60 protein-coding genes and 2 riboswitches (2 of these 62 running past the window's edge) are annotated in these 56,443 nt (G+C 53.0%); of the genes, 46 read left to right on the top strand and 14 right to left on the bottom strand.

Annotated elements, in window-relative coordinates; translation table 11 throughout:
• Positions 1-166, bottom strand: the start of a protein-coding gene (locus tag MKZ15_RS18555) for a PadR family transcriptional regulator (protein WP_193417424.1). It extends 377 nt beyond the left edge of the window; 166 of the gene's 543 nt are visible here — the first part of the coding sequence; it begins with the start codon at positions 164-166; its stop codon lies beyond the left edge, outside the window.
• Positions 163-1,005: a sialate O-acetylesterase gene (locus MKZ15_RS18550; protein ID WP_339817319.1), complete on the bottom strand. Its 843-nt coding sequence runs from the start codon at positions 1,003-1,005 to the stop codon at positions 163-165. The genes MKZ15_RS18555 and MKZ15_RS18550 overlap by 4 nt, the downstream gene beginning before the upstream one ends.
• A gap of 254 nt (positions 1,006-1,259) precedes the next feature.
• Between MKZ15_RS18550 and MKZ15_RS18545 the strand changes: the two genes are divergently transcribed.
• From MKZ15_RS18545 to MKZ15_RS18510, 8 genes are all read left to right on the top strand, one after another.
• Positions 1,260-1,724, top strand: a complete 465-nt coding sequence (locus tag MKZ15_RS18545; protein WP_193417426.1) for a VOC family protein — start codon at positions 1,260-1,262, stop codon at positions 1,722-1,724.
• A gap of 386 nt (positions 1,725-2,110) precedes the next feature.
• Positions 2,111-2,575: an NUDIX domain-containing protein gene (locus tag MKZ15_RS18540; RefSeq protein WP_339817318.1), complete on the top strand. Its 465-nt coding sequence runs from the start codon at positions 2,111-2,113 to the stop codon at positions 2,573-2,575.
• Complete coding sequence (locus MKZ15_RS18535) at positions 2,568-2,870, top strand: DUF3977 family protein (RefSeq protein ID WP_339822512.1); 303 nt, start codon at positions 2,568-2,570, stop codon at positions 2,868-2,870. Before MKZ15_RS18540 ends, MKZ15_RS18535 begins: the two co-directional genes overlap by 8 nt.
• Before the next feature lie 38 nt (positions 2,871-2,908).
• Positions 2,909-3,358 (top strand): DUF4275 family protein, encoded by a 450-nt coding sequence (locus MKZ15_RS18530; RefSeq protein WP_193417428.1) that lies wholly within the window; start codon positions 2,909-2,911, stop codon positions 3,356-3,358.
• 21 nt (positions 3,359-3,379) lie between these two features.
• On the top strand, positions 3,380-3,802 hold the full coding sequence (locus MKZ15_RS18525) for a VOC family protein (RefSeq protein WP_193417429.1): 423 nt from the start codon (positions 3,380-3,382) through the stop codon (positions 3,800-3,802).
• 230 nt (positions 3,803-4,032) lie between these two features.
• On the top strand, positions 4,033-4,584 hold the full coding sequence (locus tag MKZ15_RS18520) for a GNAT family N-acetyltransferase (RefSeq protein ID WP_339822510.1): 552 nt from the start codon (positions 4,033-4,035) through the stop codon (positions 4,582-4,584).
• Positions 4,565-4,765, top strand: coding sequence for a DUF4177 domain-containing protein (locus MKZ15_RS18515; protein ID WP_339817313.1), 201 nt, complete (start codon positions 4,565-4,567; stop codon positions 4,763-4,765). Before MKZ15_RS18520 ends, MKZ15_RS18515 begins: the two co-directional genes overlap by 20 nt.
• Before the next feature lie 42 nt (positions 4,766-4,807).
• The gene (locus tag MKZ15_RS18510) at positions 4,808-5,047 is read left to right on the top strand and encodes a hypothetical protein (RefSeq protein WP_339822508.1); all 240 of its coding nucleotides are present in this window, start codon (positions 4,808-4,810) and stop codon (positions 5,045-5,047) included.
• Here MKZ15_RS18510 and MKZ15_RS18505 read toward each other — a convergent pair.
• Entirely contained in the window at positions 5,044-5,325 is a 282-nt protein-coding gene (locus MKZ15_RS18505) for a hypothetical protein (RefSeq protein ID WP_339817312.1), read from the bottom strand. The two genes, MKZ15_RS18510 and MKZ15_RS18505, sit on opposite strands and share 4 nt — an antisense overlap.
• A gap of 67 nt (positions 5,326-5,392) precedes the next feature.
• Here MKZ15_RS18505 and MKZ15_RS18500 point away from each other — a divergent pair, with 67 nt between their 5' ends.
• The 3 genes from MKZ15_RS18500 (at position 5,393) to MKZ15_RS18490 (ending at position 7,185) form a co-directional block, all read left to right on the top strand.
• Positions 5,393-5,848, top strand: a complete 456-nt coding sequence (locus tag MKZ15_RS18500) for an NUDIX hydrolase (RefSeq protein ID WP_339817310.1) — start codon at positions 5,393-5,395, stop codon at positions 5,846-5,848.
• Between the two features lie 12 nt (positions 5,849-5,860).
• Positions 5,861-6,274 carry a VOC family protein gene (locus MKZ15_RS18495; RefSeq protein WP_339817309.1) on the top strand — a complete coding sequence of 138 codons (414 nt, stop codon included), beginning with the start codon at positions 5,861-5,863 and terminating at the stop codon, positions 6,272-6,274.
• A gap of 263 nt (positions 6,275-6,537) precedes the next feature.
• Positions 6,538-7,185: a FusB/FusC family EF-G-binding protein gene (locus tag MKZ15_RS18490; protein WP_339817307.1), complete on the top strand. Its 648-nt coding sequence runs from the start codon at positions 6,538-6,540 to the stop codon at positions 7,183-7,185.
• 171 nt (positions 7,186-7,356) lie between these two features.
• Here the strand turns inward: MKZ15_RS18490 and MKZ15_RS18485 are convergent, their stop codons facing one another.
• Complete coding sequence (locus MKZ15_RS18485; protein ID WP_339817306.1) at positions 7,357-8,982, bottom strand: response regulator; 1,626 nt, start codon at positions 8,980-8,982, stop codon at positions 7,357-7,359.
• Positions 8,979-10,727, bottom strand: a complete 1,749-nt coding sequence (locus tag MKZ15_RS18480; protein ID WP_339817304.1) for a histidine kinase — start codon at positions 10,725-10,727, stop codon at positions 8,979-8,981. The genes MKZ15_RS18485 and MKZ15_RS18480 overlap by 4 nt, the downstream gene beginning before the upstream one ends.
• A 356-nt stretch (positions 10,728-11,083) precedes the next feature.
• On the opposite strand from MKZ15_RS18480, the gene MKZ15_RS18475 reads away from it, so the two are divergent.
• The 9 genes from MKZ15_RS18475 (at position 11,084) to MKZ15_RS18435 (ending at position 18,870) form a co-directional block, all read left to right on the top strand.
• Complete coding sequence (locus tag MKZ15_RS18475) at positions 11,084-12,007, top strand: ABC transporter permease subunit (RefSeq protein WP_155606243.1); 924 nt, start codon at positions 11,084-11,086, stop codon at positions 12,005-12,007.
• Positions 12,008-12,026: 19 nt separating this feature from the next.
• Positions 12,027-12,953 (top strand): carbohydrate ABC transporter permease, encoded by a 927-nt coding sequence (locus MKZ15_RS18470; protein WP_155606244.1) that lies wholly within the window; start codon positions 12,027-12,029, stop codon positions 12,951-12,953.
• Between the two features lie 48 nt (positions 12,954-13,001).
• On the top strand, positions 13,002-14,624 hold the full coding sequence (locus MKZ15_RS18465; RefSeq protein WP_339817300.1) for an extracellular solute-binding protein: 1,623 nt from the start codon (positions 13,002-13,004) through the stop codon (positions 14,622-14,624).
• 151 nt (positions 14,625-14,775) lie between these two features.
• Entirely contained in the window at positions 14,776-15,705 is a 930-nt protein-coding gene (locus MKZ15_RS18460) for a glycoside hydrolase family 43 protein (protein ID WP_339817298.1), read from the top strand.
• Between the two features lie 77 nt (positions 15,706-15,782).
• Positions 15,783-16,487, top strand: a complete 705-nt coding sequence (locus tag MKZ15_RS18455; RefSeq protein WP_339817296.1) for a DinB family protein — start codon at positions 15,783-15,785, stop codon at positions 16,485-16,487.
• Positions 16,488-16,499: 12 nt separating this feature from the next.
• Positions 16,500-17,108, top strand: a complete 609-nt coding sequence (locus MKZ15_RS18450) for a class I SAM-dependent methyltransferase (RefSeq protein ID WP_193417442.1) — start codon at positions 16,500-16,502, stop codon at positions 17,106-17,108.
• Positions 17,109-17,122: 14 nt separating this feature from the next.
• Positions 17,123-17,701, top strand: coding sequence for a DUF4269 domain-containing protein (locus MKZ15_RS18445; protein WP_339817294.1), 579 nt, complete (start codon positions 17,123-17,125; stop codon positions 17,699-17,701).
• On the top strand, positions 17,698-18,033 hold the full coding sequence (locus tag MKZ15_RS18440; protein WP_155606249.1) for a cupin domain-containing protein: 336 nt from the start codon (positions 17,698-17,700) through the stop codon (positions 18,031-18,033). Before MKZ15_RS18445 ends, MKZ15_RS18440 begins: the two co-directional genes overlap by 4 nt.
• Before the next feature lie 51 nt (positions 18,034-18,084).
• On the top strand, positions 18,085-18,870 hold the full coding sequence (locus tag MKZ15_RS18435; RefSeq protein ID WP_339817292.1) for a nucleotidyltransferase domain-containing protein: 786 nt from the start codon (positions 18,085-18,087) through the stop codon (positions 18,868-18,870).
• Here MKZ15_RS18435 and MKZ15_RS18430 read toward each other — a convergent pair.
• Positions 18,829-19,125: a hypothetical protein gene (locus MKZ15_RS18430; RefSeq protein WP_339817291.1), complete on the bottom strand. Its 297-nt coding sequence runs from the start codon at positions 19,123-19,125 to the stop codon at positions 18,829-18,831. The two genes, MKZ15_RS18435 and MKZ15_RS18430, sit on opposite strands and share 42 nt — an antisense overlap.
• Positions 19,126-19,383: 258 nt before the next feature.
• A riboswitch (cyclic di-AMP (ydaO/yuaA leader) is annotated at positions 19,384-19,563 on the top strand.
• A 108-nt stretch (positions 19,564-19,671) separates the two neighbouring features.
• Positions 19,672-19,847: riboswitch (cyclic di-AMP (ydaO/yuaA leader) on the top strand.
• Positions 19,848-19,964: 117 nt separating this feature from the next.
• Here MKZ15_RS18430 and MKZ15_RS18425 point away from each other — a divergent pair.
• The 8 genes from MKZ15_RS18425 (at position 19,965) to MKZ15_RS18390 (ending at position 30,809) form a co-directional block, all read left to right on the top strand.
• Positions 19,965-20,366 carry a hypothetical protein gene (locus MKZ15_RS18425; RefSeq protein WP_193417446.1) on the top strand — a complete coding sequence of 134 codons (402 nt, stop codon included), beginning with the start codon at positions 19,965-19,967 and terminating at the stop codon, positions 20,364-20,366.
• 18 nt (positions 20,367-20,384) lie between these two features.
• Positions 20,385-20,492, top strand: coding sequence for a hypothetical protein (locus MKZ15_RS18420; protein ID WP_193417493.1), 108 nt, complete (start codon positions 20,385-20,387; stop codon positions 20,490-20,492).
• Positions 20,493-20,600: 108 nt separating this feature from the next.
• Positions 20,601-22,271 (top strand): potassium-transporting ATPase subunit KdpA, encoded by a 1,671-nt coding sequence (kdpA, locus tag MKZ15_RS18415; RefSeq protein WP_339822505.1) that lies wholly within the window; start codon positions 20,601-20,603, stop codon positions 22,269-22,271.
• Positions 22,272-22,299: 28 nt separating this feature from the next.
• Complete coding sequence (kdpB, locus tag MKZ15_RS18410; protein ID WP_339817290.1) at positions 22,300-24,327, top strand: potassium-transporting ATPase subunit KdpB; 2,028 nt, start codon at positions 22,300-22,302, stop codon at positions 24,325-24,327.
• Positions 24,328-24,351: 24 nt separating this feature from the next.
• Complete coding sequence (gene kdpC / locus MKZ15_RS18405; RefSeq protein WP_339817288.1) at positions 24,352-24,921, top strand: potassium-transporting ATPase subunit KdpC; 570 nt, start codon at positions 24,352-24,354, stop codon at positions 24,919-24,921.
• 68 nt (positions 24,922-24,989) lie between these two features.
• Complete coding sequence (locus tag MKZ15_RS18400; protein WP_339817287.1) at positions 24,990-27,347, top strand: histidine kinase; 2,358 nt, start codon at positions 24,990-24,992, stop codon at positions 27,345-27,347.
• 85 nt (positions 27,348-27,432) lie between these two features.
• Complete coding sequence (locus MKZ15_RS18395; protein WP_339817286.1) at positions 27,433-27,954, top strand: YfiT family bacillithiol transferase; 522 nt, start codon at positions 27,433-27,435, stop codon at positions 27,952-27,954.
• A gap of 203 nt (positions 27,955-28,157) precedes the next feature.
• The gene (locus tag MKZ15_RS18390) at positions 28,158-30,809 is read left to right on the top strand and encodes a carbohydrate-binding protein (RefSeq protein ID WP_339817284.1); all 2,652 of its coding nucleotides are present in this window, start codon (positions 28,158-28,160) and stop codon (positions 30,807-30,809) included.
• Positions 30,810-30,850: 41 nt separating this feature from the next.
• Here the strand turns inward: MKZ15_RS18390 and MKZ15_RS18385 are convergent, their stop codons facing one another.
• Complete coding sequence (locus MKZ15_RS18385; protein ID WP_339817282.1) at positions 30,851-31,930, bottom strand: permease; 1,080 nt, start codon at positions 31,928-31,930, stop codon at positions 30,851-30,853.
• Positions 31,931-32,134: 204 nt separating this feature from the next.
• Between MKZ15_RS18385 and selD the strand changes: the two genes are divergently transcribed.
• The 8 genes from selD (at position 32,135) to nagZ (ending at position 41,166) form a co-directional block, all read left to right on the top strand.
• Positions 32,135-33,187, top strand: a complete 1,053-nt coding sequence (gene selD / locus MKZ15_RS18380; RefSeq protein ID WP_339817280.1) for a selenide, water dikinase SelD — start codon at positions 32,135-32,137, stop codon at positions 33,185-33,187.
• Positions 33,188-33,209: 22 nt separating this feature from the next.
• Complete coding sequence (mnmH, locus tag MKZ15_RS18375) at positions 33,210-34,247, top strand: tRNA 2-selenouridine(34) synthase MnmH (protein ID WP_339822502.1); 1,038 nt, start codon at positions 33,210-33,212, stop codon at positions 34,245-34,247.
• Positions 34,248-34,379: 132 nt separating this feature from the next.
• A complete protein-coding gene (locus MKZ15_RS18370; RefSeq protein WP_339817279.1) occupies positions 34,380-36,788 on the top strand; it encodes an S-layer homology domain-containing protein in 2,409 nt (802 codons plus the stop codon).
• A gap of 392 nt (positions 36,789-37,180) precedes the next feature.
• Complete coding sequence (locus MKZ15_RS18365) at positions 37,181-37,951, top strand: MerR family transcriptional regulator (RefSeq protein WP_193417454.1); 771 nt, start codon at positions 37,181-37,183, stop codon at positions 37,949-37,951.
• Positions 37,952-38,115: 164 nt separating this feature from the next.
• The gene (locus MKZ15_RS18360) at positions 38,116-38,574 is read left to right on the top strand and encodes a DinB family protein (protein WP_155606256.1); all 459 of its coding nucleotides are present in this window, start codon (positions 38,116-38,118) and stop codon (positions 38,572-38,574) included.
• 63 nt (positions 38,575-38,637) lie between these two features.
• Positions 38,638-39,189: a hypothetical protein gene (locus MKZ15_RS18355; RefSeq protein WP_193417455.1), complete on the top strand. Its 552-nt coding sequence runs from the start codon at positions 38,638-38,640 to the stop codon at positions 39,187-39,189.
• Between the two features lie 29 nt (positions 39,190-39,218).
• Entirely contained in the window at positions 39,219-39,794 is a 576-nt protein-coding gene (locus MKZ15_RS18350; protein WP_339817278.1) for a TIGR00730 family Rossman fold protein, read from the top strand.
• Positions 39,795-39,843: 49 nt separating this feature from the next.
• On the top strand, positions 39,844-41,166 hold the full coding sequence (gene nagZ, locus MKZ15_RS18345; RefSeq protein ID WP_339817277.1) for a beta-N-acetylhexosaminidase: 1,323 nt from the start codon (positions 39,844-39,846) through the stop codon (positions 41,164-41,166).
• Here nagZ and MKZ15_RS18340 read toward each other — a convergent pair.
• Positions 41,154-41,483 carry an MGMT family protein gene (locus tag MKZ15_RS18340; protein WP_193417457.1) on the bottom strand — a complete coding sequence of 110 codons (330 nt, stop codon included), beginning with the start codon at positions 41,481-41,483 and terminating at the stop codon, positions 41,154-41,156. The two genes, nagZ and MKZ15_RS18340, sit on opposite strands and share 13 nt — an antisense overlap.
• A 171-nt stretch (positions 41,484-41,654) precedes the next feature.
• Between MKZ15_RS18340 and MKZ15_RS18335 the strand changes: the two genes are divergently transcribed.
• On the top strand, positions 41,655-42,398 hold the full coding sequence (locus tag MKZ15_RS18335; protein WP_339817276.1) for a DUF1361 domain-containing protein: 744 nt from the start codon (positions 41,655-41,657) through the stop codon (positions 42,396-42,398).
• On the top strand, positions 42,395-42,952 hold the full coding sequence (locus tag MKZ15_RS18330) for a GNAT family N-acetyltransferase (protein ID WP_193417459.1): 558 nt from the start codon (positions 42,395-42,397) through the stop codon (positions 42,950-42,952). The genes MKZ15_RS18335 and MKZ15_RS18330 overlap by 4 nt, the downstream gene beginning before the upstream one ends.
• 150 nt (positions 42,953-43,102) lie before the next feature.
• Here MKZ15_RS18330 and MKZ15_RS18325 read toward each other — a convergent pair whose 3' ends face one another.
• Both MKZ15_RS18325 and MKZ15_RS18320 read right to left on the bottom strand, forming a co-directional pair.
• Positions 43,103-43,912 carry a histidinol-phosphatase gene (locus MKZ15_RS18325; protein ID WP_193417460.1) on the bottom strand — a complete coding sequence of 270 codons (810 nt, stop codon included), beginning with the start codon at positions 43,910-43,912 and terminating at the stop codon, positions 43,103-43,105.
• 55 nt (positions 43,913-43,967) lie between these two features.
• Entirely contained in the window at positions 43,968-44,870 is a 903-nt protein-coding gene (locus MKZ15_RS18320) for a LysR family transcriptional regulator (RefSeq protein ID WP_193417461.1), read from the bottom strand.
• A 269-nt stretch (positions 44,871-45,139) separates the two neighbouring features.
• Here MKZ15_RS18320 and MKZ15_RS18315 point away from each other — a divergent pair, with 269 nt between their 5' ends.
• From MKZ15_RS18315 to MKZ15_RS18295, 5 genes are all read left to right on the top strand, one after another.
• A complete protein-coding gene (locus MKZ15_RS18315) occupies positions 45,140-45,598 on the top strand; it encodes a chemotaxis protein CheX (protein WP_193417462.1) in 459 nt (152 codons plus the stop codon).
• A gap of 76 nt (positions 45,599-45,674) precedes the next feature.
• Positions 45,675-46,451 (top strand): SDR family oxidoreductase, encoded by a 777-nt coding sequence (locus MKZ15_RS18310; protein ID WP_339817274.1) that lies wholly within the window; start codon positions 45,675-45,677, stop codon positions 46,449-46,451.
• Between the two features lie 229 nt (positions 46,452-46,680).
• Positions 46,681-48,111 (top strand): DEAD/DEAH box helicase, encoded by a 1,431-nt coding sequence (locus MKZ15_RS18305; RefSeq protein WP_339817273.1) that lies wholly within the window; start codon positions 46,681-46,683, stop codon positions 48,109-48,111.
• 23 nt (positions 48,112-48,134) lie between these two features.
• Positions 48,135-48,887, top strand: coding sequence for an ABC transporter ATP-binding protein (locus MKZ15_RS18300; protein WP_155606267.1), 753 nt, complete (start codon positions 48,135-48,137; stop codon positions 48,885-48,887).
• A gap of 2 nt (positions 48,888-48,889) precedes the next feature.
• On the top strand, positions 48,890-50,107 hold the full coding sequence (locus MKZ15_RS18295; RefSeq protein ID WP_339817272.1) for an ABC transporter permease: 1,218 nt from the start codon (positions 48,890-48,892) through the stop codon (positions 50,105-50,107).
• A 66-nt stretch (positions 50,108-50,173) separates the two neighbouring features.
• Here the strand turns inward: MKZ15_RS18295 and MKZ15_RS18290 are convergent, their stop codons facing one another.
• The 3 genes from MKZ15_RS18290 to MKZ15_RS18280 all read right to left on the bottom strand — a co-directional run bounded on the left by MKZ15_RS18290 (position 50,174) and on the right by MKZ15_RS18280 (position 52,428).
• Positions 50,174-50,287, bottom strand: coding sequence for a YjcZ family sporulation protein (locus MKZ15_RS18290; RefSeq protein ID WP_213623331.1), 114 nt, complete (start codon positions 50,285-50,287; stop codon positions 50,174-50,176).
• Positions 50,288-50,395: 108 nt separating this feature from the next.
• Complete coding sequence (locus MKZ15_RS18285) at positions 50,396-51,694, bottom strand: aminotransferase class I/II-fold pyridoxal phosphate-dependent enzyme (protein WP_339817271.1); 1,299 nt, start codon at positions 51,692-51,694, stop codon at positions 50,396-50,398.
• 113 nt (positions 51,695-51,807) lie between these two features.
• Positions 51,808-52,428, bottom strand: a complete 621-nt coding sequence (locus tag MKZ15_RS18280; protein ID WP_193417468.1) for a pyridoxamine 5'-phosphate oxidase family protein — start codon at positions 52,426-52,428, stop codon at positions 51,808-51,810.
• A gap of 125 nt (positions 52,429-52,553) precedes the next feature.
• Here MKZ15_RS18280 and MKZ15_RS18275 point away from each other — a divergent pair, with 125 nt between their 5' ends.
• From MKZ15_RS18275 to MKZ15_RS18265, 3 genes are all read left to right on the top strand, one after another.
• The gene (locus MKZ15_RS18275; RefSeq protein ID WP_339817268.1) at positions 52,554-54,080 is read left to right on the top strand and encodes a PLP-dependent aminotransferase family protein; all 1,527 of its coding nucleotides are present in this window, start codon (positions 52,554-52,556) and stop codon (positions 54,078-54,080) included.
• A gap of 109 nt (positions 54,081-54,189) precedes the next feature.
• Positions 54,190-54,975, top strand: coding sequence for an AraC family transcriptional regulator (locus MKZ15_RS18270; protein WP_155606272.1), 786 nt, complete (start codon positions 54,190-54,192; stop codon positions 54,973-54,975).
• A 221-nt stretch (positions 54,976-55,196) separates the two neighbouring features.
• Positions 55,197-56,126 (top strand): hypothetical protein, encoded by a 930-nt coding sequence (locus tag MKZ15_RS18265; RefSeq protein WP_339817266.1) that lies wholly within the window; start codon positions 55,197-55,199, stop codon positions 56,124-56,126.
• A 45-nt stretch (positions 56,127-56,171) separates the two neighbouring features.
• Here the strand turns inward: MKZ15_RS18265 and asd are convergent, their stop codons facing one another.
• A protein-coding gene (asd, locus tag MKZ15_RS18260; RefSeq protein ID WP_155606274.1) for an archaetidylserine decarboxylase crosses the window boundary here: on the bottom strand, positions 56,172-56,443 show its 3' portion. 526 nt of this gene lie beyond the right edge of the window; the window shows 272 of its 798 coding nt (coding positions 527-798); its start codon lies beyond the right edge, outside the window — the gene reads right to left on this strand; it ends in the stop codon at positions 56,172-56,174.

Here is a 56,443-nt window from a genome sequence, read left to right as displayed (position 1 = left end):
GTTTAATCCACCCCTTCTCTTCTAATTGCTGCAAATTGTAATAAAACGAGCCTTTCGTGAAGTTGACAATGTACTTGTAATGGCGTTGTTCCATGAAGGCCAATAGTTCGTATCCGTGGGCACCGGGATTTTGGAGAAGTAAGCCAAGAATGAGTAAGGGGATCAATTCTGCATCACCTTCGCCATCCGTGCCTCGAACTCCGCGTACGTGATTTTACCCAAGGCCAAATCCATGCTATGGAGGTAAATCTGTTCGGTTTTCGAATAGTTGCGCTTCGCCTTCAGCGACTGTTCTTCTCCAGGGAGGGGTTCCAGAACATGACACCCATTCGAGAACGCCTCGAAATAACGGTAGCCGAATTTACGTTGCGAAACCGCGTCGATATGAATGCCATCTGCATTCGCGGTCAAATCTGCCGCCGTGACAAAATAACAATTCGGGTGTTCCTTGGCGTAGCGCTGCAATTGCGCGTTAACCTGCCGATATTCTGTCGCGTGCTGTCCAAAACCGGTTTTTCCCAGGAAATCACCAAGCCCGCCAATCATCAGCGGTACCTCATCTTTCAAGTTCAGTTCGTTTCTCAGGGTTTCGATGATCAAGGCGAATTTCTCGTTATACGTTTCATGCAGCGAACCATAACTGTCGCTTTCCCCCTGGTGCCAAAGGATTCCACAGATTTGGCTGGAACGCTGGGCGAAGCGGGCTTCGGACAAAACATGCTGAAACAGGATGCCTTCCGGATGCCAGTCATTCAAGGAGCTGCCTCCTTCCGCACAAGGAATCAACCCAATTTCCTCATCGGGATGAGCTTTCGACCAGGCATCGGCAAATGACGCTGCCGGACTTACTCCAGAAACGGGACGGTCGTAGTTGATCGGCTCTGTCATCATCTGCCACTGTCCGTTGCGCAGCATTTTTATTTTTTCATTATAGATCGGATCGACTTCATGCAAAAATCCACGGCCCGCCATGTTCGACTGGCCCAACATTAAAAATGACTTCATCTCTGCCTAACTCCTTTATGTTACTCTTATAGTCTAATTAGACTATCGTTAGCATATCGTATGCTCAGTTTATAGTCAAATGAATGTAGCTGGTATTGGTGAACAGATGTATAATCATGGAAGAAGCTCTGACGACAAACGCCCTAACCTAAGATAAGAGCTATCTTGGGTTGGGGCATTTTGTGTAGTAAATAGGAATTGTTAGTAGGCTTGAAGGAGCCTAACAGAGGAGAATGATGAGGGAGGAAGCGAATATGGAAGAAAATAAGGAGATTAAGCAACAGGAAAAACATGAAGACATTACGGGGATCACTTGTATCTATGTACCGGTGAATGATGTTTACGAGTCCATTCAATGGTACCAAAAGAATTTGGGATACCAACCTGCAGACAGCAATCGAGTTGAACCCGGGATGACGATGGCTGTGATGAATATGCCGGATCGGAACGGTAACTTACCTTCACCTGGCTTAAGACAAGTTGTGCCCGCTCTGTTCTTACACCAATCGGACGAAGAAGGCGGCCGTTTACGCTTCTCATGGACATTGGACAGCGGTAAGCCGCATGCGATAGCATGTTTCATTACTCCACGGATCGAAGTGTTGCGAGAACGCTTCAAAGAAAACGGAGTGAATATTTTGGGAGAGCGTATGACAAGTGGACCCAATGTAACGTTCGCGGATCCCGACGGTAACGTATGGGAGGTTTGGCAACCCTAATGATCTCACGCTATCGTTGGATGAGTTGATTAAAGCGAATGGAATAAGAGGAGTTAAGATGATGTTATTTTTCGAGAAAACTAACAAGCTATCCAATTTCCTACTTACCCTATTTGTGCTGTTTCTCATTCTATCTCTCATCTTCTTCGCAAGTAGCCAGTTCACAGAAGTTCTCTCGTATAACTTCACCAATGATCTGAGAGGAACCGTCTGGATGATCGTTTGCTTTGGGGTTTCGATTTCTTCGTTAGTTGCAGGAGTAGCTCTGAAGGTTTTGATAAAAGAAGCTAACGATGAAATAAAGAGACTTGAAGAAAGAATGAGGAGAAATCAGTCATAGATAAGTCCATCTATAAATAGCCGCAAATTGCTTAGGAGGGTTCAGTGTGATACAGGAAAAAGCAACCACGAAATATCACGTGCTGGCTCGAGGGGTGTTCCTAACGGATCGGCATCTCTTAGTTGCTCATTGCAAAGGGATGGATAATGCCTTTTTGCCTGGAGGACATGTTGAGTTTCATGAGAGTATTAGAAGCTCATTGTACAGAGAAATCAAGGAAGAACTTGGGTTATCCAGTGAGGTGGGCTCTTATCTTGGGGCAGTTGAAGCTGGCTACGAAGACGAAGGCGTGTACCATCAAGAAATAAATCATGTGTTTGTTACCCAATTAGCAAATGTAGATCCCAGAACGAACCCCGAATCGAAAGAGAATCATTTAGAATTTTATTGGATCCCTGTAGATGAGATGGATCGCCACAATTTACTTCCCGAGCCAATGAGAAAACTTATTATGAACTACATACGTGGTACCAAAGGTCCTTACTTTGAAAGTACATTTGAAGATGCATAGTTCCACTGGATTTCGTGAAGAAGTGATTCGAGAACAAATTCGGACCAAGGGCTCGTTGAAAAAGTATATTGAGATTGGGATCGGTAACACGTGGCTTATTAGAACGGAGATAGAGCACGAAGATGGAACCGAGACCGAAATTAAAGGAATCGTAAGACCGTTCAAATTGAAATCAGTTTATTTCAGACTATGGATCAGAAGAAGAGTTTTGATTCTTGATCTTAGAGAAGGTGTAAAGGTTCAGACCAAAAGTAATAAAAACTTCAAAATTATACTTGGATTCTATGGCGTTTGATACATAGAAGGAGTTACGTATTTCCAAGGGAGGCCCATATGCTGGTTCATCACCTTCTTTCAAAGGGAGTATGCATTACCGAGATTTATGATGAAACTCAAGAGATCGTTGAACGATGGGATAACACTTTTGCCCAAAATATTAGCGCCGAGATCAAAGAGGCTGTTTATTATAGTCAGTTTAAGTGGCACATGTTCAGTTATGAGCAGCAGAACTGTTTGAAGATGGAGGAGGCCCGAAGAGCTTTTGATTCGATAGAAAAAAGTGAAGTGTACGTCATGTATCAAAACTCGCCGGAGATCTTACGCTGCAAAAACGCGAATGGGCTAGAGTCTTCGGATTTCGATCGTGAACAAGATATCTATATTTTCGATGTAGATTATACCTGGACCTATGTCCATACGCACGAGGAGATGTGTGGCCCTTACTTCTATACAATGAATCGGGAAAGTGATATCAATCAATTGAGCATTTCCAATAATCAATAATTGAATTGAGGGATAAAGATCATGATTCAATCCATCGTCCATATCGCACTTATTGTTAAGGATTATGATGAGGCTATAGATTTTTATACGAAGAAATTGCATTTCACCTTAGTAGAGGATACTTATCAGCCCGAACAAGACAAACGCTGGGTTGTTGTTAGTCCGCCGGGCTCAGTAGGTACGACCATATTGCTCGCGAAGGCTTCGACACCGGAGCAAGAATCGTTTATTGGGAATCAGGCCGGAGGAAGGGTTTTTCTATTTCTGAATACAGATGATTTCTGGAGAGATTATCAAGATATGATCTCAAAAGGGATTGAATTTGTTAGAGAACCGAAAGAGCAAGAATACGGAATTGTAGCAGTATTTAAGGATCTATATGGTAACCTGTGGGACTTACTGCAGCTTAAAGAAGATCATCCCATGATGAAACGGATGAAATAACGAATCACGGGAGGTGTGCGATAATGATCAGCATAAAATCTCCGGGAGGGTCAATGTTTCCTTACTACTTAAAGATTTGGGTGGATGGGTATAAGACATCTATTACAGACCGGGTCATAAGTGAATTTATCAATAACCTAAGTAGAATGAGCTTGTATATAGAGAGACTGGCTATTGTAGGATCCAGAAGAGGCTAAGACTTGGCTAGTAACCGAAAATGGGGGTATAAAATGATATACATAGAAACGACCCGACTGCAATTGAGGGATTGGAAAGAGAGCGACTTGGCCCCCTTTCGTCAACTTAATGCGGATGAACAGGTGATGAGGTATTTTCCGAAAACCTTATCGTCTGAAGAAACAAACGAGCTTTATCAATCCATTTTATCTGAATTTCAAGCATACGGTTTTGGACTCTATGCTGTCGAAGTCAAGGAGACCCAGGAGTTTATAGGGTTTATCGGATTTCGCAAAGTCACATTTGAGGCGGACTTCACGCCATGCATCGAAATCGGTTGGCGACTGAAACAAGAAGCTCGGGGCAAGGGGTATGCATCGGAAGGGGCCGCGGCCTGTTTGCAGTATGGATTTACCCATTTGGGTTTTCAAGAGATTTATAGTTTCACGGCGGTTATCAATACTCCTTCAAGGAACGTCATGACAAAAATCGGGATGGATTATGTGAAAAGATTCCACCACCCAAGAGTCGAGAAAGATAGTCCTTTAAGTGAACATGTTCTATTTCAGATTAGGAGGTTACCCAATGAACAAATGGGAGTATAAAACCATCAAGGTGAAAACCGGAGGATTTATGGGCGGGAAAGTAGATGAGACGGAGTTTGAGCGTGAATTAAATCAATTTGGGCAATACGGATGGGAAGTGGTGTCCTGTTTCGATACAAGTTATGGTCAAGGGACATCTAGAGAAGTCATCGTTGTATTTAAGAGACCCGTGGTGGATTGAAAATAACCTCGAAAGCCAGTTATAAGTTTTGGAGGGATTTATATAGGTAACATCGACAAGCGAAATAAACTGAGTGAGGAAGTTTTCACTTATCAGTTAACAAAGGATCATAAAGTGTTTATATTTTGGAAGGGGAAGCGAGTTACGATACTTTCCGGTAAGGCAAGTCAGAAATTCCTAAATTCGATTGAAGGTAAGGATCATCAAGAAACCCAGTTAGTCATGGCCAAAATTACGGGGAACTTTAAACATGGCAATGAGAAAGACAATAAATGGCCTTAGCCTTTATTACGGTTGGTAGATTTGTGCTTTTTGCCTTTGCTGTCATAGGTGATCCATTCTCCGACAGGCTCGCCCATCTCAAAATATCCCGACCGTTTTATTGTTCCATCGGCACGATACCATTCCCAATACCCGTCAGGTAGGTCACCAACCATTTTTCCTTTTGACCAAATGGTTTTACCGTTTGCATGATATTTGATCGTCCAACCGTCAATCACTTCCAACTTCTTCTCCTTCACTCCATTCGCATGAATCAAATCGCAATTTTCGTTATACATCATGTGCCTCCGATCATCTTGTTTTTGTCCATAATACCATATTTCAAGGGGAAGTGAGGATGATATCATGGGATACATCATGGAGCTTCGGAAGTTAGTCGGTACCAGACCAATCATTATGGTTGGCGTAAGCATCATCGTCAGAAATTCGGAAGGACAGATACTGCTGCAGAAGCGGACGGATAGCCTGGACTGGGGAACGCTTGGCGGTTCGATGGAACTCGGAGAGACCTTTGAGGAAACCGCACGGCGAGAGCTTTTTGAGGAGGCAGGGCTTCAGGCGGAAGAATTGAACTTCATCACGAATTTGTCCGGCGAAGACTTCTACTACAAGTACCCTCATGGGGATGAGGTATATAACGCCATAGCCGTATACGAGGCGGTTCGTGTCCATGGCACACCGACTATCAACGATGATGAAGGTCTCGATTTAAGATACTTTTCCCTTGACGAGTCGATCCATAACTTGAACTCAAACAGTTATATGATTTTAAAGCAAGCGGGTTATATTCAAAAATGGTAGAGGAGGATTCCTATGAACCAACCGTGGTCAGAGCAAATGCCGGCGGTTCAATTTCGCGTGGCTCGGCCGACACATCAACTGGATAAGATCATCGAGTTCTACACGAAAGGACTTGGCTTAGAAATCGTAGGTTCTTTTGCAAAGCATGAGGGCTATGATGGGGTGATGTTTGGACTACCGGGTGTCGACTATCACTTGGAGTTTACGCAGCATGTCGATGCCCTGCCCGTGCTCCCCCCTTCTAAAGACAATTTATTGGTCTTCTATATCCCGGATGGAAACGCCAGAGATGATATCGTCGCACGATTAAGCTCCATGGGTTACCCCGAAGTCGAACCCGAAAATCCCTATTGGAAGCACCAGGGTGTAACCCTATGCGACCCGGATGGCTGGAGAATCGTTTTGCAGAACACGGCAGGGATTTAGCAGGATTCCTCGTATGGAATTGCACCCTCCCGAGCTTGCTGTTATACTTTTGGCTATGAAATGGATTGGGGGTTATACAGATGGCAATTCGCAATTGCTCATTTGCTAGGAATTCCTCATGCAAAGCCTGATCTAGGGCGATACTTTGCGTGGGGTGCGAGAAGATGAATTCGATCGCCCAAACTTAACTTTATCGTTTCTAATAACAGGCTTTGCACCTTATTGGATTTGTCTAGTTCATCACAAATAAGGGGCTGAAAGCGATGAGTACACCATTTATTAGAAACCACCAGTATAACGTGATTAAGAAACAAGCGGAATTTCTTCAGAAAACTCTGCGTACCGTCTCGGATCGGAGCGTTCTGGAGACCGTCAGATTTAGTACCGCTACGAAAATCGCGGAGGCTTTTCCCATCCTGACGGAGGATCAGAAGCAGATGCTTGGGCAACTGGCTTCCCTCGAGACGGATCAAGATTTCCAAAGGTATCTTGGCGCGTTCGAGGCCTATATGGAGCCTTTTCCACCGATTACGGTGAAGCAGATTGAGAAGCTATTCCCTAAAAATAAAAAGTTGAAAGTACCGGATCTCGCCTCCATCGACTTTCGTTACGTGACATATCTGAGTTGGGTGGATATCGCGACGAACAAGCTATTCCTTGTCTATCCGCACGAAGGTCGGTTCCTCGGTATCGAAGGCCGAATTACCCCGACAAACAAGAAAGGGTATTGCCTGTTCTGCAATCGACATCAGGAGCTTGCTTTTTTCTCGGTGAAAACCAAATCCGCCAATGCTTCACCAGATAACTTCTCCATGTACGGACATTATGTCTGTCTAGAGAACCAGAGCTGCAACCACAGCATTACGGATACGGAGGCTTTGGAGAAGTTCTTGAAGTTGGTTGGAAAATAAGTTCTTAAACAAGAAGATCACCGCGTAACGGTGGTCTTCTTGCTGTTTGTAGGATTTCAGGAGTAAAATGGAGGCGATACCAAACGATGCGGAAGCAACGCATGTAGAGCATAAGCAGAAAGGTCCTATCCCCTATCATAAAATCGGAAAGGACCTTTATTCATGCTCTCCTCAAGCCCGCTCCGCCAACCGGAGCGCCGAACTCCGCGGGTTCTTCTTGTACTCGTTGGGCGTCACCCCAACTTCTTGCTTGAACAGCTTGGAGAAGTAGGAGTAGTTGGCGTAGCCGACTTGGTTCGCCACGGCGTAAACGGAAAGTTTGGACGTCTCAAGCAATTGCTTGGCTACGGAGATGCGGACCTGGATGACGTAACTGCCAAGCGAGATCCCCGTCTCTTTCTTGAACAAGCGAGCCAGATAATCCGGGTTAAGATAGACGACCTCCGCTAGGCCGTTCCGGGTCAGATCATCCCCGTAATGGGCGTGAATATACTGTTTGATCTCCTCGGCAACCGATTTCGGTTCTGCCGCGAAGTCTCGATAGGCCACGGCGGTGTTGACCAGATAGGTCACGTACTCCTGCATGTCCTCGATCGAATGAAGGGATCCGGCTGATAGCTCCTCGTTGGCCCGCGCGGCATACAATTTGTGCGCTTCGATGCCTTTGACCTTCAGGAAGGCGTATACGAGCTGTACGATATCGAGTCGAAACAAGGCGAGGCAAGAGGAGTCCAGTGTATTGCGGTCCAAGAGGCTGCGAAGGTACCGGGACGTCTCGGCTAGAAATGAAGCCGGATCATTTTGATGAAGCAGCTCTTCCAAGCGATTCAAGTCCGGAGGGAGGTATACCGGTTGCTGTTGCGGGTAATCGCTCTCCGCCCAGTAAGTTCGGTTGCGGGTTTTGGTTAAATTGTCATTCATCGCCAGCAGCTGGTGCATCACTTGGCCGATGTCCTCCAAGCGGCCGGAGAGGCCCACGCAGCAACAGGCATCACAATTCAAATACCCGTTCGCTCTGCGAATCCCTTCGGAGCATAACTCTGCGAGCACTCCGGGCTCCGGCGGGGCGTTCCACTTGAGGATAGCGATCCAATGATACTCCTTCACCTCCAGGAGCGTCTCGACGGCAAACCACGGATGTTGCAGCAGCTCCCCCAACACATTACCCAAGGCAAAATCGAACAACCCCTTCTCCTCCCGGCCTAGGCTGCCATTATAGGGGAACACATGAATCAGTACCGGTTGGATAAGGTCGGTCGAAAGGTAGGCGAGCTGCTGATCTTCCACAGCCTGAGCCACCGCAGCCGGCTTAACTGGCGCGGCTGTGCTCGCACTCACGAGTTTGCGCCAGAAATACTCCACGAGATTCGCCTGGTTCTTCTGCCATAGCACCCCTTCCTGAATCGCCTTCTCCCGATACTGCTGTTCCTGGGCCCGGGCGACCGCCTTACGGAGGATCAGCATCAGTTTATCGAACTCGATGGGCTTAAGGAAATATTCGAAGCTCTGCAGCTCGATCGCTTTCTGCGCATAGTTGAAGTCGGCGTAATTGGTCAGGAAGATGGCTTGAACGGGGTAGTTCTCTTCCCGGATCCAGGCCAGCAGATCGAGTCCGCTTCCCTGAGGCATTTCAATGTCGGATATCAGGATTTGCACCGGGTTCTGCTGCAGGATATCACGAGCCTGGGCGACGTTGTTGGCCGTATACACCTTCTCGATCCCTAGCGACGTCCATTCGATTTTCTTCTCCAAAGCCGCGACGACGTAAACATCGTCATCCACAACCAATGCATTCATACCGCCACGCTCCTGTTCGCCCCGGCAACAGCCGGGAGGGATATCATCACGCACGCCCCGCCATCCTCCCGGTTGGAGAACGACACGGCCGCTTGCCCGCTATAAAGGGAGGCCAAACGCTGCAACGTGTTCATAATTCCAATATGGTTCCCCGCAGATTGATCCAGGGGTCTCCCGTTCCGCAAATCCTCCAGGATCTCCGGCGGGAACCCGGGTCCGGTATCGGCGATCCGGATCGTCAGGCGCCCCTCGCCATCTTCTTGCTGCAACTGCAGCGTCAGCTCAATGTTCACCTGCGAAACGCGGGACACCGCGTATTTGACCGCGTTTTCCACGAAGGTCTGCAGGACGAGCGGCGGGATCCTGAACCCCGCTGCTAGATTCACCCCCTCGTCGATGCGATAGGCTAGAGCATTGGGATACCGGTGCTTCTGGATGTCGAGATAAATCCTCACATGTTCGATTTCATCGCTTAACTTCACGAAATCGCCGTCGTTTTGGAAAATGTAGCGGAAATAACGTGAGGTGGACAAGGCCATCTGTTCGATTTCCCGGTACAGCTGCATTTGCGCCATGCTGTAAATGTTCGTCAGGCAATTGAGGAAAAAATGCGGGTTGATCTGCAGCTTCATATAATCCAGCTGGATGCGCTGCTTCTCCAACTCCCGTTCGTACAGGTCGATTTTGAATCTCTTGATCTGGTCGACCAGGTTCATGAATTGCTTATTGGCTCTCTCCAGCTCGATGATTTTACTGCTTTCGAATTCCAGCAATTCGCCTTCCTCCGTCCAAAAGGCCAGGTTGTAGGAGAAGCTCTTGATCGGACGAAGGACCTTATTCCGGAAATAGAGCAGAATGAACCCGAGGCTGCAAGTAATGATGACGGCGAGCAGGAGAATCAGCAACTGAGCAATCATGATTTTCTCAAATGTCCCGAACTGAATCACCAGCTTGACGTAAAAAGAGGCGTTCGTGAACTCCCCGTTTACCGTAGTTCCGCCCTTAAACAACTTCAGGAAGGAAGACGGCTGCGGATTCTCGCCCAGCTGTTCGCCGTTGTTGGAAATCGGGCTGGTCACGACCTGGCCGCGATCATCAACCAGCGAGACGAACCCGTTCTCGCCAAGGTTCAGCTCCCGTAATGGACGGATCAAATGATCCGCGGACACCAGGCTAATCATGTAACTATCATGATAGGGAACGATGTTCGTGATGTAATACCTGCCGCCGATCTCCACCGGCATCCACTTGGAGTAAATTTTCTCGTACACGTCCCGGCCCGCCTCCACGTTGGCGATGACCTGCTCCTTCAGTTCCAGGTAATCCGAATACGGAATGCTGATCGGCGCGCAGTTGAGGAAGAAGTCCTGTTTCTTCAAATACACGAAGAAGTTGTATTCCTGCCCGTAGTTTTTTTGCAACTCATTAAAGCGTTTATGCAGATTCTCATTCCCCTCAAAAAACTCCGCACTGTTCATCGGGTTCTCGTTCATCGCCTTCAGGTTCTCGTCGTTCGCCAGCGTCCAACCCGTATAGTGGTTGATATAAGCGAAATCGTGGTTGATTCGGTTGATGTATAAGTCCGCGGTATCCTGCAGATAACGCGTGGATTGCTGCTTCACGATGGATATCGCGGCTAGGCTGATGGCGAAATCCAGGATCAAGACGATAAAGGAGATCAGGAACATGAAGTTCACGTAATGCCGGATCGGATATTGTTTGTTTTTTGCTGCGTCATTGGCCATAGTCCCTCACGCCTCTTCCTGCCTAAACTGGTTCGAATTGAACGTTCATGAATGCGCTGTCAATGCGGTTTACCCCTATTATAAATCCTTCCATTAGAAAAAGAATACGTTATCCAGCCAGCACCACCGGAAAGTCCGGATAGTGCCAAATCGGGTCCGGATTCCGTTATTCCCCTCTCCCTTTGGATGAAGTTCCAAGCCACGATCCCCAAAGGATCCCGCGGCAAAAGTCCGGTTTCCGCCAGCAGGAGGTCCGATAAACGCACCAGGGCGGGCTCTATACTGAAGACATGGAAGCCGCCGGACATGCGGAAGGCGAGCCTCGGACGCTACACGAACAAGAAGGAGGGGATGTCATGAAATCCGATGTGGCCGGCTTCAGGCGAACACTCGGACAAATCCATCGAAACCGGGGGCTGTATTTGCTGCTTGTGCCTGCGGTGATACTGTCGCTGTTGTTCGCCTACAAACCGATGTATGGCGTGTTAATCGCCTTCAAGGATTACAGCCCGGCGCTGGGCATTGACGGCAGCCCATGGGTGGGGTTGAAGCATTTCGAGAAATTTTTTCACTCATATCAATTTTCGACGACGATCAAGAACACCATTATTATCAGCTTGTATAGCATCGCCACGTTCCCGATTCCGATCGTGCTGGCATTGATGGTCAATCAGATGCGGGCGAACCGGTTCCGCCGCTTCTTCCAAACCGTCTCGTATATGCCGCATTTTATCTCTACCGTCGTCATGGTCGGGTTGATGCTGATCTTGCTCTCCCCAAGCACCGGCCTGGTCGGCAATCTGTACAAACTGTTCGGCGGAGATGCGCCTGACTTGATCGGCTCGGCGGGATGGTTCAGCAGCATTTACGTCTGGTCGGATGTGTGGCAGCATGTCGGCTGGGACAGCATCATTTACATCGCCGCATTATCTACGGTCGATCCAAGCTTGTATGAGGCGGCTACGGTCGATGGGGCCAGCCGCTGGCACAAAATCCGCTACATTGATATTCCGATGTTGATGCCAACGGCGATCACGCTGCTCATTTTGCGAGTCGGCGGCCTGCTGGGAGTTGGATTCGAGAAGGTGTATCTGATGCAAAACGACCTGAACATTCCCGCCAGCGAAATCTTGTCCACCTACATCTACAAAATCGGCTTACTGAGCAGCCAATACAGCTTCTCCTCGGCCGTCAACTTGTTTAACACCGTCATTAACTTCCTGTTGCTGATTCTCGTCAACCAGATTTCGAAGAAATACAGTGAGAACAGCCTGTGGTAGGGGAAAGGGGGAGAAAGAGATGGAAGCAGAAGCAATCCGCCCGACAGCAAGTACAGCCGCGCAGCCGATCAACAACCGTTCGTCCGATAAAGTGATGGAAGTGTTGCTTTATGTCTTCGCCGTCTTGTTTTTGATCGTGTTGATGTATCCGCTGTATTTTATCGTCATCGCTTCCTTTAGCGACCCGTCGGCCGTGGCGAACGGGCAGGTGTGGTTCGTTCCTAAGGGATTTACTTTGGAAGGCTATAAGGAGCTGTTAAAGCACGAAAATATTTGGATCGGTTACCGAAACACGATATTGTATACGGTAGTAGGTACGGCCATCGGCCTGATCGTTAACGTGTCGGCGGCGTATGCCCTGTCGCGGAAGGATCTCGTCGGACGAAAATTCCTTTCTTTGTTCTTTATCTTTACGATGTTCTTCAGCGGCGGACTCATCCCGACCTTCTTAACGATCCGGGACTTCCATCTGTACGATACGTTCCTGGTTATGGTCTTGCCCTTCTCCGTGATCGTATACGACATCATCGTTGCAAGGACGTTCTTCCAATCGAGCATTCCCGAGGATTTATGGGAGGCGGCGCAAATTGACGGCTGCGGCAACCTTCGTTATTTCGCTCAAGTCGTGCTGCCGCTGTCCAAGGCGATCATCGCGGTGCTGGGGTTATGGATCGCTGTCGGTTACTGGAACTCTTACTTCAATGCCTTGATTTATTTAAAAAATCCGGATCTGCATCCCCTGCAGCTCGTCCTGCGTAACATCCTGATCACAAACCAGATGCAGTCCGGCATGGGCACCGGTGAAGCGGCGCAAATCGCCCTTCGGCTTGCGAATCTGATGCGGTATTCCGTCATTATCGTCGCAACCGTACCGATCATGTGTGTGTATCCCTTCCTGCAAAAATACTTCAATCAGGGGGTGATGATCGGCGCGGTCAAAAGTTAATTCCATCTGAAAAAGCATGGTAAAATCATGGAATGGGGGATCTTGTCTATGAACAAACAGGCAGGTAAGTTCGCAATGAAGAAATGGACGGCGCTGATTCTTGCGGGAGCGCTCGTCTTTGGATTGGCAGGCTGCGGCGGCGGGAAAGCCTCCGAGGGCTCCGGCAACCCGGCGCCAAGCGATACGAGCAGCTTCAACAAGGAAGGATTGCCGATCGTTAACGAACCGGTGACGTTGAAGGTCCTGACGATGCGCTGGGGGAACATGGGCGATACGTTTACGCAAAATCAATGGTTGAAGGATCTGGAGAAGAACACCAATGTCAAAATCGAATGGCAGGTCGTATCGTCCAACGACTGGGGCGAGCAGAAATCGATCATGCTGGCCAGCGGCACGCTGCCCGATATCATCCTGGGCGACCAGACCTTTTCCGATTCCGATATCGTTAATAACTTGAGTTACTTCCGTCCGCTGGACGATTATATCGATCAATACATGCCGAACCTCAAAGCTGCCATGGCCGAGACGCCGGAGCTGAAGAAGATCAGCACGTTCCCGGACGGCAAAATCTATTCCTTACCGACAAGGCTGCCGTCGCGTCCAAAGACGAAAAACCAGCCGGTCATCAACAAAACCTGGCTGGATCAATTGGGGCTTCAGGTCCCGGACACGATCGACGATTTACACAATGTGTTGAAAGCGTTTAAGGAGCAGGATCCAAACGGCAACGGGAAAGCGGATGAAATTCCATATACCGAAACCGGACTGGCGCCAGATTTCCTGAATCCGTTTGGCATTACCGACATCAATGCCAATAACATGCTGGTGAAAGACGGGAAGCCCATCTACTATCCGACCAGCGAGGAATATAAGGAAGGCTTGAAATTTGCGAACAAGCTGTATGCCGAAGGTCTAATCGACAAAGAGCTGTTCACCCAGGACGGAACGATGACGTCGGCGAAACAGCAAAATGCGGACGCTCCGATCGTCGGGTTTACGAACCAATGGACGCCGGATGCGGTATTCGGCAAATGGAGCGACCAGTATGCCGCCATCCCGCCGATCGCAGGACCGGACGGCAATCGCTACAATCCGGGGAATCCCAACGGGATGAGCTTTAACCGCAATGAGATGCTGATTACGACGTCCTGTAAGTATCCGGAAGTGGCCGCCCGCTGGGCTGACCAGTTCTATACCAATGAAGCGAGCATCCAGAACTTCTGGGGCGCGATCGGCACGGTTATCCAGAAGAACGATGATGGCACGTATACCCTGATGGATCCGCCGGCTGGCACCAGCGCGGACGCGTGGTACTGGGAGCAGTCGCTGCGGGATTTCGGACCCAAATACGTTAGCCCTGCTTTTGAGAAGAACATCGTGCTTAACCCGAAAGCCGGCGACGGCCTGAAACTGGAAATCGACAAAATGGGCAGCGAATACGTGACGACGCCGTTCCCGAATGTCATGTACACCGCCGAGGAGTTCCAAGAACTCCCGACCCTGACAACGGACATCGACACCTACGTGGCGACGATGCGTGCTCAGTGGGTAACCAAAGGCGGCATCGATGAAGGCTGGGACGCTTACGTGAAGAAGCTGAACGACATGGGGCTGGAGAAGCTGATGAAAATCCGCACCGATGCTTACGACCGCTACATGAGTGTGAAATAAACGGTTTAATTTCCACAGAACCGCTCTGCAAATCCAATTGCAGGGCGGTTTTTGTTAAGCCAAAAAAACAAGGCTCATGCAGGTATGGAAGCCAGCGGCGGAGAATAAAGCGTTCATATACGTTGATGCAATGAGAAGAAGGAGGCACCCCATGAGCGAAGAGCGGAACAACAGATCCGGTAATCCCTTATTTTCGGGCTGGTATGCGGACCCGGAAGCGAGGATTTTTCAGGATCGATATTGGATTTACCCGACGTATTCGGCACCGTACGAGAAGCAAACGTTTTTTGATGCGTTCTATTCTACGGATTTGACGGAGTGGACGAAGGCGGAGCGCATCCTGAGAATGGAAGACATCCCTTGGGCGAGGTTAGCGTTATGGGCTCCGTCGCCGGTGGAGCGAAATGGGAGATTCTATTATTACTTTGCCGCGAACGATATCCAGAACGACGATGAGCTTGGTGGGATCGGCGTGGCCGTTGCCGACCGGCCGGAAGGGCCGTTTCGAGACGCCCTTGGCAAGCCGTTGATCGATCGGTTTCATTTTGGCGCACAGCCTATCGATCCCCATGTGTTTCTCGATGATGACGGGTGTGCCTATCTCTACTACGGGGGTTGGGGACATTGCAATGTGGTGAAATTGTCCGAGGACATGGTTCATCTGGACACTTTTGCAGATGGAGCCACCTTTAAGGAGATCACCCCGGAGCATTATATTGAAGGACCGTGCATGTTCAAGCGCCGCGATATCTACTATTTCATGTGGTCCGAGGGAGGATGGACCGGGCCGGACTATTCCGTGGCCTATGCCATGTCGGATTCGCCGGTTGGACCGTTCCAGAGGGTTGGGAAGATTCTGCAGCAGGATCCGGAGATCGCCACCGGTGCCGGTCACCATGGATTCCTGCAAATTCCGGGCAGCGACGAGTGGTACATCGTTTATCATCGCCGTCCGCTAAGCGAAACGGATGCGAATCATCGCGTGGTTTGCATGGACCGGATGTTATTTGAAGAGGACGGACGAATCCAGCCGGTGCAAATGACCCATGAAGGAGTTTCGCCCAGACCGCTGCCGAGATAGGATGGATTCTGTCTTTCCTTGAGGCGGGCAGCGACAGCTAGAGGGACGCAAGACGCTTATTTGAAAGGAGAATAAGGATGTTGTTGGCTGAAAGAAAGCAGTGGAATGCCAATCATCAGCGGTTAACCACACTTTTGCAAAATCCGAAGGGGCACGAGCAAGCGGTGGCATTGTTTCTTAACCAGCATGCCTGGTTGTATGTCTCGAAGATGGCGGACGCGGGTCTGATGGGCACGATGAACACGCTGGAGGACGAATTGTTGGATGGGATAAGGGAGGAGACCCTTCGCCAGTACCCCGTTAAGGCACCTGACACGAAAAACTCGATTCTTTGGCATTTGTGGCATATCGCCCGTATTGAGGACATGACGATGAACGTGTTGATTGGAGGGCGTGAGCAGATTTTTGAGGAGGGAGATTGGCTTCCCAAGCTGAGAATTTCTTGCACCCATACGGGGAACGGCATGACAGAGGAGGAAGCGGCTGAGCTGAGTGCCGGGATCGACATGGATGCCTTGCTGGACTATCGGATCGAGGTAGGCAGGCGCACCCGGGAGATCGTCCGCAGGATGGAGCCCGCGGAGATGAAGCGCAAGGTGCCAACGGCGGGCATCGAAAAGCTCCGTGCCCAAAGCGCGGTGAAGCCGGAAGCCGAATGGCTATTAGAGTATTGGAGCAAGAAAACGTTGGCCGGATTAATTCTGATGCCCGCAACTCGGCATAACTTTCTGCATTTGAACAAGGCGATTCGCATCAAGCAACGGCTCCAAAAGCAAAGTTAAGGGGGGGATTGGGTGGACAAGCAGAAGTTGGTTCGTATTTTTGATAAGCAGGCCAATCAATACGATCGCCGTACGGAAAATCCGGCCCAAAGCCGCTGGCGTCAGCAGCTACTGAGCCATGCTCGGGGGCATGTTCTGGAACTGGCGGTTGGGGCGGGCGCGAACTTCCCCTACTATCCGTTGGGCGTGCAGGTCACGGCTGTCGATTTCAGCCCGGCCATGCTGGAGAAAGCCCAGCGCAGGGCCAAGCATTTGCATGTGAACGCAGAATTCGTGTGTACGGATATGGAAAATGCGGACTTTGCCGATCATTCGTTTGATACGGTGGTTTCCACGCTTTCGTTCTGCAGCTATGAACGACCGCTGGAGCTGATGGGGAAGCTTCGTCGTTGGTGCAAGCCGGAAGGTGAAATTTTGCTGTTGGAACATGGCATTAGTTCCCGCCTGCTGGTCGCCGCGCTGCAGAAGACGCTGGATCCTCTGTTATACCGGGCTTATGGCTGTCATCATACGCGGGATATCCGGCAATTGGCCGAACAGGCCGGGCTAAACGTCATCGCGGCGGAGAGCTATTGGATGGATATGGTCCAATTGATTCGGGCGAAGCCCGGAACTGCCTAGATTGGAGGCTAGACATGATCCTCGATTTCTTCGACCTTACCTATTTGTGTCAGGGAAATGAGCGTCAGCGACAGGCTTACGAGGCGATGGAAGAACTTCAGATCGTGGGCAAGCTGGCTTGCTATCATCCCGTCTTGGCCGGAACCATTCCGCTGGATATCGATTTGCCCGAAAGCGACTTGGACATCATCTGTGAGGTTTACGACGCCAAACGGTTTGAGCAGGAACTGGAGCTTCATTTTGGGGTATGCTCGAACTACGCCTGCTCCAGCAAAACCGTCGGCGGCCTCCTGCGAACGGTTGCGAACTTTACGCATCGCGGTTTCGCGTTTGAGGTGTTTGGTCAGCCGAAGCCGGTAACCGAGCAAAACGCATATCAACATATGATTGTTGAACACCGATTGCTAGAGATGGGAGGGCCGGAGGCATGGGATGCCATCCGTAAGCTAAAGGCAGCGGGGCTAAAGACGGAGCCGGCCTTCGGCAGGTTTTTTCGGCTGGAGGGTGACCCATATGAAGCGCTGCTGGCTATGTATGATTGGGAGGACGCGAGACTACATCATTTTATGGAAGAAAGGAACGGAACGAAATGATCAGCAAAGAGAATGCGGAACACTATATTTGGGGTGGGAATTGCGATGGCTGGCGGCTGGTGGATCGGGAGGACTGCAGCATTATTCATGAGAAAATGCCCCCGGATAGCCAGGAAGTCCGGCATTTCCATCAAACGGCGGAGCAATTTTTCTTTGTCTTGTCCGGCTGCCTGCATATCGAAATTGCTGGGACCGAGCATGAGCTTCATTCCCATGAGGGAATCGAAATTCCGCCGAACACCCCGCATCAGGCCATGAACCGATCGGACGAAGCGGTGGAATTTCTCGTTATTTCACGCCCAAATACGCGGGGCGACCGAGTATTAGCTTAAATGAGAGGGACCGGCAATAAGTCGGTTTCAAGAGAAGGAAGGGAATAAGGAATGTACGCACATCATGCCAAGTCGATCGAGAAACTAAAGGCCAAGCTCGCCACCCGGGAGGATATTCTGGCCTTACTGGTTTCCGGTTCGATTGCCCACGGATTCGCGAAACCGTCCTCGGATGTAGACGTGATGATTGTGGTATCCGAGGAGGATTATGCCCGGCGGGTAAGCACCGGAGAGACGACGTATTGGGAAAATGAATCGACGGACTATGAGTCCGGTTACGTGGACGGAAAATATATCTCTTGCGGATTCATGAAGCAGGTGGCCGAGAAAGGGAGCGAGCCGGCCCGTTTTGCATTTGAAGGGGCGATCCTCGCTTTTTCAAACATCGCGGGAATGGAGGAACTGCTGGCAGATATCGTTCGCTATCCGGTAGAACGTAAGCAGGAGAATATCTCCCGTTTCTTGGCCCAGTTCGAAGCGTGGAAATGGTATTCCGCCGAAGCCTTCAAGCATGACAACCTCTATCTATTGCGACATGCCGTCAATAACTTGGTTTTGTTCGGCGGAAGACTGATCTTAGCGCATAATGAAATGCTGTATCCGTACCATAAGTGGTTTCTTAATGTTCTGGAACAAGCTCCGGATCGGCCCGAAGGCTTCCTGCATTTGATCGAACGAATGCTGGAAGAACCAACGGCCGAGCATATCGAAGCGTTTTACCAGTCGGTCCGCGCGTTTGCCGATTGGGGCGAGGATGGACGAAGCTGGCCCTCGCGATTCATGGAAGACAGCGAATTAAATTGGCTGGGCGGATTTACGCCGATAGGCGATATTTAACCGGCTGGCCAGGACCGCTATGCTTAATTCCCCGCAGCGATTTCCTTCAGCCGTTCCTTGATCGACCCGGTACATACGCCGCCATGGTAGCAACCCTTCGCGGATCACGTCCAATTGTCCGGGAACCCCGGTGTCAACGAGGACGAGATGATCGGTACCCCATAACAGCGCCGCATGGACCGGCATCTGGTTCCCATTCGGCAAGTTCAGGTTTAGCGGCAGCGGCATCAGTCCGGGTGTGTTCGTTTGTTTCATGTAATCTCCTCCTCGTTGTTCAAGCTTAGTTTATCTGCGCAAAATCGTAGCAGAGACTGGGGCGGAGGACAAGTCCTAGCCGGATTTCAAGTAAGGGTCTGCGATAGAGGTAATCGTAGAGAAAGGCGTTTTTTATCCTTTGAAAACGCTAAAAACGACGAAATTATAAGGTTTTTCATCTCAAATTTGCGTTTGGTCCAGCTTTACAAAGAACAAGCGCAAGCGTAATATTCGACTCATGAAATGATTCCAATAAAACAATCAGTATCGCTTAATTTCCGATCAGGAAAACGGGGGAACCAATGATCGCTGCCGATGTGAGAGTCGGCGGAACGGTCCGGGGTGAATCTCCTGCGGCAGGCGCTTGCCGCAGGAGTAGGGCGACTCTCACCGCCCGAATCCGACAGCTAACCTCGTCAGCGAAGGGAGAGAGGATGATGGACTTGTCATGGCGAGCCACAGGGATATCCTCTGTGGTTTTCTTATGCCTATTCATGAAAGGGAAGAAAGTGTTACATTAACAATTAAGAAGAAAATTAACAATCTATTTGCATCACACTGAATCCTTCCGATGCGAAGGAACGGGGGACCCATTCGGGCGGAGCGCAGGTCGCGCTTACCGCCTATGGGGCGAATCCTGGCGATAGTTGCGTATCGCGAGGTAGGGCGTCTCTCGCGCCCGAGCCCGTCAGCTAACCTCGTAAGTGCAGACGAGAGAGGAAACCTTATAGCGCGATTCCTAAAGCATAGAATACATTCATGCTGGAAGCCCGCGAAGATTCCCTCTTCCCAGGCTTCTTTTTTGATGCCTAATTTCTGAATCAGGAGGAATACAAGAAGTGGGCACTTTTGAATACGCGCTGGTGACGCTTACGAATCCATTGGCGGTAGATTTCATCAGAACGATGAAGTACCGCGAAATCCCGTTTGCACTGATGGTCAACAATGATAGAAGCCGCCAGGAGGCGATAGACCGTGGGATAGAGCACGTCATTCTAGTGGATACTACTAAACGCAAAAACAAGGTCGTACCTGATATCCCCATCGGGACGGTGTATATCTTCGAAGAATCTCTGACACTAACCTGCCGATATTTGCAATTCTGCCGTCCATGGACGTCGAAGCCGATTTATGTCATTACGCAAAAGATGCATCCTGGCGCGGTTTATAAAAAGCTTGGCGCTAACTATGTGATTTATACGAAGGGAAAAGACGTATCGTTTATTCTGCACAATGAGTAAAGGAGGATCCGATCGACGATGATGGACATTTTCATGATCGGCTTAATTATCGTTATGGTTTGCATGATGGCAGGTCTGGCAACTTGGGCTTCCAAAGCGATTTCGGAGGGTGGAGATCAGCGATGATGTGGGGACTTGGCATCTTAATCGTGGCGGTTTTTGTTTATTTGGGGTATGCGCTGCTGAACCCGGAGAAGTTTTAACATTTGCCTTTCGGAGGGATAAGACGTGACTATCTACAGTTGGATTGCCATACTCGTTACTTTGGGCCTCGCGGTAATCGTCGCCAGACCGGCCGGTCTATACTTGGCCAAAGCGTTTGACTATGAAAAGAACGGTCTGGACCGGTGGTTCGGACCTGTTGAAGGAGTAATATTCCGTGCCAGCGGCATCCGTCAGGAGAATCAGACCTGGAAGAAGTATGCTTTATCCGCGGTGCTGAGCAATTTGGCGATGATGCTGATCGTCTATCTGATTTTTCGGCTGCAAGGGTTCCTGCCGCTGAATCCGAGCGGGGTTTCAAACATGGAGCCGACGCTCGCCTTCAATACGGTGATTGCCTTCATGACCAATACGGATCTGCAGCATTACAGCGGGGAAAGCGGACTGTCTTACCTTTCGCAGATGATCGGGATCGTATTCATGATGTTCACTTCGACGGCGACCGGCGTCGCCGCGGCGATGGCATTTATTCGCGGCTTGGCCGGCAAACCGATCGGCAGTTTCTTCGTGGATCTGGTTCGTGCGATCACCCGGGTTCTGCTGCCGGTATCGTTCATTTCGGCTTTAATATTCGTAGCGTTGGGCGTACCGCAAACTATGGCATCAACGGCGATCGCCCACACCCTTCAGGGGACAGAGCAACCTATCGCCCGGGGGCCGATTGCCTCGTTCTTGTCGATTAAGCAGTTCGGCAACAACGGCGGCGGATTCGTGGGCGTGAACTCGGCCCATCCGTTTGAAAATCCGGGGGGATTCAGCAATATGCTGCAAATCCTATTGATGATGCTGATCGGGACTTCCCTTCCTTTCGCTTATGGGAAAATGGTCGGGAATGCCAAACAAGGCCGGGTGTTGTTCGTATCGATGCTGATGATGTTCATCGTCATGCTTGGCGTATTGCTTTCGGCCGAAAGCGCCGGCAATCCGGCATTCAACGCCCTTGGCATCGCGCATGGCCAAGGCAGCATGGAGGGCAAGGAGGTTCGTTTTGGCCTAGCCCAGTCGGCCTTGTTCGCGACGGTCACAACCGCGACGGAGACGGGAGCGGTCAATACGATGCACGATACGCTGACGCCGATCGGCGGGCTGGTTCCGCTGGCGAACATGATGCTGAATACGGTCTTCGGCGGAGCGGGCGTCGGAATCATGAACGTGTTGATGTATGCGATGATTGCGGTGTTCTTGTCCGGTCTGATGGTTGGGCGCACGCCGGAATTTCTCGGCAAGAAGCTCGAAGGCAAAGAGATGAAGCTGATCGCCGTTAATTTGCTGGTTACCCCGTTCCTGATACTGGCACCCACCGCTCTGGCTTTGTTGGCTTACCCGGATACGATATCCAATTCCGGTTTCCACGGCTTAACGCAAGCGATGTATGAATTTACTTCGTCCGCGAACAACAACGGCTCGGGTTTCGAAGGGCTTGGCGATAATACGCCGTTCTGGAACATCGCCACGGGCGTCGTGATGTTCTTGGGCCGCTATTTCTCGATCGTCGTCTTGCTGGCGGTGGCGGGCTCCTTGGCCGCCAAGAAATCGGTACCCGTCACGAGCGGCACGTTCCGTACGGATACGGCTCTGTTCGGCGGCGTCTTTCTCATCATTGTGATCCTCGTCGGCGCGTTGACTTACTTCCCGGCTCTCGTATTGGGGCCGATCGCCGAGCATCTGACTTTACTGCCATAGGTTGAAAGAAAGAAGGAGTGGAACGGACATGCGTAACAAGAAAACGATGTTATCTCGCACGATCGTCAGTCATGCGGTCAAGGAATCGTTTATGAAGCTGGATCCAAGGCTGATGGTCCGTAACCCGATCATGTTCGTGGTCGAACTCGGATTTCTCATCACGTTGATATTGATATTTGTGCCCGATGCCTTCGGTGGCGGGGTGTCGCGCGGGTTCAATTTGACGGTATCGCTGATTTTGCTCGTGACCGTGCTGTTCGCGAATTTCGCGGAGGCTCTCGCGGAGGGGCGCGGCAAGGCACAAGCGGATTCGCTTAAACAAACGAAGAAAGAAATCACGGCCAATAAACTCGTGGGCCAGCAAGTGAAGCAAGTTCCTTCGACCGAGCTGCGCAAAGGAGACCTCGTCATCGTTTCCCAAAGCGAAATGATTCCGGGGGACGGCGAAGTGGTGGAGGGACTGGCTTCTGTCGACGAGTCGGCCATCACCGGCGAATCGGCGCCGGTGATCAAGGAGGCCGGCGGAGACTTCAGTTCCGTAACCGGCGGCACGAAGGTGATCAGCGACCAAATCAAGGTGAGGATCTCCAGTGACCCCGGCGAGTCCTTCCTCGACCGGATGATCTCGTTGGTCGAAGGGGCGAAACGCCAAAAGACGCCGAACGAAATCGCATTGAATACCGTTTTGATTAGCTTGACCTTGATCTTCTTGATCGTGGTGGTCACGCTGCCGTTCTTTGGGAATTACCTGGGTATCCGGATCGAAGTCCCCATATTGATCGCCTTGCTGGTTTGCTTGATACCAACGACCATCGGCGGCTTGCTGTCGGCCATCGGGATTGCGGGAATGGATCGCGTAACGCAATTCAACGTCCTGGCGATGTCCGGGAAAGCCGTCGAAGCGGCCGGGGACATCAATACGATTATATTGGATAAAACCGGGACGATCACGTACGGGAACCGGATGGCCAGCGAATTTGTGCCGGTTGGCGGGGCAGGCCTGGCGGATGTCTCCGCCTGGGCGGCGATCAGTTCCGTCAAGGATGATACGCCGGAGGGGCGTTCGGTGTTGGAGTTGATGAGAAAACAAGGCTTGGGTTATGACGCTGGCCTTGCGGACGGCGGGGAATTCATTGATTTCAAAGCGGAAACCCGGATGAGCGGCATCGATTTGCGGGACGGCCGGAAGGTACGGAAAGGGGCGGTGGATGCCGTCAAGAAATGGGTCATCGCCCAAGGCGGGCAAATCCCCGACGATCTAGATCTAAACAGCGATGCGATTGCGACGGCGGGGGGCACTCCATTAGCGGTAGCGGTCGATCACTTCGTCTACGGTCTGATTTATTTGAAGGATACCGTGAAACCCGGGATGCGGGAGCGGTTCGAACAGATGCGGGAGATGGGGATTAAAACGATCATGTGCACGGGCGATAACCCGCTTACGGCAGCGACGATCGCGCGGGAGGCCGGCGTGGACGGCTATATCGCGGAGAGCAAGCCGGAGGATAAGATCGCTGTCATCCGTAAGGAGCAAGCCGAAGGAAAGCTTGTGGCGATGACGGGCGACGGGACGAACGATGCCCCGGCGCTGGCCCAAGCGGATGTCGGAATCGCCATGAACAGCGGCACCGTAGCCGCGAAGGAAGCAGCCAATATGGTCGATCTGGACTCCGACCCGTCGAAGATCATCGAGGTCGTGTCGATCGGCAAACAGCTGCTGATGACCCGCGGCGCCTTAACCACGTTCAGCATCGCCAATGACGTTGCCAAGTATTTTGCGATTATCCCGGCCATGTTTATGCTGGCGATTCCCGAGATGGGGGTTCTCAATGTCATGCGGCTAGGTTCTCCCGATTCGGCGATCATCTCGGCGTTGATTTTTAACGCAATCATTATTCCGCTGTTGATCCCGCTCGCCATGAAAGGGATTGCTTACAAGCCGATGAGTTCCTCCAAGCTGCTGGCGCGCAATCTGTTCATTTACGGAGTAGGCGGCGTGATTGCTCCGTTTGCGGGGATCAAAATCATCGATATGCTTGTCCACTTATGGATTTGATATTTCTTGAAGGGATGGTAAGCCATGCGAACGATTTGGATGATGCTGCGCGCCAGCGTCGTGTTGATGGCGGTAATTTTGCTGTATCAGTTGGCGGTGCTGGGGATTGCCCAGGCGGCAATGCCGGATAAGGCAAATGGAAGCCTGATTTATAATGAAAGCCAAGAAGTCGTCGGCTCGCGGCTGATTGGCCAAAGCTTTACGGATCCTTCGTTTTTTCACGGTCGGGTGTCCAGCATCGAATATGACGCGGGGGCCTCGGGAACGCCAAACTATGCGCCGTCCAACCCGGATCTGCTTCAACGGATGACGGACGCGGTGGAAGCATGGAAGCAAGAAAATCCGAAGGTCCCGTTGAACGAGCTGCCGATCGACTTGATCACGAACTCCGGTTCGGGCCTTGATCCGGAGATCAGTCCGGAAGCGGCCCGAGCGCAAATCCCGCGAGTCAGCCAAGCCACGGGAATCGCAGCGGAAGAACTGGAACGGATGGTCCGAGACCATACCCGGGGACGGGATCTCGGGTTTTTAGGCGAACCGGGAGTGAACGTTTTGCAGCTCAATATCGAAGTTCAGCAAAGAATTGCGCAATAACCAATCCCCTGCTTGAAAAGCGATTTTCAAGCAGGGATCTTACGTTTTGCGGTGGGGGGCATTGCATTTTGCAAAGCTTTAAACGAAAATCGCCCGAAGAAATCCTAAAGTCGATTTACGAGCTGCATCGGGGGCGCTTGAAGGTGTATGTTGGAGCCGTCAACGGATCGGGAAAAACGTACCACATGCTGAGAGAAGGGCAAATGCTGAAGGCGGAGGGCATCGACGTGGTCATATGCGCCGTATCGACGCTTCAAAGGCCGGAGACCGTGGAGCAATTGGCTGGGTTGGAGCGGGTTCCCAGCATCCACTGGAAGCAGGATGGTATGGAGAAAAAGGATTTGAATCTCGACGCCTTGGTTCGACGCAACCCGGAGGTGGTGCTGGTAGACGGCTTGGCGCATGCGAACCGCGAAGGGGCGTCGTTTCCGACGCGTTTAGAGGATATTCATTATTTGCTCGGCCACGGCATCAGCATCATTACGACGGTGAACATTTATGAGCTTCGCGGGATGACGGAGCTGGTGCAGAAGCTCATCGGCATTGACGTCAAAGATACCGTCCCGGAGGGGACCCTGGAGTTAGCCGACGAGGTGCGGCTGATCGACGTATCTCCGGAGACGCTGCTCCAGCGGTTCGCCGCGGGCCATTTGCGTAACATCCCGGACAAGGCGGTGTTCAATCGCGGGAATCTCGGCGTGTTGCGCGAGCTGGCCCTACGCTGGATGGCCGAAGGCGTCAACGATACGCTGGAGAAACACCGCGAGGAGCAGGGCTTGATCGGGGCGGCGGGCGTGGCGGAACGGATTTTGGTGTCGGCCCAATATCACTGGAATGGATCGATCTATGTGCGAAGGGGACAACAAATTGCGAGACGGTTAAACGGCGATATGCTCGTGGTCACGTTCGTGAACCCGCGTCGCAAGCTGTCGCCGGAAGCTGCGACCTTCAAACGCTCGCTGACGCAGTTGTCGGAGAAGGTGGGAGCCAAATTTGCCGAACTCCCCCTTCCCACCAGGAGGATGCTGCCGCAGGCACTGGTCCGTTACGCTTTGGAGCATCGGGTCACCCGGATCGTGTTGGGCCACTCCAAGCAAACCCGGATGCAGGAATTATGGCAAGGCTCGATCGTTGGGGATATCCTGAAGCAAACGAAAAACGTGGACATCTTCGTAGTGGCGGACCGGGCTGAAACGGAGGGAGAACGCATCCTTCCGGCGAAAACCCGCGAGGAACACGGAGCCGCCGAGCCGTACCGCCGGTTGAGCGAAGCGGAAGTGGAGCAGCAAATCGGCCGGATTCGCCGCGGCAGGTTCAAGGTATACATCGGGGCTGCTCCCGGCGTCGGCAAGACGTATACGATGCTTCGGGAGGGCAACGATTTGCGCAAAAAAGGGATCGACGTACGCATCGGACTGCTCGAAACCCATGGACGTGACGAAACCACGGCCCAGGTCGGGGCGTTGCCGTCGTTCTCCCGCGCTGTACTTGATTATCGCGGGACCCAACTGGAAGAGATGGATACGGCGTCAATCCTTGCCCGGAATCCGGAAGTCGTGCTGGTTGACGAGCTAGCTCATACGAACATGCCCGGAAGCAAGCATAAGAAGCGGTACGAAGACGTTTTGGAAATTTTGGAGGCAGGCATTTCGGTGATTTCGACCATGAATATTCAGCATCTCGAAAGTCTGAACGACGCGGTCGAACAGATCACCGGCGTTCGGGTCCGGGAGACCGTACCGGATTTCATCCTTCGCCAAGCCGATGAAGTCGAACTGATCGACGTTGCCCCCAAAGCCTTGCAGCAACGGATGCGTGAAGGCAAAATCTACGCGATGGACAAAGTGGACCAGGCACTCGGGAATTTTTTCAAAACCGGCAATTTGATCGCCCTGCGCGAACTTGCGCTTCGGGAACTCGCCGACGACGTCGACGAACGGCTGGAATCCTGGCAGCGCCGCAGCCCGCTGCGGGGAGGCGCAAACCGGGAAGAAATGATCTTCGTAGGGGTTACGTTGAGTTCCGGAGCTGAGCGTTTAATTCGGCGCGGCTTCCGGATTGCCTACCGGCTGAAGGCAAGTTGGCATGTTTTTTACCGGCATAACGGGAGTGGATTCACGCCGCAGGAGCAGGAACGGCTTCAGGCGATCGAGAGGCTTACCCGCCGGCTGGGCGGAACCTTCGAGATGCAGAAGGGACCCCGTACACGAAAGCTTGGGGAAGCGCTTGTCCGCAAGGCCGACGAACTCGGAAGTACGCAAATGATCCTTGGCCAATCGGGAAGAAACCGTTGGCAGCGGTTGTGGAGGGGCGACGTGGTCTCCCTATTGCTCCGCCAGGCGAGGCATATGGACATTCTGGTTGTTGCCGATTTTGATCCTTCGGCCCAAATTAAAAAGGAGGGGATCTTCTTCTCTACGGAATAGGATATCGACAAGGCGATCTTGATCAGGTATAAATGAATCAACAAGAAAGTGGCAGTTTATTCCTGAACAGGAGGCGAACCTAGAGATGGACCCTAGATACCCTATAGGCAAATTTGCATTCGAAGGCGAGATTAACGCAGCGCAGCGGGAGCAGTGGATTCGCGAAATCGAGTCGCTGCCGGCGCGATTAAGGCAAGCCGTAGCGGGTTTGAGCGAAGATCAACTGAACCTACCCTACCGCGAGGGAGGCTGGACCTTGCGCCAGGTCGTGCATCATCTGGCCGACAGCCACATCAATGCCTATACCCGTTTTAAACTGGCCTTAACCGAAGAGACGCCGACGATCCGGCCTTACTTCGAAGACCGCTGGGCGACGCTGGCAGACTACGAGGGAGAAATTGAGGTTTCGCTGCTTCTGCTCGAAGCGCTGCACCGCCGCTGGACTAACCTGTTGAAATCGCTGGGCGACGCCGATTATGAGCGCAAGTTACATCACCCCGAATCGGGCGAGACGACCCGCTTGGCCTATACCCTCGGCAATTACGCCTGGCACGGAAATCATCATCTCGCGCATATTACCGCCTTAAGAACGAAGCTGGACCTTTAGTTCCAAGCGTATTTCCGTAATAACAGCCCGAAAGTCCCGAGTGGGACGTCGGGCTGTTTTTTTTGTTACGTCTGTAGCCCTTCAATTGGAAAAGAACTTTACTTTCAGCTATAAATCGGCATTTTGAGGTATAGATAGAAAGCGCTGTCTATTCTAACATGAGGTTCGTAATCGAACTTACCCGACGAAAGGATGGATGATTCGTGAAGGCTGAGACAGCGAAGAAGTGGAAGTTGCAGACGGTGTTGCGATACCTGCTGATCGCGATACTGGCATGTTCGATGACCGGAGGTGCGGACGCCCCAATGCGGGCTGCCGCCGAGGCGGCGAGCCCACAAGAAGCGGGGGCGGTTTATTCGTTTGAGGCGGAGGCGCCGACAAATTCTTATTCCGGCAAAGCCGGGCCGGTCTCGTGCGACCCCTGCTCCGGCGGAGTTAAGGTAGGCAATCTCTACCAGGGCTCGGCGATGCAGTTTAATGACGTCCGCGTAGCGGAAGCTGGCGTTTATAAACTAAGCTTGTCCTATATATCCGGAGACACCCGCTCGTTTATGATCAGTGTCAATGGCGGAGAACGGGAGCGATTCACGCCGCCGGCCACGAAGGATTGGAATACGGTTGGCGTTTTCGATTTCGAAGTTCGTTTGCAGGCGGGCGCCAATACGTTATCTTTTGACGATGATGGAGGGTATGCTCCGGATTTGGACAAGATCGACTTGGCCTTCGTATCGCCTTCAGATCCGGGAACGGGCCCGGGGGATAACGAAGACCTGAATCTTGGCGCTCCGGTGAAAACGGAGAAATATGGCTCGATCTCGGTCACTCGGCACACCAAAGGGATGAGCGTTTCGAGCGGCAGTCTAAAGCTGCTATACAATACGGAAACCGGCCTGTCGGCGTATAGCTGGAAAGCACGGGGAGAAGAAGCGAAGATCCAGGGGGCGTATAGCTCCTTGCAGTTGGATCGTTATTTAACCAGTAAAGATTATGCTAAACACGAGTTTAAGATGGAAGAGGTAGAACGGTTCCAGGATCGGGGCGGCAAAGGAGTCAAAGTGACGGTGAGCAATAAGCAAGACGGCCTGCCGCTAATTAAGCAAATCTATTATATTTATGAACAAAAAGATTACCTGCTCACTCAAGTCATTGCAGAGCAGTCCACGCCGATGGAGACGAACTATATCGCACCGCTCATCGTGGATCGACGCGGCGGGGTCGATATCGGCCAGTACGGTGATAACCGGGTGCTGGTAACCCCATTCGATAACGATGCGTGGTCGCGGTATCTGTCCAAGACGATCAATACGGATTTGAACAACCAAAATTACGAAAGCTCGGAACTGACGGCGATCTTCGATAATGACAGCCGCCGCGGTTTTGTGGTGGGTTCGGTCAGCCACGATACGTGGAAAACGGGCATTTATTGGAGCGGCTCGAACGATCGGCTGAATAAGCTGAACGTTTATGGCGGCTTCTCCTCCCTGGCCTCAACACACGATTCGTTGCCTCATGCCAAGGTCAACGGGACGACGATAGCTTCCCCAAAAGTGTTTGTCGGTTACTTTGCCGACTATCGGGACGGGATGGAGACGTACGGGAAGGCGAATGCTGCGGAAACGCCGCCGCTCGCTTTCGGTCCGGAGGTTCCGCAAGGGGTTCCAGTCGGTTGGAACAGTTGGGGAGCCGTCGGCAGCAACTTAACCTACGACAAGGCCATCGAGACCTCTGATTACTTTAAGGAGAATTTACAAGGGAAGTCGTATAATAACGACGGCCAGCTTTATATCAATCTCGATTCTTATTGGGACAACATGAACGAGGAGCAGCTAGGCCAACTGGTCAAACATATTCAGGCTAACGGTCAAAAAGCCGGCATCTATTATGGCCCCTTCGTCTACTGGGGCGATAATTTGAACCAACCGGTGGAGGGGACGGACGGAAAGTACACCTATGGCGACATCGTGCTGCGCGATGCGCAAGGGAATCCGCTGCCGAAGCTGGACGGCGCCTACGCCGTCGATCCGACCCATCCGGGCACGAAGCAACGGATCGACTATTACGTGAATCGCTTTAAGGAGCATGGGTTCGAGTATATTAAGCTGGATTTCCTGAGCCACGGCTCATTGGAAGGCCAGCACTACAACTCCCAGGCGTCTACAGGCATCCAGGCTTACCATGAAGGCATGGCCTATATCGTGAATGCCTTGGACGGTTCGATGTTTATCAGCGCTTCGATCGCTCCACTCTTCCCGAGTCAATACGCGCATAGCCGGCGGATCTCCTGCGACGTAGATGGTTCGCTGGGCAGCACCGAATACCAGTTGAATAACTTGACCTATGGCTGGTGGCAGAACGGCACGATCTACCCCTACACGGATCCGGACTACATGACGCTGGTGAAAGGCGGCTCACTGCTCGGTGCGCAAACCCGCGTGAACGCGGCGGCGATTTCCGGTACCGTGTTCCTGAACTCGGATGATGTTGCTGATCCGCTTGCTCGTGATTACATGGAGAAGCTGCTGGTCAATCCGGCCGTTAACGCGGTAGCCAAGATGGGGCAAGCGTTCCGTCCGATCGAAGGCAATACCGGAACCGCAGCGGCTGACGCCTATATTCTGAAGGATGGCGGCGTGTACTACCTCGCGTTGTTTAACTTCACGAACGAGCCGGCGGAGCGCACGATTAATTTCGAACGGGCCGCGATGGACAACAAAGGCCGCTCCGGCTTCCGCGTGACGGATCTGTGGACCGGCGAGGAGACGCGGGCGAAGACCGAACTGCATGCCCGGCTGCAAGGGGCCGAGTCCAAACTGTATAAGCTCGTTCCCGTTGCGGGGGGCGGGAAAGATCAATAAAAAAAGGGAGCCGTGATTCATTCACGGCTCCCTTTATCTTTTTACAACACCCAGGCGCCTACGACTCCAGCAACAATACCAAGGATGACCACCGAGGCGAACACGAAGCCCAGCACCTTACGCGGGAACGAGCGCGAGACCATCAGCAAGGACGGCAGGCTAATGGCTGGCAGCGTAAGCAGCAGGGCTGCCGCCGGGCCTGCACCGAGTCCAAGCGCGGTGAACGATTGAATGATCGGAATTTCCGCCGCCGTAGGGATGACGAACAACGTGCCAACGAGGGCGAACAACAGGATGGCCAGAATGCCGCCTCCGAGTTCCACCGGGAATAGGACGCCTTGGAAAGCGCCAAGCAACAAGACGGACAATAGATACGCCGGAACGACATTCAGGATCATCATCCCAAGGCTTTTCAGCCAACGCAAGGCAAACGGTCCCTCTTCCTTCAGCTCGGCTGCGGCCTCCGCTTGCTCCATTTCCGCCGGAGCGGGGACTTGCTGGCCTTTAGCTAGCCGGTTGGCGAAATAACTGACACCAAACGTGAGCACGATACCGAAGACGAGACGAAGCAAGGTGAACTTCCAGGACAACACGAAGGTCATGAAGATCAGCGTGGCCGGGTTGAGCACCGGATTGCCGATCCAGAAGGCCAGACTCGCACCTACGGACACGTTGCGTTTGCGCAGGCCGGCAGCAATCGGCGCCGCGCAGCAGGTGCACATCATCCCCGGCAAGGAGACGAGGCCGCCGAGGAAGGTACTCTTAAACCGGCTGCTGCCGAGTACTTTATAAAGCCACTGAGCCGGCAGCAATACTTGAACGAGCGAGCCGAGCAAAATGCCCAGTACCGCTGCCTTCCATACCGATTTGAAGTAGGCTGCCGCGTAATCGAGCGCTCCACTCCACGAAATCGGGCCGGAAGCGTCCGCTCCGAGAATGGAAGAGCCAATCGTATGCTCGGTGACGGCCTTGAACGCTTTTCCGTAGTAAGGCCACCACTTGACATAACTTAAGCCGGCGATGGCTATGATGAGGAACAGAATGATGAATAACGCAGTTCTGCCTTTATGAAATCCATGCGGCTGTTGCTGCGGGTAGTTGCCACTTGATGACGAAACCATATGTTTTGTTTCCCTCCACGAACGTTTAGATTTGAGCTAGAGCACGAAATATAGTATATCACACGATGGCAAGCGGACTATATTCGGATACGTGCCGTTGCTACGACCGAACAGGTTGCCTTTTGTACCGCAACTGGAGTACGCTTAAATATAGCATGAACTAGGGGATCCTATTAAAGATATAGGGAAGGATTGTGATCAAGCATGTCTACAGCTGAACCGATAAAATTAACGTCTTTATCCAGCAAAGGAGGCTGCGGCTGCAAAATCGGCCCGGCTGACCTGATGCAGGTCATTCGGAGCCTCCCGCCTACGGTGCCGAATCCGGATTTGTTGGTGGGCCTCGATACAAGCGATGATGCCGGGGTTTACCGGTTAAACGATGAACTGGCGCTAGTGCAGACAGTCGATTTCTTTACGCCGATCGTTGACGATCCGTATTCGTTCGGGCAAATCGCCGCAGCGAACGCGCTCAGCGATATTTACGCCATGGGCGGTAAGCCGCTCACGGTGCTGAACATCGTGGCATTTCCTATTTCTACATTGGATAAAAGCATCCTGGCTGACATCCTGTGCGGCGCGGGGGACAAGGTTCAGGAAGCTGGGGCAACGCTGGTAGGCGGCCATTCCATCGACGATAAGGAGCCGAAATTCGGCTTAGCCGTTACGGGGCTTGTGCACCCGGATAAGGTTAGAACGAATGCCGGCGCCAAGCCGGGGGACAAGCTGATCCTGACGAAACCGATCGGAGTCGGCATTATGACCACCTCGATCAAGAAGGATCAGTTGACGGCAGAAGAGACGCAGCGGGTCACCACGGTCATGGCTACGCTGAACAAGACGGCTGCTGAAGTGATGGAGCCGTATGACGTGCATGCTTGTACGGATGTGACCGGTTTTGGCTTAATGGGCCATGCCCTGGAAATGGCGAAGGGCAGCGGCACGGGGATCACCATCTCGCAAGGAAGCGTACCCGTGCTTCCGCGCGTGCGCGAATTGGCGGAGCAAGGGTTTGTCCCTGGGGGGACCAAAAACAATTATGCCCACGTGGAGGCGGACATCACGTTCCCGGATTCGTTGGACCAGACCGACCGCTATATTTTGTGCGATGCGGTTACGTCCGGTGGATTGCTGATCTCGGTGAACCCGGACCAAAGCGAACAACTGTTGGCTGAACTGCGGAAAGCCGGCGTCGAGGCAAGCTTGATCGGTAAGGTCACCGAAGAACACCCGGGTCGTATCGTGGTGGAAGCGTAGGAAGGGGTTTGCGGCATTGGATATGTTTCAGGATTTAGAGCTGGAGGAATGGGCGAATCAGAAAGAGGGCGGTAAGGCGATTACGATGATCGACGTGAGGTCCCCTTCCGAGTTTGCTGAATCAACGATTCCGGGCAGCTTGAATATTCCGCTCTTTGACGATCAGGAACGGGCGGAAATCGGAACTTTATATAAGCAAGTGAGCGTGGATGCCGCCAAACAACGCGGGCTTGAAGTCGTTTCGGCCAAGCTGCCGGACTTTGTTCGGAAGTTTGCGGAAATTTCCGGGCGAAAAGCGGTGTTTTGCTGGCGCGGAGGCATGCGTAGCCGTACGACAGCTACGCTGCTCAGCCTCATGGACATTCACACCTACCGACTGGCCGGTGGATACCGGGCTTATCGCCAGTGGGTTGTCAGCACGCTGGAGGGGATGGAATTCGCCCCCGATTTGACGGTGATCCACGGGAATACAGGAAGCGGTAAGACGCTGCTGCTGCGAAAACTTCAGGAACAAGGGTATCCCGTTATGGATCTGGAAGGGATGGCCGGGCATCGGGGATCGGTATTTGGCCAAATCGGATTGCAAGCCCGTAACCAAAAGATGTTCGACTCCCTGCTGTTGGAGGACCTGTCGCGATATCGCGAAGCTCCTTATGTGCTAATGGAAGCGGAAAGCAAACGGATCGGCAAGGTGGTCGTACCCGATTTTCTCATGGCGAAGAAAGAACAGGGCCGTCACATTCGTATCGATCTGCCGACGGACGTCCGCGTGCAGATCATTTTGGAGGATTACGAGCCCTGGAACAATCCAGAGGCCTGCCTGCAAGCGTTCCGCAAGATCAAATCGAAGATTCACACGCCAATTGCTGCGGAAATCGAACAAAGCTTGCTCGCAGGCCGTTACGACCGGGCGGTTGAACTGCTGCTGATTTACTATTATGATCCAAGATACGCTCACACGGAGAATCAATACGAAGACGCTGATTTTACAGTGATTCGTGCGGGCTCGGTTGATGAGGCGGTCACGGAGGCGGAACGGTTATTGCCTCAGCCGGTTTGAATCTTGTAAGTTTCTAAACAGCTCGCAGGTGGTTCTGCGGGCTGTATTTTTGCCGACAATGTTTTTGGGATGGAAAATACAGACAATCGGCTTTACAATAGAGAGGAAGAATATATTGGGAAAAGTGGGAAGGTGAAACGGTTGAAGCATCAGGTTAATAAAGTCGGCAAGGCAGCTGGCAGGAAGTCGTCGGCCAAACTAGCATTCGTTGGATTGGTTGCGCTTTCAGTGGCTTTGCCGCAAGGTGCGGCGTTCGCGGAGGAAGTAGCGGCATCCTCAACTTCAACAACTACGGTCGTCGTAGATTCGGGAAATGCTGGTACCGGCTCGTCCAAATCGGGGAACAGAGCAGCAGATCCGTCCAAAGCGAAAATCACAAAAGAACTGGCCATTGCCAAGGTTCGGGAGTGGTTTCCGGCTTTGGAAGCCGCCACAGTATCGCAGGTGGATTATGGCGTGAATAATGTCTACCCGGCTCCAAGTAATCAAGATGTATGGACCATCCAATGGCAAGTAGAAGTAGGGAATGGAAGCTATGGCTTTAGCAGCCAAGTCGACGCGATCACGGGGGACTTGATTCATACATACATCAGCTTTCCGCGGGAAGGCAACAAGTCGTATTATCCTCCGAAAATTACGAGAGAGCAGGCCTTGGAGAAGGCGAGGGCTTTTATCGCCAAAGTTGTTCCATCATTATCTGTGGACGAGGTGAAGGAAAGCGATTCGATGTTTTACTCGGATGCACAGACTTTATTTGGTCCCGTGAATTATAACTTCAATTTCAGTATTCTGAAGAACGGTCTGCCCTCCGGTTTTGAATCGATCAATATCACGATTACCGGCGATGGAGAAGTGACGCAATTCAGCCGGCCAGGGGAGAAGCTGGATTATCCCTCCTCCATACCGACGGTATCGAAAGCCGATGCGGAGAAGAAGCTCCGGGAAGAGTTCCAGGTTGAGCTTGGCTATGTCCCGTTGTACAAGAACGGCGCCATATCGGATTGGGTCCTAGCCTGGGGGCCAGCCTCAGACGCTACCCAGCCCATCAACGCGCTGACCGGATATAAGATTAACAGCGAGGGCGAAGAGATCACCGCCACAAAGGTAACCTACAGCGACGTGCCGATGGGGACCAAGCTGTTCCAGCCAAGGACGTCCACGACGGAATTGACATCCGACGAGGCCGCCAAGTTGGTGGAACAAATCGTCTTTATTCCGGAAGGACGGAAGCTCAGTTATCCGAACCTAGGCAAGGATTATCAGAATCCGGAGCGGAAGACGTGGCGCTTAAGATGGGAAGAGGAGCGCCAAAACATGGCGGGACCTTTCTATTTCCCCGCGCAAACTTCCGCAACGGTCGATGCCTTGACCGGACAAATCCTGGAATTCCAGATTGAATCTTATAATTACGGGGAGCCGCGCGAGCCGTTGGCACCCCCTTCGGGAGCAGCTAAATTGAACTACGACCAAGCGAAGCAGCGTGCCCTGGAGTGGGTGAATCAGCTGTATCCGCAAGCGAGTCGGGATTTAAAGCTGATGGAACGTGGGGAGACTTGGAGCCGTCTCTCGAACGGGGAGCAATACCGCTTCGAGCTGAATCGTTACGTGAACGACATTCCGGTGCTCAGCGGAGGAGTATCGATTACGGTCGACGCCTACGGCCGATTGTTCTTCTATTCGATTAACCGCGGCGAAGTTCCGGCGAAGATGCCTGACGGCAAGGCCGTGACCGTGACTGCCGAGCAAGCGCTCAAATCGTATTTGGACAATTATGAATTGGAATTGCAATATTCCCAAATCGGCGGGTATACCATCGATAATACTTACGTAGAGCCGAAGGTTTACCTGGTGTATTCCCCGCAGTCCAAGGAGGCATCAAAGGCTTATCAGGTGTTGAATGCCGTGACCGGGAAATGGGTGACCACCTTTGAGGACCTCCGTACGGAACAAATGGGGGGCAACGTAGAACCTAAGGATCTGAAAGGACATTGGGCGGAAGCGGATTTAAAGACTTTGATCCAATATCGGATTCTTGAACCGGATGACCAAGGAAACCTGAAACCGGACGAATCGATTACAGTGGGCGAATGGTTTACCTATGCCGTCAAGGCGGCAAATCCTTATTATACCGGTTACGTGCAGGCTTCCTCTACCGCAGCAAAGGCCGGTATACCGGTAGACCATCCGTATTATCAGGTGATGAGTTACGCCGCTGAGCTAGGATGGATTGATACTATTGACCCTTCGCAATTGGATAAGGTGCTGACGCGGGAACAACTGGCCGTCTTGCTGACTTCGATCGTCAAATACGATCGGCTGGCCAACTTCTATGAGAAAGACGTATTGAACCCTCAGTTTAGCGATGCGGAGAAAATCACCCGGCCTGGCGAAGTCGCCATCGCGGTACGACTTGGTTTGCTGCAGGGGCAAAACGGCAAATTCAACCCGCAGCGCCCTGTCACCAAAGCCGAAGCCGCCTCTATCCTCATGAGATTGGTGAAGCTACAAGGCAAAACCGACCAGGCGATCGGCTTGGAATAACGCCGGTATGTGAATGGAGAAGGCAGAGAGAGGCCATGAGGCCTCTCTTTTTTGTAAGCTTGGCTGGAAGAGGAACTGGAGCGGCTAATTGGATATCTTCCACTTCATGACTCTATCCTGCGTCAACGTTTCACTTTAATTGGAAATCCTACAACTAATTTGCGCCAATTGACCTTGGAGCGCTAACTTTTCCTATATTAACTGCCTTTTTTCCAACTAGTGATGCCCTCATACCACCTTTCGCGAAAAATAGATGTTAGATTTCCATTTATTTACTAGGCCGTCCGCCTGTTGACTCTCCCCTTTGAGGAGGCCTTACGCTCAATAGGCGGACGTCGTGAGGCCGATGCGGAACAACGACGAGACCGTCAAGAAAAAGGAGGAGATGTTCGATGTTGTACACCGTCAAAGAGGTATCGGATCTTTCGGGAGTGACGATCAAGACGCTGCATCATTACCACAAGATTGGCTTATTGAAGCCGCAGGATATCAGTGAAGCCGGCTATCGGTTATATGGCGAACGGGAACTGAAGCGGCTTCAGGAGATCCTGTTCTACCGGGAACTGGAGCTGCCACTGGCGCAGATCCAGTCGCTGCTGGAAGAGGAGCGGAAACGCGGCGACATTTTGGCGGAGCAACGGGAACTGTTGCGCAGCCGAAAGCGGAGGCTGGACTCCATTCTGCAGACGCTGGAGAAGTCGATAGAGAGTACAGCTTCAGGAGAAGAGCTAACAGGCGAGGAATTGTTTGTTGGTTTTGCCGATGAAGCGGAGTGGCGTGAGGCCTTGCGAGAGCAGGAGGAGTATTTGAGCCATACCTACGGAGTGGAGGTCCCGGGGCCTCAACCCATCGATGTGCCGGAACTGAACGAGCAAGCCAAGGAGGCAATGGAATTTACAAGCAAAGTAGCGGAGGCCTTACGTTCCGGAATATCCCACCAGGATGAGGGAATCCGGCATTTCATCGACGACCATCTAGCTTTTATGAAGAAGCACGACCATCCCGCAACTCCTGCGGATTTCGCAGCCCAAGCTCGATTTTTCCTCAGTGACGAATTCCACCGCGCGATGCTGGAAGGACAACAAACCGGGTTGGCGTATTATTTGTTGGCTGCGGCCGAAGCCTATGCCGCCAATTCGCCGGAAGTCGGAAAGGATCGATAGCGCTAATTTCATGTGTGAACCCCAAAAGCTCCCGCGACAGCATGTCCGGGGGCTTATTTTACATTTCGCGGGCTGAATTGGTCCAGATACTTATGGTAAAATCAGGTTACCGCCGAGAAATGAAGAAGTTTCGAGGCAGCCTTTACAGGAGAGGAGTCAGATCGATGCTAAAGATGTTTCAATATAACTGGCAGGTCCGGGACGAATGGTTTGTCTGGTGCGAGAACGTCTCAGAAGAAGAACTGTTGCGCAAGCGAGTGGGTGGTGTTGGGAATATCCTGCAGACGCTGTTTCACATCGCCGACGTGGAGTGGAGCTGGATCCGCTCTATCCAAGGGAAACCGGATTTCCAGGAGGATTTTAAATCTTTTATGTCCTTAGAATTGGTAAAAAAGCTTTCGGACTCCTTTCATACGGAAGTTGAGGCATTTCTTCAAACTTGGACCAACGAAATGGACGGATTGCTTATCACCGATCCATGGGGGAGAGAGTTTACGCAAGGCGAAATCCTTCGCCATGTCATCGCCCACGAAATCCATCATATCGGGCAGTTGTCCGTTTGGTCTCGGGAATTGGGAATGACGCCAGTCTCGCCTAATTTTATCAACCGGGGAATTCGATAGCTTTTCTCAAAATAGGGCAATCTAATCCATATATCCCAATTTACGCACCGAGGAGGAAGCGGCTTGAGACAGAACATTCAGGTGCCTTATGGTTACGAGCCCCCGGCCCCGAGCCGGAAAGGCACACTGATCTTTTACGATTCCTTTGAGCATATTTCGGACGAAGGGCTCACGCGGGCTGCCGAAGAGGCGGAGAACCGTAAGTTTAAAAAGTTGGTTCTCTACCCGCTGCATGAAGAAACGGTGAGACGGATGGCCAAAGAACCGGTGGGCCCCTTCTATCGAAGGGAAGATCGGCTTCATGAATGGAGACGGGACCAGGAGGGAACCCGGCTGCCCATCGCTGTAGAGGGTTGGGAAGGGAAGCGAAAAAAGTACACGCCCATCGACGCCGCCCTTCGTCATTTGACCGAGGTCTATCCAGCGCCACATTTTCTATATCTCACGCCGGAGATGGCGAACCAGTTTGCCTCCTTCTCCTCTTTTGAGGAATGGATCGTCAAGATCCGGCTTCTGCTTGCAGCTGAGCCGGGTCATCCGCACCCACGGCTGGCAAAATTCAGCCATCGTTGGGATCTTGCCGGCGGGCATTTGGATTCGCTTGATAGGGAGTAGTTCTTATTCATCTTGCAGGAGGGAAGAGGATGAAATCGATTTGCGTATTTGCCGGCTCGCGGTTTGGCGAAGATGAGCAATTCCGCTTGAAGGCGGAACAACTGGGGATTGTTATGGCACAAAGGGGATACCGCTTAATCTTTGGGGGATCCAGGCACGGTCTGATGGGTACGGTAGCGGATGCGGTCTTGTCAACTGGCGGGGAAGCGGTTGGTGTCATGCCCTCCGGTTTGATCCACGGTGAAATGGCCCATCCGGGGCTGACGCAGTTTATCGAAGTTGAAGGGATGCATGCCCGCAAGGCGAAAATGAGCGAAATGGCCGACGGATTTATCGCCTTACCTGGCGGTTTTGGTACGCTGGAGGAGCTGTTTGAGGTGCTATGCTGGCTGCAAATCGGGATTCACCAGAAGCCGGTCGGCGTCCTTAATGTACAGGGTTATTACGAACCGCTGATGGAGCTGGTGAATTCTTGCGTCCGGGCGGGGTTTGTACACCCCGGGCATGAATCCTTGCTCAATCTAGCCGAGGATCCGGGGGAGTTATTGTCCCAAATGGAGAGCTTCGTGCCGTCCATTGCGGAGAAGAAATGGAAGCAGGGCTGAAATCTGCGAACGAAGGAAGTACACTCATAAAACGAACGGAGGCGGACGAATGGACAGGATGAACACACAGCCTAAGAGTAAAAGCATCTGGAAAGTCGCCAGCCTGCTCCTGCTGGCTGTCCTCTTGATCGCAGGATGCTCCGCTAGACAGGGAGCGGCGGACCATCCTGCGCCTTCCGCTAGCGAAGGTAATGGAAATGGCGGTCCGGGGGCAAACCAGGGGGAGGCGTCACCATCCACTCCTGAAGCGCCGGACACACCGGAGACGCCGCCCGATCCAACAGCCGAGCTGCTGGCCCAGCTAAGCACCGATGAGAAAATCGGCCAGCTGGTTCTGGTGGGCATGGAGGGGACGAAGCCGGACGACGTGACCCGCTCACTTATCGAAGAGTACCACGTTGGGGGCTTTATTTTTTATAAGGACAATATCCAGGACACAACGCAGGCGCTCGAATTGTTTAACGGCTTGAAAGCCGCGAATGCGAAGCAGCCGGTGCCGCTGTTTATGAGCGTTGACGAGGAAGGCGGGCGGGTTAGCCGAATGCCGGGAGAACTAGCGAAACTGCCGACCGCACGTAAGATCGGGAACACAGGCAGCGAAGAATTGGCCGGACAAATTGGCGGCATCCTGGGCCGTGAGCTGGCCGGCTTCGGCCTGAACCTGGACTTCGCCCCGGTGCTTGACGTTAACAGCAACCCGGATAATCCGGTGATCGGGGATCGGGCATTCGGCACGAAGCCGGAGATCGTCAGCCGTATGGGCATTGCCGTTATGAAGGGGATTCGGGAGCAGAACGTCATTCCGGTCGTGAAGCATTTTCCGGGGCATGGCGATACTTCCGTGGATTCACATCTCGGGTTGCCGGTCGTTGAACATGATTTGGCCCGGCTGCGGAAGCTGGAGCTCGTGCCCTTTAAGCAGGCCATTCAAGAAGGGGCTGACGTCGTCATGATCGCTCATCTGCTCATGCCGAAGCTGGATTCTGAGCACCCGGCTTCCTTTTCCAAGGCGGTGATTGATGATTTGCTGCGGAAGGAGCTTGGATACGAGGGGACAATCATTTCCGATGATATGACGATGGGCGCCATCGTCGAACATTACGATATCGCTGACGCTGCCGTGCAGTTCGTTCAGGCTGGCGGGAATATCGTGCTGGTCGGCCATGATCATGAGAAGGAGAAGCAGGTGATCCAGGCGCTCCGTGATGCGGTCAGCTCCGGTAAGATATCGGCGGAAACGTTGGACGAACGGGTTTACAACGTACTGAAGCTGAAGGAGAAGTATGCCCTCACCAATGATTCAGCGCCGGGGCCTGATACGGAACAGTTGAATCGTGATATCGGCAATACCTTGAAGCCTTACGGATTATGATCCTTAACACTTTCCGGGTGGTACTGGTACCGGTTCAAGTCAATCCGGCCGCCCGGCAGAACTTCTACGCCTTCCGCTTCCAGATTCCAAGTCTGTTCCTGCACCGCAGCTTCCTCCTGCAAGGCGATTTCTCCCTTCCCGTTGACTACCCGGTACCAAGGTAAACCGTATTTGACACTCATGCTGTGAAGGATACGGACGACCTGCCTGGCCGCGCGGGGACTTCCTGCGGCGGCGGCGATCTGACCATAGGTCATCACTTGTCCTTGCGGGATGGCGGAGATAATTTCGATGGTTCGTGCGGTGAACGGCTGCATGGGCGAAAACTCCTTATTCAAACGATAGGATCTATACCGTTTTTATACCACGCCGACGAGACAAGTTCCAGTCTCCATACAATGAAGACTGGAGCTTAGAGCTCGCTGCGACGGTAACTATCCGCCAGCCTGAATCGTATACTGACCATAAGGCAGACGGGAGGAATGAGTTTGCAACGGTGGAAAAATCTTGGTTATCCGGACAAATGGATCTTATATGTAATCTTGTTCATCTTTACAATGATCGGAATGAAATACGTCATAAGCACGCGGCTGCCCGAAGGCGGACGCCCGCCTTACCTGTTCCTGATTTGGAACTCCTTTTTGGCCTGGATTCCGCTGGGGCTGGCGGTGCTGCTCGATCTGATCAGCTTGTTAACCTCGCGGACGGCTAAGCTTGCTTTAAGCGTGCCGGCGGGGTTATTGTGGCTGTTTTTTTATCCGAATGCCGCCTATTTAATCACCGATTTGCTGCACCCGTTTAACCGCTATCCGATTGCAGCGGGTACCCGGTTTTGGGAAGACATTTCGTTCTGGGACCATCTCTTTACCCTGCTGTTTACTGGATTACTGGGATTGGCGCTGGCTTCGGTATCTCTGGCATCCGTGCATCAGTTGGTACGAAAAGCGGCTGGCCGGTTGGTGGGCTGGGCGTTTGCCGTTACCGTACTATTGCTTAGCAGCTTCGGCATTTATCTTGGCCGCTTTATCCGCTGGAACAGTTGGGATTTGCTAAGGCATCCGGGATTTGTGCTTCGGGAAACGGCTGCTTATTTTACCGATGCCGCTAACGTGGAGCATGCGCTGGCGTTTTGTAAATGGATTTTTCTGATCACGTTATTCTGTTATGTGGTGCTTTACGGGTATGGGAGAGTACATCGCTTATCGGAGCGGACCCAAGGGGAGGGGACATGACGGACATGAAAGAGCAGCTGCTGCAGCGGTTTCCAGTGCTGGAGAGCGAGCGGTTGATCCTGCGGAAGCTTCTGCCGGAAGATACGGCGGCGTTACACCGCTGCATGTCCGATCCGGTGGTACGCGCATTTACGGAGATCAATCCGGGGAAACTGCTGTTCCCGGGCCGCTTGTACCGCTATTTCGAAGACTCGTACCGATTTCTGCGGGACTTGCATTTTGCCGTGATCCGCAAAGGAGAAGGAGACTGGATCGGACTCTGTTCGCTGCAATATTGGGATGTAGAGGGGCATAAGGCTCGGCTCGGCTATCTGATCTCCCCGGCTCACTGGAACCAGGGGTATGCGACCGAAGCGGTGAAATGCGTAATGAATTTCGCTATCGACACGTTGGGGATTAGTTGCCTCGAAGCCCGCTGCAGTGCGGATAATCCGGCATCGGAACGCGTCCTGAAGAAATGCGGCCTGCGGGAGTCGGGTCACCTCGCTACGCCAGGAAGAAGGAGTGAGGGGACGCCGCTGAAGAGGTATCTCTTTGAAAGGAAGTTTCTTTGAAACGGAAGTGATAGCTTTTGTTACACAAATGAAATATAGCTGTGATCAAACCCTAATAGAAAGGGGGTACACTTATTACATGACCCCCTTTTGAATATATATTTTCTCTTGGAACCCGGAGCGTGAGACGTCGGGTTCTCTTTTTTTTGCTTATAGAGGAACGGTGATTTTCTGTTTGTTCTTGAAATACACCCATTCGTGAAAGCCGATTTCCTTGAGGCGACGGGCGACTTGTTCCCATTCATCGCCAACCCGCAAAGGGGTGTGTGCGTCGGAACCGAAGGTCACGGAAACGCCAAAATGCAGCGCCCGCTCGAGGATCGAATCGTCCGGATACCAACCGCCGCTTAGCTTTGTTTTCCCGGAGGTATTAATCTCGATGGCGATTTGGTGCTCCGCAATCGTTCTCAACGTCTCGTCAATCGCCTGCGCGGCCGGAATGTCGGTAAATGCCGGGTAGTTGCCCTTCATCGCATCGATATGGCCCAGAATTTGAAACAACCCGCTGCGCGCCGACTGGCGGATCAGATCGTAATAGGTTTCCTTGCTGGCCACTTTCTCCTCGCGGCTAAGGCCCTTCCAACGATTCTTGTTGAAGATGCTTACCTCTCCGACGCTGTGCACCGACCCAATCACGTAATCAAAGGGATACTGGTTTAGCGTATTCCGGTATGCGCCCACGTGTTCCGGGAAGAAATCCGATTCGATTCCCAATAAAACGTCGATTCGGCCGGCATATTCTTGCTTGAGCTTCAACACTTCTTCAACGTATCCGGCAAAAGCTTGTTTACCCATGGCGATCCGGGGAAAAGGCTGGTCTTCCTCATGGCCGAAGTAAGGCGTATGGTCACTGATGCCGATCACCGCTAGTCCGGCGGCGAGGCCGGCTTCGATATATTCGCGGATGTTCCCGTCGGCATGGCCACAACGGAAGTGATGAGTATGAAGATCGAATTTCATCGGGTGTCTGCTCCTTTCTGGTAGTGAGGACTTGTCGCCTACTTCTGCCCGCGGCTTATTCGGAGCTGATGAAATGCGTTTCCGGCATGCCTTTCAGGTCACCGAGAAACTGCTGCATCGCCGAATTGATGTAACGGCTCGATTTGTATATGACACCAACCGGATGTGTCACTTCAAGCTCAGGAATCGGTACCACCTTTAGCGTACCCTGTTTCAGCTCCCGCAATATCGATTGACGCGAGATGATCGCGGCGCCCAGATTAATTTCCACCATCCGTTTGACTTCTTCGCTGCTGGAAAGCTCCATGACGATGTGCGGCTCAATGTCGTGCTGTCGGAAGACCTCGTCGATAAAACGACGCCCGACCGTATCGGGCGATAACATGATGAGGGGAACGTCGCGCAGCGACTCGAGGGTGGGTGATGGGTTGCCCGCTAAAGGGTGCAGCGGTGAGACGACAAATTCGAAAATATCGTAATATAACACCGACGAAAGCACTTGAGGGTTGTTTTCAATTAAATACCCGATGCCGATATCGACAAGTCCCTGCTCTACGTTTTGATAAATTAAGCTGGAGGGCATGGATTGAATGGTGGTTTTGATCAGAGGGAACTGGTCTTGAAAATAGGACAGAATTCGCGGCAAAATCTGAATCGCGATGGATGTGGTGGTCCCTAGCACGATATGGCCTTGCGGGGTATGTTCCATGTCGGATAGCTTCTGCTTGAGCTCCTCGACGATATCCAAGATACGCTCCGCCTGATCAAGAAACACCTGTCCCCGATCCGTCAGGGTGACCGGTTGGTTGCGGTCGACCAATACGGTGCGGAACTCGTCCTCGAGGCTTTTGATTTGGGCCGATACGGCTGGCTGGGTTAAGTTGAGCAACTCCCCGGCCTTTCGGAAGCTTTTCGTTTTAGATATGGTGATCAGCGTCTCCAACTGACTAATATTCACCAGAAGGCCTCCTTTCTTCCCGTTCCTTGGGAAATCGCCGGATCCGGCAGTTTCCTCGTGATCTAATAATTATAGGGGATGTTCCTTTGCTAAATCAATGATGCGTCGTTTGGCTTTCTTCGACAATACTTACAGCGTAGAGTTCGCTCGATCGCCATCATTCGATTTTTAATGACTTATGAATAGGAATAAAGTATAATATGATTTAACTAAAAGCTGGGTCTAATGTATCGTAAAGTTATTCTCCTAGTGAAAAGGGGCGCATAATTTTGAAAGCAGAAGTCATAAATCCTTTTCTTGAATCCGCGCGTTCGGTCATACAACAGGTTGTTCAAGTTTCTCCTTCCACCGGGAGTATGGGGGTCAAAGACGTAATACCTGTGCAGGATCATATATGGATTCAAATCGGCATGACCGGCCACTTTAGTGGTATGGTTGTGTTCGGATTGCAGGAAGCCGTAGCACTTCGCATCGTTTCGGCGATGATGGGCGGTTTCGTCCTGACGGAAATGGATGAGATGGGACAAAGCGCAATTTCCGAGCTGGGCAACATGATCAGCGGCAATGCCAGCACGATTCTGTCCAACCAGGGATTTGCCGTGGATATCACGCCGCCGCAGATCATTAAGACGGAGAATGCAACCGGAATGGGACCGCGCAAGGCGCTTTGCATTCCGCTGTTGATGGATGGGATCGGCGAACTGGACATTCAGGTGATGATCTCTTAAGATAGGGGCAGTTCTTGAATTTGCTTCGTGATCCGAGGATGACTTTTGAACTACCTCTTGAGGGGATGTTAGGGAAATGTCGTTAGAGGGCAAGGTTGTCGTCGTCACCGGCGCATCCAGCGGGATTGGCGCGCTGGCGGCGCAGATGCTGTCCGAGCGCGGCGCAGTGGTCGTCTTGGCCGCCCGAAGTGCGGACAAGCTGAAACAAGTTGCCGCAAGGATGACTGGGCCTTATCGGGTGATCGAGATGGACGTTGGCAGCGATGCTTCCGTAAAGGAAGGATTCGAACAGATCCTGACCGAGTTTGGAAGGGTCGATGTCCTGCTGAACAATGCGGGATACGGCAAGTTTGAATCGCTGGACCAAATGCCGGTTACCGAATTTACCGAGATGATGAACGTGAACTACATAGGGATGGTTCGATGCACGAAGGCCGTTCTTCCTTCCATGAAGGCAGCCCGTGCCGGACGTATCGTTAATGTCGCTTCGATAGCCGGCAAGATCGGCACGGCCCAATCGACGGCTTATACCGCTACCAAGCATGCGGTCGTTGGCTTCGGCAGCGCGTTGCGTCAGGAGGTCCGGGAGTACGGAATCACAGTATCCACGATCAATCCGGGACCGATCGATACGCCATTTTTTGAAATTGCGGATCCCAGCGGGGGTTACGTCAAGAATGTGCAATGGATGATGCTGAAGCCGGAGCGTGTCGCTAAAGCAATGGTGAAGGCGGCGGAGAAAGGCACAACAGAGGTCAACCTGCCTTGGATCGCCGGGGTAGGGGCCAAGTGGTACCAGATGTTCCCCCGCTTGGCGGACCGCTTAAGCTATCGGATGATGAATAAGAAATAGCCTGCCTGCGAAGGCAGGCTTTTTGTTTGCGGATCGGTACTCTTGGGAGATGGGCCGTTAATCGCTAAAAAATGTTGGTTGTAAACAACCATTCGGAAAAAGAGGGGCAACCCATTTCCGGACCTCGCTAAATTGAGGTATTGATTTGTTGTGACTCATACTTATCGCATATAATGAAAATATTGGTATGGGACAACACGTAATATGAAAATAAAGGATGAAATTTGAAATGACAAAAACAACATTTGCCGGTCTTGGGATCGGGGAGCAGTTGGCGGCAGCTTTGCTGGACTACGGAATATCGGAGCCGTCGCCGGTTCAAGCCGAGTGTATTCCCGCGGCGTTGGAAGGCCGGGACATCTTGGCGCAGTCGCAAACGGGAACCGGGAAAACACTAGCTTATCTGCTGCCTATGCTGCAGCGCGTGACGCCTGCGGATAAAACGCTGCAGGGGTTGATTTTGGCCCCTACCCAAGAACTGGCGATGCAAATCCAGCGGGAAGCAGAAAAATACGGAGAACCGCTGGGCATCCAAACCCAAGCGCTGATCGGCGGCGCGGCCATCAAACGGCAGTTGGAGAAGCTCAAGCTGCATCCACAGCTCGTCGTGGGCACACCGGGACGCATCCGAGAAATTTTGGCGCTTCGCAAGCTGAAGCTGCACACGCTGCGCACCGTCGTCGTTGACGAGGTGGACCAAATGTTCCAACTTGGCGGTACGGCGGATGTGGAACATATCCTTCGCGGGACTTTACGGGATCGCCAGCTGATGTTCCTTTCGGCGACGATCAATCCGGAAATTCGGGCGTTGGCGGCGAAAGAGATGAAGGAGCCGCTGGAGGTCGGGATCGAACCCGAGCAGCGGACGTCCAAAACCTTAGAGCATCTTTACTTCGTTTGCGAAGCACGGGACAAAATCGATATGCTGCGGCGGATCGTGCGTCACTTCGAACCGGAGCGCACGATCGCATTCATTAACAATACCGATCAAATCGCTGAGGTCGAAGGGAAGATGAGTTTTGTCGGCCTGAGCGCCGGAGCCTTGTACGGCGATGCCGATAAAACCGCTCGCAGCCTGACGCTGAAGCGATTCCGCGAAGGCAAGATCCGCGTGCTCGTGGCGAGCGACGTCGCTGCGCGCGGACTGGACATTGAGGAGCTGACATTGGTCGTAAATCTCGATCCGCCGATCGATGCCGAACATTACGTTCACCGAGTCGGCCGAACCGGCCGGATGGGCCGCAAGGGGCTAGCGGTGTCGATTATCGCCCCGCAGGAGGAGTTCATCATGCGTAAGTTCTCCCGAGAGCTTGGCATTGCAATTGAACCTAAGGCGCTGTATGGCGGCAAGCTGGCAGATGCCGGGGCGGTTGTCCCTGGCAAGCGAACTCGTCCGCCTGGCAGCGGTAAGACGGGGGCTGACGAAACAACCCGTCGCGCAAGCTCGCCGGAGTCCACTCGCCGCGTTGCTGGGGAAGCGGATGGCGGACGGGCTGGCAAGCCCGCTCAAATTTCCGGCAAGCCGGGAAGCCGTGCGGCTTCAGACAGCGGCGGACCACGGAAGGCTTCACCGACCGCCGAACGGAAGAAGGAGCGCCTCCAGGACCGGAAGAATAAAGGGGCTCCGAAATGGTTGAAAAATAAGCCGCCGCGGAGTTAGGCGGATCGTGGGAGGCGTTTGGTTTGAATGACAGTGAATTGCCCGTTTTGCAGGTCGAGGAACTGAGCGGAGGTTACAGCTTGGGGCGGCCTGTGCTTCACGATATCACTTTCGAGGTGAAGCCGGGTGAAATGGTGGGGCTGATCGGGTTGAACGGGGCTGGTAAAAGCACGACCATGAAGCATATCCTTGGGCTGATGACACCGCATCATGGCGAAATTCGGATCTCCGGTAACTCGCGCAGCGAAGCACCGGAGGCTTACCAGTCGCAACTGGCTTTCGTTCCGGAGTCGCCGCTGCTTTATGAGGAACTCACCGTTCGGGAGCATCTGGAATTCGCCGCCCGGGCATACGGCGTGGAGCCGGGAGCCTATCGGGAGAGGGCGGACCGTCTGCTGAAGCTGTTCCATATGGAGGAGAAGGCGGACAGCCTATCGGCTCATCTCTCCAAGGGGATGAAGCAGAAGGTGATGATCATGTGTGCATTCGTCGCTAGGCCGCCGCTTTATGTCATCGATGAACCCTTTTTGGGATTGGACCCGCTTGGCATCCGGTCGCTGCTGGATTTCATGTTGGAGATGAAGCAAGGCGGCGCGTCGATCCTGTTAAGCTCGCATATTCTGTCGACGATCGAAAATTACTGCGATCGCTTTATCGTCCTGCATCGGGGGAAGGTGCTAGCCCAAGGAACGTTGGCTGATATCGGGGAGCAGGCCCAAGCGTCGGGAGCTTCGCTGGAGCAGATTTTCTACGCCTTAGTGAAGGACGGCGAATAACGATGGAGCTTCGAACGCTGCGGAGTCGGCGAAAAGCGGCCTTCTGGGGCAAAGTGCTCCCGTTTTTGCCCTATGTGTTTCAGAGCGGCGTCGCCGTGCTGTTGCTCCTGCTCATGATTGCCTTTTCGGCTTGGTATACGGCGTTTCTTCAGCAGATACCGCCCAGCTTGCCGATTCGTTGGATTTTGCTCGCGCTATGGGGCCCCCTGACCGTGTACGCTGGGTTTCGAACCTACGCGCAGCCGGCGGATGTCATTTTCCTGCTGCCGCAAGAGACCAAAATCTCTGCGTATTTAGCTCCGGCCTTTCGGAACGGACTGATTTATAAGCTGATTGGACTCTATATCGTGGTGTTGCTGGCTTGGCCGCTATATCAGCGAAGCGGCGGGATCATCCAACCCTTGTGGCTGATGATGCTCGCATTGCTGCTCCTCAAGGCATTAAGCTCCTATGGGGCTTGGCAGGAACTGCGAATTGCGGGGGCGCGGGCCAGAGCCGGGTTTCGCTTCCTCCGATGGTGCTTTATCCTGTTGATGACCGCAGCCTGGATCTGGCAGCCGGCTTGGAAAAGCGCCTTGTTTATGGTGTTGGTCGGCCTCAATTACGCTTTAGTTTTACGGTTTCCGATGAAACATAAGATCCCCTGGGACAACCTCATTGCCGCTGAACGCTCGGCGGCTGCCCGGGTGATGCTGGTGCTTGGTTGGTTCGTGGACGTGCCGGCAGAAGGCCAGAAAGTGATCCGCCGCCGCTGGTTGTCCGGCATCGGAAACGGGATCCCCTGGAAGCCAGCAGAGGCCTATCGGTATCTGCTGGTCAAGACGTTCGTTCGCAGCGAGCTGCTCGGCATCGTGCTACGCCTAACGCTGCTCGGCATGGTGCTCGCCGGTTGGAACGACAAGTCCTGGTTGGGGCCGGCACTCTATTTGCTATTTGTGTTCCTGGCAGGTACGCAGCTGGCTTCCTTACGCCAGGAACATCGCGATTCGCCGGCCGCCTCCTTCTACCCGCTGCCCGTCGGCGCCAGGAAGACGGCTGCGCTGCGCCTTAGCTCGCGCCTACTGCTTGCGGTAACCGTGCTGCTGTGGCTGCCGATGGCGGTAATCCCGGGCGGGGATACCGTCTTGACGTTTGGCTCCTTGGCCGCAGGCCTCTTGCTGGCATTTGGCATGCGTTCCGCCTGGACGCGGAAATGGCGTGACGAGAATGATGACGAATAACAAAACGGACCGATTCCCGACAAGGGAAACGGTCCGTTTTGGATTGAAGACGTTTAATTTATTTTCTTATAACAGGATGGAACGGCTAACGATAACCAACAGGATAAAGAGAACCAGGATCACGCCCGTGCTCGTGAACAGGCCGCCGTAGCCGCCTCTTGTATCTTCAACTCCGCTCATTTTCATTCCCCTTTCCCATTCAGGCGTAGTGTGATCGTACACCGTATAGTATGAGAAGGGGCGTCCGCGTGCGTGGGCCATCGTGCCTTTTCCCGAAGGGGAAGGCGCCTATTTGCCTTGCAGGTCTTGTACGCCTTGGTATATCAGATCAAACAATTCCTCCAGATTCTCCTCCGAGATGCAGGAGAAGGCAATCCGCAGGTCGGTATCGCCGAGTGCGATCGTACCGATGCCGTACTGTTGGATCAGATGCAGACGGAGCAACTCGGCTGCAACGGTCTTGAGCTTGAGACACATGAAATAGCCGGAATTGAACGGATAGTATTCCCAAACGTCCCCGTACTTGCCGCTGTCCAGCAAGGCTTTAACCTTGTTGGCCCGGCTTTTCATGATCCGGAATTTTTCTTCTTTTTGAACGGCGAATTCCGCTGATTTTAACGCATGCAGCACGAACGTCTGCGAGGGGTGAGCGCCGCTGGATATGGTGGCGCGGATGATCCCCAGCGTTTTTTGTTCCAGTGCGGCCAGCAAAGCCTGATCCTCTGCCGCATAGGTGATAAATCCGACACGGAACCCCCAAACATATTCTTCCTTCGTCGCACCGTCCACCTTAATCGGCAAAATGCGCGGATGCAGGCCGGCCAGCTTGCCGAATAGTGATTCCTTGAGCGAGTCTTCGAAGAACAAGCCGTAATAGGCATCGTCGGTGACGACGACTACATTAATCCCTTCTTCCGCAGCCGCTTGAATCGCCGCGACGATCTCGCCGCCTTCCTTGGCGCCCGGAGTATAACCGGTCGGATTATTCGGGAAGTTCAAGATGACGACGGCCTTGCCTTTCCCTTTCTGAGCGAGCAGGGCTTCCTGCAACCCGGCGCTATTGAAGGTCATGTCATCCGTGAATAGCGGGAAATTAACGATGTCAGCATGACGACGGATGCCGAAGGTGAGCTCGTAATTCTCCCAGTTTTTGTCCGGATAAATGACGACATCGCCTTCATCGACGAACAGGTCGGCGACGATGCTGAGCCCGTGGGTCAGCGCGTTCGTCACGATCGGTTGGCCGAAGCTCTTACCGGTCAGCGACGGGTTCTCCTGGATCATTTTTTCGCGCCAAACGCTACGTAGCTCGGGTTTACCGGCGGGCGGGGCATAAGGGTACAAATCCTGCGGTTTATAGGCGGACAGCGTGTCCTGAATAGCCGCCAGATGCATCGGACCGCCGTTTTCGATGGCAATGCCGATCGTGGCGTTGTATTTTTTGGCGTGGGCCGAAGCTTCGGCAGATTGGCTCAAAATGCCTTCCTTCGGGAAATAAATTTCCTTGCCCAGCGTCGACAGCATGTCATACACGTGCCTGTTGCCGGATTTGACGCTCTCGTTTAACTGCTCCGCGAGTGGGTTCATCTCATTCATCCTTCCAAATCGGTTTGATATTTTAGGACAGTACCGTCTTAAACTGCCTAACATTATATCATTTCGATCGGGGCGCGTCACGGTGAAATCGCGAGGTTTTCCGCCTAACTTTCATGATGAGCTGGACAGTATTTCTTCATGAGAGCGATCGTCTCCGTATCAAGCTCACCGCCCCGCTGTTCCAGACCGGAGGTAACCGCGGACAACTTCGGTTCCTTCAGGTTTTGTCCGAACTTAAATTTGGCGCTGATCGCTTCCGGTACGATCCGGCATAACGCCACCGCTTTTAGCTCTCCGGCGTAAGTGGGGTCCTGCGGTGTAATCGGCGCATAGCCGCCCTCGGGCTGCAGCTTCTCCATAAACAGAGTGAATGCCTTGGACTTTTCTTCCAGATCATCTACCTTCTCGACCAGGCCGCGCACCATTACGCTTTTGAAATAAGCTGAAGCCGGGCAGGCCTGTTTGGGATCGGTGAAATACGACGGAATGATCGCATACTCCTTGGCCACGGTGAAGCTAACTCGAGGATCGCGGGCGAGGTGCTTCATTTTTTCTCCAGCGAGGCTGCCATGAAAATAGAAAACCTCGCCATCGTATACGAAATTTAGCGGCGTGACCCGGCTCCAACCATCCTCGCCCACCGTACCAAGGAACCCGAAGGTCATCTCCTGCAAAAACTCGCGAATTTCGCTTTCTTCCGTCATTCCAAATTCTCTTCTACGCATTGCCGCTTCCCCCTCCGTTTGATTGACTCCCAGCTTACGCCGGAAATTGACAATAAAAAAGAACCAATTTACATTAATTTTAATGGTCCATTTATAAGGGACGAACCTGTACGAAAAAGGGAGGGATGGGGTTGCCGGATTTTACGATCCCGTTGGCGTCGTTTGGCGAGAAATACCGCTACAAATACTTAGCGGTGTACCATGCCCTTCGTGCGGCGATCCTCGACGGCACGCTGCCGGAGGGCACACGCCTGCCGGCAACCCGGGAGCTGGCCGAATTATACGGCCTCTCCCGCGGGAGCGTTTCGCAGGCGTATGACATGCTGCATGCCGACGGCTATGTGCGGACCGCGGTCGGTAGCGGTACGTTTGTCGCTGGCGGCCTGCAGCCGCCGCAAGCAGACGATGGTCCGAAGGCGCCGATCGCGCTGTCCCGCTGGGGGCAGCGCGTGTCAGCCGCGATGGCCATCGGCGGAGATGCCGGCGAAGCGCCGCTCGCCGTAGCGGACGGGCCGGGCGGAGCGCGCACCGCACCGCCGCCGGAAGCCGCCGCCGTCCCGATCTCATACCGGGACGGCGGGCCGTGGGAGGCGCTGTTCCCGGAGGCGGAATGGAACAGCGCCCTCGCCTGGGCGGCGCGCAGCAAGCCCGGCACTGGCTCGGGCGAAGGCGCGGACCCGGCCGGCGAGCCGGAGCTGCGCGCGGCGATCGCCGCGCATTTGCGGCGCAGCCGCGGCATTGCGGCAGAGGCGGAGCACATCTGCCTCTTTAACGGCTCGATGCAGGCGATTACGCTGCTGACCCAACTGCTGCTGGGGGAAGGCGAGCCCGCGGTGCTGGAGAACCCGTGTTACTACGGGATCTCGCGGGCGGTGGCTGCCTGCGGGGGCGTCGTCGTCCCGGCTGCGCTGGACGTAGACGGCATCGTGCCGCGCGACTGGGAGGCGCGGCTTCTGTTCGTCACGCCGGGTCGGCAGTTCCCGACCGGCGCCGTGCTCTCCCACGCCCGGCGGCGCGAGGTGCTGGCGTGGGCCTCGCGGCGGAACGCGGTCATCGTCGAGGACGACTATGACAGCGAGTTCCGCTGGGGCGGCCGCCCGCTGGAGCCGCTCAAGGCGCTGGACCACGAGGAGCGCGTCGTGTACGTCGGCTCCTTCTCCAAGACGATGTTCGCCGCCCTGCGGGTCGGCTATGCCGTGCTGCCGCGCGCCCTGGTCCGACCCGTCGCGAGCGCAAAGGCGCTCTACGAGCCGGTGCCGCCAGCGCGGCAGGAGCAGCGGGCGCTCGCCCGGTTCATGCGCACGGGCGGCTATGAGCGCCATCTGCGCCGGATGCGGCGCCACTACGGCGCCAAACAGGAGGCGTTCCGCCGCTGCCTGGAACGTGAGCTGGGCGGAGTCTTCCGTTTCCGCCCTGCCGATGCCGGATTGCTGCTGTACGCCGAATGGCGCCGCTCACCGGAGGAGTACAACGCTTTTCGCGAGGCCGCCGCTGCCCGTGGCGTCCATTTTCGAGATGCAGCCGCCTACCAAATCACGCCAGGAGCGCCTGCGGCTTGCTTTGCTTTTTCCCATTTGGACGATAAGATGCTCATTGAAGGTGTATTTCGAATGAAAGCGGCTTGGGAAGATATTCAAACCCATAGGCTTTAAGGGTATAATAGAGGTGAATAGCTTGTCTTTGATTGAGGTGTAGCGCGAACCTTGCATGGATGAGGCAGAAAAAGGTGCCGTTAGGAATTTTTTTTGGGAGGGAAGGACAATGCTTCACGTTTCACCGTCTTCATTCGAATTGAAGCCGGCATTCGCCAAAATCGTCTGCGAACCCGGGTGGAAATGGCACAAACGGGAGAAGCCGCTGCAGAACTACGACCTGTTCTATGTTTGGAGTGGAGAAGGTACGGTTGTCCTGAACGACCAGCCTATTCCGGTCAGCAAAGGCAGTTGTTTTCTGTTTCGCAAAGGGGATCATACGAGTGCCACGCATAATCCGCAGCGTCCGCTGGTGCTGACGTATATCCATTTCGACGTCCACGAGTCCGTGATGGAAGTCCCAGGCTCTTATCGTGTGCTGGAGGATACGTTGGATTTCGAATACATGCTGTCTCGCTACGTCCGTTTATTCTTAATGAAGGCGTATGCTGCCGAAGAAGAGGCGCAGCTGATTCTCAAGCAGCTGTTGATCCATTTGCTGCGTGAAGAACGCCAGGTACCGATGGAGAAGAAGGTCAGCAACCAGTTGCATGAAGTCATCCATGAGGTGGCCAATTACGTCTTGCAGCACCCGGGGTTGCCGCACAAGGTGCAGGATTTAGCCGCTCGGGCAGGCTTGTCCCCGCGGTATTTCTCCATCAAGTTTAAGGAAATCATCGGGATGTCGGTACAGTCCTACATTATCAAGTCCAGAATCGACCGGGCACAGCATCTGCTGCTGCATGCTGGCATGAATGTAACCGAGGTTGCCGACGCGTTGGGTTACCGGGACATCTTTTTCTTCAGCCGTCAGTTCAAACAATATACGGGAAAAAGCCCATCGGAAATTCGTTAGTCGGGATATGCCCAACAACCCAACACTTACGAATTCCGTTTCCGTTCACCGCCGAGCTTAAGCTTCGGCGGTTTTTTGCTTAACTGCTTGCATCCGCGTACGTAAAGCTGAACTTTCCTTGACCAAAGTCTAGGAAGCGAACCGGTCCCACGCCTGTGGTTGTTCCGGATCAACTCGGTATAATTCAGGATAGGTGGAAATTTAAGGAGGAAACCTATTTCATGAAACCTACATCCAAAATCGCGTGGTTAGCGGCATCGGCCGTGCTGTTGGCCCTAGCCGCTGGCTGCGGCCCGGCCGAGAAACAAACGCTGCAGCAGCAATGGGAGCAGACGGTGGGAAACACCGTCGATTCGGTGAGTCAATCCCTCAGCGATACTGCGGCATCCGTACAGCAGTCGGTGGCGTTGGCCGCCGGGGAGTGGAAGGACGATCTGACGTTTACGGGACGCTCACACGAGCTTTCGACGACAGGGGAAATCGGCACCACCGGTAAATTGCAGTTGGAAAATGCCGTGGGTCGTCTCGAGATAAAGAAGGGTACGTCCGATCAAATCGTGGTGAAAGCGACCATCCAGGCAGCTGACCTGCCCGCACGCACGGAAAAGCTGGATCGGTTGTTCGAACAGAGTGAGGTTTCGGTCATCCCCCAGGGGAACGTTGCCCAGGTGCGCGTACACGCCAAAGGTAAATCCGATCAAAACCTGTGGGATTGGGCTCAGAAGGAGCTGCATTTTACCGAATTCCGCATCGATTATGTCGTAGAGGTCCCTGCCGGGATCCAAGAGTTCGAAGTTACGAACAATGTCGGCGAAATCACGGCGAGCGGGCTGACGGGAACGTATCGGCTGAATGGCGATGTCGGGTCGATCAAGGTCGAAGACGCCCGTTTGTCGGGCGAATCCTCGATCACTACGGCAACCGGCAGCTTGAATCTAGGTATTCTCGCGATGGACTCCGGCAGCCGGCTACAGGCTAGAGCCGATGTCGGCAGCATCACAGCGACACTGGATCCTTCAGTAGCCTGCGATCTGGAAACGAGAAGCGAACTTGGGGCAATTCATGGGGTGCCGGAAGGAAGCAGTGAGAGGGGCGGCGGAGGGCCGCTGGTCGCGTTAGAGACATCCATCGGCAGCATCACGGTGCAATAACGGAGAAAAGCCGCCGGGAGAGAAACCGGCGGCTTCAGCAAGCCATTAGCATTTTCCTGCGGGTTTGAAGTGGCCTAGCGCTTCACCCATCCTTACCTTCCGACCGGGCTCGAGACCGGGCAGAGGGGTGAAGGTTCCATTCTGGGTGAGAAGGACGACAGTTGATCCAAATTCAAAGTAAGCAAGATCGTCGCCTTGTTCCCAGCTTTTGGCCGAGGGGTCCGTGTATTGGATGCTGCTGACGTTCATGGCTCCCACTTTGATGAGGGCGATCTCTCCGCAACTGTGGGAAATATAAGTAATCAGGCGTTCATTCC

The organism is Paenibacillus sp. FSL R7-0216, assembly GCF_037969915.1.
Lineage (GTDB): Bacteria > Bacillota > Bacilli > Paenibacillales > Paenibacillaceae > Fontibacillus > Fontibacillus rhizolycopersici.
This window is presented reverse-complemented; position numbering and strand designations above follow the sequence as displayed.

What these genes read in the sequence shown, in the direction of transcription:
- MKZ15_RS18550 (WP_339817319.1), bottom strand. Translation starts at nt 1,005, where the DNA reads ATGAAGTCATTTTTAATGTTGGGCCAGTCGAACATGGCGGGCCGTGGA.
- MKZ15_RS18545 (WP_193417426.1), top strand. Translation starts at nt 1,260, where the DNA reads ATGGAAGAAAATAAGGAGATTAAGCAACAGGAAAAACATGAAGACATT.
- MKZ15_RS18535 (WP_339822512.1), top strand. Translation starts at nt 2,568, where the DNA reads ATGCATAGTTCCACTGGATTTCGTGAAGAAGTGATTCGAGAACAAATT.
- MKZ15_RS18530 (WP_193417428.1), top strand. Translation starts at nt 2,909, where the DNA reads ATGCTGGTTCATCACCTTCTTTCAAAGGGAGTATGCATTACCGAGATT.
- MKZ15_RS18525 (WP_193417429.1), top strand. Translation starts at nt 3,380, where the DNA reads ATGATTCAATCCATCGTCCATATCGCACTTATTGTTAAGGATTATGAT.
- MKZ15_RS18520 (WP_339822510.1), top strand. Translation starts at nt 4,033, where the DNA reads ATGATATACATAGAAACGACCCGACTGCAATTGAGGGATTGGAAAGAG.
- MKZ15_RS18515 (WP_339817313.1), top strand. Translation starts at nt 4,565, where the DNA reads ATGAACAAATGGGAGTATAAAACCATCAAGGTGAAAACCGGAGGATTT.
- MKZ15_RS18505 (WP_339817312.1), bottom strand. Translation starts at nt 5,325, where the DNA reads ATGTATAACGAAAATTGCGATTTGATTCATGCGAATGGAGTGAAGGAG.
- MKZ15_RS18500 (WP_339817310.1), top strand. Translation starts at nt 5,393, where the DNA reads ATGGGATACATCATGGAGCTTCGGAAGTTAGTCGGTACCAGACCAATC.
- MKZ15_RS18495 (WP_339817309.1), top strand. Translation starts at nt 5,861, where the DNA reads ATGAACCAACCGTGGTCAGAGCAAATGCCGGCGGTTCAATTTCGCGTG.
- MKZ15_RS18490 (WP_339817307.1), top strand. Translation starts at nt 6,538, where the DNA reads ATGAGTACACCATTTATTAGAAACCACCAGTATAACGTGATTAAGAAA.
- MKZ15_RS18485 (WP_339817306.1), bottom strand. Translation starts at nt 8,982, where the DNA reads ATGAATGCATTGGTTGTGGATGACGATGTTTACGTCGTCGCGGCTTTG.
- MKZ15_RS18480 (WP_339817304.1), bottom strand. Translation starts at nt 10,727, where the DNA reads ATGGCCAATGACGCAGCAAAAAACAAACAATATCCGATCCGGCATTAC.
- MKZ15_RS18475 (WP_155606243.1), top strand. Translation starts at nt 11,084, where the DNA reads ATGAAATCCGATGTGGCCGGCTTCAGGCGAACACTCGGACAAATCCAT.
- MKZ15_RS18470 (WP_155606244.1), top strand. Translation starts at nt 12,027, where the DNA reads ATGGAAGCAGAAGCAATCCGCCCGACAGCAAGTACAGCCGCGCAGCCG.
- MKZ15_RS18465 (WP_339817300.1), top strand. Translation starts at nt 13,002, where the DNA reads ATGAACAAACAGGCAGGTAAGTTCGCAATGAAGAAATGGACGGCGCTG.
- MKZ15_RS18460 (WP_339817298.1), top strand. Translation starts at nt 14,776, where the DNA reads ATGAGCGAAGAGCGGAACAACAGATCCGGTAATCCCTTATTTTCGGGC.
- MKZ15_RS18455 (WP_339817296.1), top strand. Translation starts at nt 15,783, where the DNA reads ATGTTGTTGGCTGAAAGAAAGCAGTGGAATGCCAATCATCAGCGGTTA.
- MKZ15_RS18445 (WP_339817294.1), top strand. Translation starts at nt 17,123, where the DNA reads ATGATCCTCGATTTCTTCGACCTTACCTATTTGTGTCAGGGAAATGAG.
- MKZ15_RS18440 (WP_155606249.1), top strand. Translation starts at nt 17,698, where the DNA reads ATGATCAGCAAAGAGAATGCGGAACACTATATTTGGGGTGGGAATTGC.
- MKZ15_RS18435 (WP_339817292.1), top strand. Translation starts at nt 18,085, where the DNA reads ATGTACGCACATCATGCCAAGTCGATCGAGAAACTAAAGGCCAAGCTC.
- MKZ15_RS18430 (WP_339817291.1), bottom strand. Translation starts at nt 19,125, where the DNA reads ATGAAACAAACGAACACACCCGGACTGATGCCGCTGCCGCTAAACCTG.
- MKZ15_RS18420 (WP_193417493.1), top strand. Translation starts at nt 20,385, where the DNA reads ATGATGGACATTTTCATGATCGGCTTAATTATCGTTATGGTTTGCATG.
- kdpB (WP_339817290.1), top strand. Translation starts at nt 22,300, where the DNA reads ATGCGTAACAAGAAAACGATGTTATCTCGCACGATCGTCAGTCATGCG.
- kdpC (WP_339817288.1), top strand. Translation starts at nt 24,352, where the DNA reads ATGCGAACGATTTGGATGATGCTGCGCGCCAGCGTCGTGTTGATGGCG.
- MKZ15_RS18395 (WP_339817286.1), top strand. Translation starts at nt 27,433, where the DNA reads ATGGACCCTAGATACCCTATAGGCAAATTTGCATTCGAAGGCGAGATT.
- MKZ15_RS18385 (WP_339817282.1), bottom strand. Translation starts at nt 31,930, where the DNA reads ATGGTTTCGTCATCAAGTGGCAACTACCCGCAGCAACAGCCGCATGGA.
- selD (WP_339817280.1), top strand. Translation starts at nt 32,135, where the DNA reads ATGTCTACAGCTGAACCGATAAAATTAACGTCTTTATCCAGCAAAGGA.
- mnmH (WP_339822502.1), top strand. Translation starts at nt 33,210, where the DNA reads ATGTTTCAGGATTTAGAGCTGGAGGAATGGGCGAATCAGAAAGAGGGC.
- MKZ15_RS18365 (WP_193417454.1), top strand. Translation starts at nt 37,181, where the DNA reads ATGTTGTACACCGTCAAAGAGGTATCGGATCTTTCGGGAGTGACGATC.
- MKZ15_RS18360 (WP_155606256.1), top strand. Translation starts at nt 38,116, where the DNA reads ATGCTAAAGATGTTTCAATATAACTGGCAGGTCCGGGACGAATGGTTT.
- MKZ15_RS18350 (WP_339817278.1), top strand. Translation starts at nt 39,219, where the DNA reads ATGAAATCGATTTGCGTATTTGCCGGCTCGCGGTTTGGCGAAGATGAG.
- nagZ (WP_339817277.1), top strand. Translation starts at nt 39,844, where the DNA reads ATGGACAGGATGAACACACAGCCTAAGAGTAAAAGCATCTGGAAAGTC.
- MKZ15_RS18340 (WP_193417457.1), bottom strand. Translation starts at nt 41,483, where the DNA reads ATGCAGCCGTTCACCGCACGAACCATCGAAATTATCTCCGCCATCCCG.
- MKZ15_RS18330 (WP_193417459.1), top strand. Translation starts at nt 42,395, where the DNA reads ATGACGGACATGAAAGAGCAGCTGCTGCAGCGGTTTCCAGTGCTGGAG.
- MKZ15_RS18325 (WP_193417460.1), bottom strand. Translation starts at nt 43,912, where the DNA reads ATGAAATTCGATCTTCATACTCATCACTTCCGTTGTGGCCATGCCGAC.
- MKZ15_RS18310 (WP_339817274.1), top strand. Translation starts at nt 45,675, where the DNA reads ATGTCGTTAGAGGGCAAGGTTGTCGTCGTCACCGGCGCATCCAGCGGG.
- MKZ15_RS18305 (WP_339817273.1), top strand. Translation starts at nt 46,681, where the DNA reads ATGACAAAAACAACATTTGCCGGTCTTGGGATCGGGGAGCAGTTGGCG.
- MKZ15_RS18295 (WP_339817272.1), top strand. Translation starts at nt 48,890, where the DNA reads ATGGAGCTTCGAACGCTGCGGAGTCGGCGAAAAGCGGCCTTCTGGGGC.
- MKZ15_RS18290 (WP_213623331.1), bottom strand. Translation starts at nt 50,287, where the DNA reads ATGAGCGGAGTTGAAGATACAAGAGGCGGCTACGGCGGCCTGTTCACG.
- MKZ15_RS18285 (WP_339817271.1), bottom strand. Translation starts at nt 51,694, where the DNA reads ATGAACCCACTCGCGGAGCAGTTAAACGAGAGCGTCAAATCCGGCAAC.
- MKZ15_RS18280 (WP_193417468.1), bottom strand. Translation starts at nt 52,428, where the DNA reads ATGCGTAGAAGAGAATTTGGAATGACGGAAGAAAGCGAAATTCGCGAG.
- MKZ15_RS18275 (WP_339817268.1), top strand. Translation starts at nt 52,554, where the DNA reads ATGGGGTTGCCGGATTTTACGATCCCGTTGGCGTCGTTTGGCGAGAAA.
- MKZ15_RS18270 (WP_155606272.1), top strand. Translation starts at nt 54,190, where the DNA reads ATGCTTCACGTTTCACCGTCTTCATTCGAATTGAAGCCGGCATTCGCC.
- MKZ15_RS18265 (WP_339817266.1), top strand. Translation starts at nt 55,197, where the DNA reads ATGAAACCTACATCCAAAATCGCGTGGTTAGCGGCATCGGCCGTGCTG.